Below are 55,823 nucleotides of genomic sequence, written 5' to 3'. Positions count from 1 at the left end.
CTCAGAAGTGAAACGCCGTAGCGCCGATGGTAGTGTGGGGTCTCCCCATGCGAGAGTAGGGAACTGCCAGGCATCAATTAAAAGAACCCCGTACCGTATGGTGCGGGGTTTTTTGCTTTTTGGGCTTCTTACTTCCTCCTTGAAACTTTCTCACCTTCCGCTTGCAGACTCGACATTCAGCCTGTTTCTGGGTATCGTTAGCTGTCTGGATGTCTAAACGTTTATACGTATGCTGTGAGGATATGAGGTTATGCCGATTCGGGTGCAGGACGAGCTACCAGCCGTCAATTTCTTACGTGATGAAAACGTCTTTGTGATGACGACTTCACGCGCTACAGGTCAGGAAATTCGCCCACTGAAGGTGCTTATTCTCAATCTGATGCCGAAAAAGATCGAAACAGAGAACCAGTTCCTGCGTTTACTTTCGAACTCGCCGCTGCAGGTTGATATCCAGCTGCTGCGAATTGATGCCCGTGAGTCGCGAAATACGCCTTCTGAGCATCTGAATAATTTTTACTGTAACTTCGACGACATTCGCGACGAAAACTTCGACGGGCTGATTGTGACCGGTGCACCGCTGGGCCTGGTCGAATTTAATGATGTTGCCTACTGGCCGCAGATCAAACAGGTACTGGAGTGGGCTAAAGATCACGTCACGTCCACGCTGTTTGTTTGTTGGGCGGTGCAAGCCGCCCTGAATATCCTCTATGGAATCCCCAAACAAACCCGCACTGAGAAGCTTTCAGGTGTTTACGAGCACCACCTTGTCCAACCTCACGCCCTGTTGACGCGCGGGTTCGATGACTCCTTCCTGGCCCCACACTCGCGCTACGCCGATTTCCCGGCACAGCTGATTCGTGATTACACCGATCTCGATATCCTGGCCGAAACCGAAGACGGGGATGCTTACCTGTTTGCCAGTAAAGACAAGCGCATTGCCTTTGTTACCGGGCATCCTGAGTACGATCCGAACACCCTCGCGTCGGAGTATTTCCGTGACGTTGAAGCCGGTCTGAATCCGGACGTTCCGTACAACTATTTCCCCAAAAACGATCCACAGAACAAACCGAGAGCCACCTGGCGTAGCCACGGGAATTTGCTGTTTACTAACTGGCTCAATTATTACGTCTACCAGATCACGCCATACGATCTGCGCCACATGAATCCAACGCTGGAGTAATCTTCTGCACTAAACGATCCTAAAGCGTTTCAGCTATTCACATCAGGCACCTTCGGGTGCCTTTTTCATTTCCGAAATACCACTCAACAAACAATAAAAATTTAATTTCATATTAATCAATGTGTTAAATGCATTTAATAATTAAAATGGAAATTGTTTTTGATTTTGGAAAAAATATAGATAGTCTTAATTCTGCTGAGCGAAAACTACACAACGATCTTTCGTTCGCATCGGGGGCGTGATTTTGGATCTTTGATGAGGAGCAGAGTAATGACTCAACAGGCAACGACGGTCGATGAACTGGCCTTTACCCAGCCGCATGGCGAGCAAGAACAGCAAATTTTGACAGCAGACGCTGTCGAATTCCTGACCGAACTGGTGACCCGCTTTACGCCAACGCGCAATAAGCTGCTGGCGGCACGCATTCATCAGCAGCAGGAAATTGATGATGGCAAGTTGCCTGGGTTTATTTCGGAAACCGCTTCCATTCGCCGTGGTGAGTGGAAAATCCGCGGCATTCCGGATGATTTACAGGATCGGCGCGTCGAAATCACCGGCCCGGTGGAGCGCAAAATGGTGATCAACGCCATGAACGCGAACGTAAAAGTCTTTATGGCGGATTTTGAGGACTCACTGGCGCCGGACTGGCATAAGGTCATCGACGGGCAAATCAATCTGCGCGATGCCGTGAATGGCACCATCAGCTATACCAACGAAGCCGGCAAAATCTATCAACTGAAACCCAATCCGGCGGTTCTGATCTGTCGCGTACGTGGACTGCATCTGCCTGAAAAGCATGTCACCTGGCGTGGCGAAGCCATTCCGGGCAGTCTGTTTGACTTCGCCCTCTATTTCTTCCACAACCACAAGAATCTGCTGGCAAAAGGCAGCGGCCCCTATTTCTATCTGCCGAAAACACAGGCCTGGCAGGAAGCGGCCTGGTGGAGTGAAGTGTTTAGCTTCACGGAAGATCGTTTCAACCTGCCGCGTGGCACCATTAAAGCCACCCTGCTGATTGAAACGCTGCCTGCGGTGTTCCAGATGAACGAAATTCTGCATGCGCTGCGCGACCATATTGTTGGGCTGAACTGTGGACGCTGGGATTACATCTTCAGCTACATCAAAACCCTGAAAAATCATCCCGATCGTGTACTGCCGGATCGCCAGGTGGTCACCATGGATAAACCGTTCCTGAGTGCCTACTCACGCCTGTTGATTAAGACCTGCCACAAGCGTGGGGCCTTTGCGATGGGGGGAATGGCGGCATTTATCCCAAGCAAAGATGCTGAACGTAACAATCAGGTGCTCAACAAGGTGAAAGCCGATAAAGAGCTTGAAGCACGAAATGGCCATGACGGAACGTGGATCGCGCATCCGGGTCTGGCGGATACGGCAATGGACGTCTTCAACCGCGTACTCGGTGAGAACAAAAACCAGCTGTTTGTGACGCGTGATGAGGATGCCCCAACGGCTGAAGAACACCTGCTGGCACCGTGTGCGGGCGAGCGTACGGAAGAGGGCATGCGCGCCAATATCCGCGTAGCCGTCCAGTACATTGAAGCGTGGATCTCCGGTAACGGCTGCGTGCCGATCTACGGCCTGATGGAAGATGCCGCTACCGCCGAAATCTCTCGCACCTCAATCTGGCAGTGGATCCACCATCAAAAAACGCTCAGCAACGGCAAGCCGGTGACCAAATCCCTGTTCCGTCAGATGCTGGCCGAAGAGATGCGGGTGATCCAGGACGAACTGGGTGAACACCGCTTCAGCAGCGGACGTTTTGATGAAGCCGCACGCCTGATGGAGCAAATCACCACATCCGATGACTTAATCGACTTCCTGACCCTGCCGGGCTACCGCTTCCTGGCGTAATTCACCCCACAACAATATGGAGCATCTGCACATGAAAACCCGTACCCAACAAATCGAAGAATTGAAGAAAGAGTGGACCCAACCTCGCTGGGAAGGCATCCGCCGCCCGTATAGCGCGGAAGAGGTGGTGAAATTGCGTGGCTCGGTCAATCCGGAATGTACCCTGGCGCAGCGCGGCGCGGCGAAAATGTGGGATCTGCTGCACGGCGGTGCCAAAAAAGGTTACATCAATAGCCTCGGCGCGCTGACTGGCGGCCAGGCCCTGCAGCAGGCGAAAGCCGGCATCGAAGCCATCTATCTTTCCGGCTGGCAGGTTGCGGCGGACGCCAACCTGGCCTCCAGCATGTATCCGGATCAGTCGCTCTATCCGGCAAACTCGGTACCAACCGTGGTGGATCGGATCAACAACACCTTCCGCCGTGCGGATCAGATCCAGTGGGCGGCAGGCATTGAGCCAAACGATCCGCGTTTTATTGACTATTTTCTGCCAATCGTCGCGGATGCGGAAGCGGGATTCGGCGGCGTGCTGAACGCCTTTGAGCTGATGAAATCGATGATTGAGGCCGGTGCAGCGGCCGTTCACTTCGAAGACCAGCTCGCGTCAGTGAAGAAATGCGGACACATGGGCGGGAAAGTCCTTGTCCCAACCCAGGAAGCGATTCAGAAGCTGGTTGCGGCGCGTCTGGCGGCTGACGTGCTCGGCGTACCCACGCTGGTGATTGCCCGTACCGATGCGGATGCGGCTGACCTGATCACTTCTGACTGCGATCCTTACGACAGCGAGTTCATTACCGGTGAACGCACCAGCGAAGGGTTTTATCGTACCCATGCTGGCATTGAACAGGCGATCAGCCGTGGGCTGGCATATGCACCGTATGCGGACCTGGTCTGGTGCGAAACCTCCACGCCGGACCTGGCGCTGGCAAAACGCTTTGCCGATGCTATCCACGCCAAATATCCGGGCAAACTGCTGGCCTATAACTGCTCGCCGTCCTTCAACTGGCAGAAGAAACTGGACGATAAAACCATCGCCAGCTTCCAGCAGCAACTGTCCGACATGGGCTACAAATATCAGTTCATCACGCTGGCTGGCATTCACAGCATGTGGTTCAACATGTTCGACCTGGCGCATGCCTACGCGCAGGGTGAAGGCATGAAGCATTACGTTGAGAAGGTGCAGCAGCCGGAATTTGCTGCCGGTAAAGAGGGCTATACCTTCGTTTCGCATCAGCAGGAGGTCGGGACCGGTTACTTCGATAACGTGACCACTATCATCCAGGGGGGCACCTCCTCCGTCACCGCCTTAACGGGATCGACGGAAGAAGCCCAGTTCTGAGCCGTGTAATGCCCGGTGGCACGCTACCGGGCCTGTGAACATACTCCCTCTCCCGTCGGGAGGGGGCCGGGGTGAGGGAGCATGAACAATGTCGCGTGGTCTGGAATTACTGATTGCCCAAACTATTCTGCAGGGCTTCGATGCCCAGTACGGACGTTTCCTGGAAGTCACATCCGGCGCGCAGCAGCGTTTTGAGCACGCCGACTGGCATGCGGTTCAGCAGGCCATGAAGCAGCGAATCCACCTTTACGACCACCATGTGGGTCTGGTGGTGGAGCAGTTGCGCTGCATTACCGATGGCAAAATCCCTGACGCGGAGTTTTTACTGCGCGTGAAGGAGCATTACACCCATCTGTTACCTGATTACCCGCGCTTCGAGATTGCGGAGAGCTTTTTCAACTCCGTCTATTGCCGGTTATTTGACCACCGCTCATTATCTCCTGAGCGGTTATTTATCTTCAGCTCTCAGCCGGAGCGCCGCTTTCGCACTATTCCGCGTCCGCTGGCGAAGGATTTCTTTCCCGATCGTGGCTGGGAAAAACTCCTGCATCGCGTATTAACGGATTTGCCGCTGCGTTTGCCCTGGGAGGATAAAACCCGTGATATCGGCTATATCTCTGCGCATCTCAAGGAGACCTTCGGCGAAGAGGTGCTCGGGCAAAGCCATTTGCAGGTTGCCAATGAGCTTTTTTACCGTAATAAGGCTGCCTGGCTGGTCGGTAAACTGATGACACCGTCGGCCATTGTGCCGTTTCTGTTACCCATCCATCGTACCGATGACGGTGAACTGTTTGTTGATACCTGCCTGACGACCAGCGCCGAGGCCAGCATTGTCTTTGGTTTCGCCCGCTCCTACTTTATGGTGTATGCCCCGCTGCCTGCTGCTCTGGTGGAGTGGTTGCGCGAGATCCTGCCGGGGAAAACCACCGCCGAGCTGTACATGGCCATTGGCTGTCAGAAACACGCCAAGACGGAAAGCTATCGGGAATATCTGCGCTATGTCACCACGGCAGATGAGCAATTTATCGAAGCCCCCGGTATTCGCGGCATGGTGATGCTGGTCTTTACCCTGCCGGGTTTTGATCGGGTGTTTAAGGTCATCAAAGATACGTTCGCGCCGCAGAAGGAGATGACCGCTGCTCACGTCCGCGCCTGCTACCAGCTGGTTAAAGAGCACGATCGCGTCGGGCGAATGGCGGACACCCAGGAGTTCGAGAACTTTGTGCTGGATAAGCAGCAGATCGATCCGGCATTAATGGCGTTATTACTGCAGGAAGCGCCGGCGAAAATCACCGACCTGGGTGACAAAATTGCCATCAGCCATCTCTATATCGAACGCCGCATGATCCCACTCAATATCTGGCTGGAGCAGTCCGAAGGTCAGGCACTGCGTGATGCCATTGAAGAATACGGCAACGCTATCCGTCAGCTTGCCGCTGCGAATATCTTCCCGGGCGACATGCTGTTTAAAAACTTCGGGGTCACCCGTCACGGGCGGGTGGTGTTCTACGATTATGATGAAATTTGCTATATGACTGAGGTGAATTTCCGCGATATACCGCAGCCCCGCTATCCGGAAGATGAACTGTCCGGCGAGCCGTGGTACAGCATCTCACCGGGAGATGTCTTTCCTGAGGAGTTTCGCCACTGGCTGTGCGCTGACCCGCGCATCAGGCCACTGTTTGAAGAGATGCATGATGACCTGTTTCGTGCCAGCTACTGGCGGGGCCTGCAGACGCGCATCAAGAATGGGCATGTGGAAGATGTGTATGCCTATCGCCGCAAACAACGGTTTTGCATCCGATATGCGGTGTAATGCCCCCTCTCCCGACGGGAGAGGGATTCAGGTGCTCCCGATGTTATCGAATCCCGCCATACGCCAGCGTGACCTCTTTCGCCGCCTTAATCACCAGCGCACCTAACTCCGTGACGCGGTCATCGGTCATACGGGAAATCGGTCCGGAGATCGAAATGGCGGCAAACGGCTCGCGGTGCTCGTCAAAGATGCAGGCCGCAATGCAGCGCAGGCCTAACGCATGCTCCTCGTCATCAAACGAATAGCCGCGCTTGCGGGTCAGGGCCAGATCTTCTTTCAGATGTACCGGTGAGACCAGCGTGGCGTGGGTGTAGGCGTGCAGCCCTTTACGGTGCAGCAGCCCGGTGACCTGCTCTTCGCTGAGCTGCGACAGAAATGCTTTCCCCGCCCCGGAGGCATGCATCGGCAGCTTGCCGCCAATCGGTGCCGACATACGCATCAGCTGGGTGCACTGTACCTGGTCGATGATAATGGCCTGATGGTCGCTCTGGTCGAGCACGGCCAGGTTTACCGTCTCGCCGGAATCTTCCATCAGCTTGCGCAGAATAGGGTGCACAATCGCCAGCAGGTTGCGGCTCTGCAGGAAGCTGCTGCCGACGATAAACGCATGTGCGCCCACCGCCCAGTGTCCCAGCTCGCCCACCTGGCGCACAAAGCCCAGCTGCTGCATCGTGGTCAACAGTCGATGGGTCGTTGAGTTCGGCAGGCCAGCCTGCTGTGCCAGCTCTGTCAGGGCCACGCTGCTGTGCGACTCGGCTATCCATTCCAGCAGCTTCAAACCGCGCGTGAGCGATTGAACCTGTCCGCCCTGAGAGGCGGCGGTGGTGGCAGCAGGTTTTCTGCCGCGTTTAGCGGGAACGGTCGTGACCATGACGAACTCCTTTTTCTGTATCGTGGAAATCATTTTCGTTTTATTTGGTGATTTTGCAACCGTTATCCTGACTGATCGGATGAGTGATAGTGAACATGTCTCATGTTACCGCTGTGTGACTTTTACACCCTGCGAGATTGTGCCAGTATGGACTGCTGGCCTTTTGGCCTGGTTGAGCGTTGTCGGGAGCAAGTGTGAGCAGCAAAGTAGAGCAACTGCGTGCGCAGTTAAATAAACGAATTCTGGTGCTGGACGGCGGCATGGGTACCATGATCCAGAGCTATCGTCTGAGTGAAGACGATTTCCGCGGCGAGCGTTTCGCCGACTGGCCATGCGACCTCAAAGGTAACAACGACCTTCTGGTGCTCAGTAAACCGCAGGTCATTTCGGCGATCCACAACGCGTATTTCGAGGCGGGTGCGGATATCGTCGAAACCAACACCTTTAACTCGACAACCATCGCCATGGCGGATTACCAGATGGAATCCCTGTCGGCGGAGATAAACCTTGCCGCGGCAAAGCTGGCCCGCGCCTGCGCTGATGAATGGACAGTCCGTACGCCGGACAAACCGCGCTACGTGGCCGGGGTGCTTGGCCCGACCAACCGCACCGCGTCGATTTCACCCGATGTGAACGACCCGGCCTTTCGTAACATCAGCTTTGATCAGCTGGTGGCGGCATATCGTGAATCGACCAAAGCGCTGGTGGAAGGCGGTTCCGATCTGATCCTGATTGAAACGGTATTCGACACCCTCAATGCCAAAGCCGCGATTTACGCGGTGAAAGAGGAGTTCGAGGCGCTGGGCGTCGACCTGCCGATCATGATTTCCGGTACCATCACCGACGCCTCTGGTCGTACCCTCTCCGGCCAGACCACAGAAGCTTTTTACAACTCCCTGCGTCACGCTGAAGCGCTCTCCTTCGGCCTGAACTGCGCGCTGGGTCCCGATGAGCTGCGCCAGTATGTGCAGGAACTTTCGCGCATCGCTGAATGCTATGTCACCGCACACCCGAACGCCGGCCTGCCGAACGCCTTTGGTGAATACGATCTGGATGCAGACACCATGGCGGCGCAAATCCGCGAGTGGGCCGAATCCGGTTTTCTGAATATCGTCGGTGGTTGCTGCGGTACCACGCCAGAGCATATTGCCGCGATGAGCAATGCGGTGGCGGGTCTGCCGCCGCGTCAATTGCCTACGCTGCCGGTTGCCTGCCGTTTGGCCGGCCTTGAGCCGTTGACCATCGGTGACGACAGCCTGTTTGTGAACGTCGGGGAGCGGACTAACGTGACCGGTTCGGCGAAATTCAAACGGCTGATTAAAGAAGAGAAGTACAGTGAAGCGCTGGACGTGGCCCGCCAGCAGGTTGAGAGCGGTGCCCAGATCATCGACATCAATATGGATGAGGGGATGCTCGACGCCGAAGCGGCGATGGTACGCTTCCTCAACCTGATTGCCGGCGAGCCGGACATTGCCCGCGTGCCGATCATGATTGACTCCTCTAAGTGGGAAGTCATCGAGAAAGGGCTGAAGTGTATTCAGGGTAAAGGCATTGTTAACTCCATCTCGATGAAAGAAGGCGTTGATACCTTTATCCACCACGCGAAGATGGTGCGCCGTTATGGTGCCGCCGTGGTGGTGATGGCCTTCGATGAAATGGGCCAGGCCGATACCCGGGCGCGCAAAATTGAGATTTGCCGCCGCGCATACAAAATTCTGACCGAAGAGGTGGGCTTCCCGCCGGAAGACATCATCTTCGACCCGAACATTTTCGCGGTTGCCACCGGTATTGAAGAGCACAATAACTACGCGCAGGACTTTATTGGCGCGTGTGAAGACATCAAACGCGAGCTGCCGCATGCGCTGATCTCCGGCGGCGTATCGAACGTGTCATTCTCCTTCCGCGGTAACGATCCGGTGCGTGAAGCTATCCACGCCGTGTTCCTCTATTACGCTATCCGTAACGGTATGGACATGGGGATCGTTAACGCCGGACAGCTAGCCATTTACGACGACCTGCCGGCGGAACTGCGCGACGCCGTAGAAGACGTGATCCTCAACCGGCGAGATGATGCCACCGAGCGCATGCTGGATCTGGCCGAGAAATACCGCGGCAGTAAATCCGATGCATCGGTAAACATTCAGCAGGCGGAGTGGCGTGCCTGGGACGTGAAAAAACGTCTGGAATACTCACTCGTCAAAGGAATTACCGAGTTTATTGAACAGGACACCGAAGAGGCACGTCAGCAATCGACGCGCCCGATTGAAGTGATCGAAGGGCCGCTGATGGACGGCATGAACGTGGTCGGCGATCTGTTTGGCGAAGGCAAAATGTTCCTGCCGCAGGTGGTGAAATCCGCACGCGTCATGAAGCAGGCGGTGGCCTATCTCGAACCCTTTATCGAAGCCAGCAAAGAGAAAGGCTCCAGCAACGGTAAAATGGTGATCGCCACCGTGAAGGGCGACGTGCATGACATCGGTAAGAACATTGTGGGCGTCGTACTGCAGTGTAATAACTACGAGATTATCGATCTTGGCGTGATGGTGCCGGCGGATAAAATCCTCAAAACCGCGCGCGAAGTGAATGCTGACCTGATTGGACTTTCCGGGCTGATTACCCCGTCGCTGGACGAGATGATCAACGTGGCGAAAGAGATGGAGCGTCAGGGCTTTACCATTCCATTGCTGATTGGCGGGGCGACAACGTCCAAAGCGCACACGGCGGTGAAAATCGAGCAGAACTACAGTGGCCCGACGGTTTATGTGCAAAACGCCTCGCGTACCGTGGGCGTCGTGTCGGCATTGTTGTCTGCCACCCAGCGCGATGATTTTGTCGCGCGTACCCGCAAAGAGTACGAGACCGTGCGTATTCAGCATGGCCGTAAGAAACCGCGGACGCCGCCGGTGACACTCCAGGCCGCGCGCGATAACGATCTGGCGTTTGACTGGGCCAGCTATACGCCCCCTGTGGCGCATCGTCTGGGCGTTCAGGACGTTACTGCCAGCATTGAGACGCTGCGCAACTACATCGACTGGACACCGTTCTTCATGACCTGGTCACTGGCGGGCAAATATCCACGCATCCTTGAAGATGAGGTGGTCGGGGAAGAAGCCAAACGCCTGTTCAACGACGCCAACGAAATGCTTGACCAGTTGAGCGCGCAGAAAAGCCTCAACCCGCGCGGCGTGGTGGGCCTGTTCCCGGCGAACCGTGTGGGCGACGACATCGAAATTTATCGCGACGAGACCCGCACGCACGTGCTGGCAGTAAGTCGCCATCTGCGCCAGCAAACCGAGAAAGTGGGCTTTGCTAACTACTGCCTGGCCGATTTCGTTGCACCGAAGCTTTCCGGGAAAGCGGATTATATCGGGGCGTTTGCCGTGACCGGGGGTCTTGAGGAAGATGCGCTGGCGGAGGCGTTCGACGCGCAGCACGATGATTACAATAAAATCATGGTGAAAGCGATTGCCGATCGTCTGGCGGAAGCCTTCGCAGAGTACCTCCACGAGCGCGTGCGCAAGGTGCACTGGGGCTACGCGGCCAATGAGAATCTCAGCAACGAGGAGCTGATCCGCGAAAACTACCAGGGGATTCGTCCGGCTCCGGGCTATCCAGCCTGCCCGGAACACACCGAAAAGGGCACTATCTGGACATTGCTGGATGTAGAAGCCCATACCGGCATGAAGCTCACCGAGTCTTTCGCCATGTGGCCTGGGGCATCGGTGTCCGGCTGGTATTTCAGCCATCCCGACAGCAAATACTTCGCCGTCGCGCAGCTGCAGCGCGATCAGATTGAAGATTACGCCCTGCGCAAAGGTATGAGTGTCTCAGAGGTTGAACGCTGGCTGGCACCCAATTTAGGCTACGACGCTGACTAACGTCACTTTTCCTTACAACAAACAGGGCGCTCATTGGGCGCCCTGTCTCTTTCTTACGTTTAAACCCTTATACTGAATCATAAAAACGTAGAACGATAAGGAGGAGAACCTTCCGTGCTGACCCTGTTACACTTGCTTTCCGCAGTAGCACTGCTGGTATGGGGCACGCATATTGTCCGTACCGGCGTTATGCGCGTCTTTGGCGCGCGCTTACGCACCGTTCTCAGCAGCAGCGTTGAGAAGAAGCCGCTCGCCTTCTGCGCGGGCATCGGCGTGACGGCACTGGTGCAGAGCAGTAATGCGACGACCCTGCTCGTGACCTCGTTTGTGGCGCAGGATCTGGTGGCGCTGGCACCCGCGCTGGTCATTGTGCTGGGCGCTGACGTGGGGACCGCGCTGATGGCGCGTATCCTGACCTTCGATCTCTCCTGGCTGTCGCCGCTGCTGATTTTTATCGGTGTCATCTTCTTCCTTGGCCGTAAGCAGACGCGTGCCGGACAGCTTGGCCGCGTGGGGATTGGCCTTGGGTTGATCCTGCTGGCGCTGGAGCTGATTGTGCAGGCGGTGACCCCCATCACCGAGGCCAACGGCGTTCAGGTCATCTTTGCCTCGCTGACCGGGGACATCATGCTGGATGCGTTGATCGGCGCGGTATTTGCCATCGTCAGTTACTCCAGCCTGGCCGCTGTGCTGCTGACGGCGACGTTAACCGCCGCGGGGGCGATCTCTTTCCCGGTCGCGCTGTGTCTGGTGATCGGGGCCAACCTTGGCTCTGGCCTGCTGGCGATGCTCAATAACAGCGCCGCAAACGCTGCTGCCCGGCGCGTGGCGCTCGGAAGCCTGCTGTTTAAGCTGGTGGGCAGCCTGATTATTCTGCCGTTTGTCTATCCGCTGGCCAACCTGATGGACAATCTCCCGTTACCGAAGGCTGAGCTGGTTATCTATTTCCACGTGTTTTACAACCTGGTGCGTTGCCTTGCGATGGTGCCTTTTGCTGAACCCATGGCCCGCTTCTGCGAACGGCTTATTCGGGATGAACCGGAGCTGGATGCGCGTCTGAAACCTAAGCATCTGGACACCTCCGCGCTGGATACCCCGGCACTGGCGCTGGCTAATGCCGCGCGCGAGACGCTGCGCATGGGCGATGCCATGGAAACGATGCTTGAAGGGCTGCAAAAGGTCATGCACGGAGAGCCGCGAGAAGAGAAAGAGCTGCGCAGGCTGGCGGACGATATCAACGTGCTCTATACCGCCATCAAGCTCTACCTGGCGCGTATTCCGCAGGATGAACTGGCAGAGGAAGAGTCCCGCCGCTGGGCGGAAATCATCGAAATGTCGCTTAACCTCGAGCAGGCCTCGGATATCGTGGAGCGTATGGGAAGTGAAATTGCTGACAAATCCCTTGCCGCGCGCCGCGCCTTCTCGGTTGAAGGCCTGAAGGAGCTGGAGGCGCTGCACGAGCAGTTGCTGAGCAACCTGAAGCTGGCGATGCTGGTCTTCTTCTCCAGCGACGTACCGAGCGCACGCCGCTTGCGTCGTAACAAACATCGCTTCCGTATCCTCAACCGGCGCTACTCGCACGCCCACGTTGAACGACTGCACCAGCAGAACGTCCAGAGCATTGAAACCAGCTCCCTGCACTTGGGGTTGCTGGGGGATATGAAGCGTCTCAACTCGTTATTCTGCGCGGTCGCTTATAGCGTCATGGAGCAGCCGGATGAAGACGACGATCGAGATGAATATTAATCTCTGAAAGCGCCTATATAAGGTGGTTAACCTCAAAACCAGCAGGTTTACGCCGGGCATGATGCCCGGTAACCGTCGGCTAATCTTTTTACCAGCCCAAACCTAAGGTATATTTCGCCTTTACAGGAGAAACTATGCTGCCAACTCAATCAACACGATTAAACAAATACATTAGCGAGAGCGGGATCTGCTCACGTCGCGAGGCGGACCGTTACATTGAACAGGGTAACGTGTTCCTCAACGGCAAACGCGCCACCATCGGTGACCAGGTCGTCCCCGGAGACGTGGTCAAAGTGAATGGTCAGCTCATTGAACCGCGTGATGCGGAAGACCTGGTATTTATCGCGTTGAATAAGCCGGTTGGCATCGTCAGTACCACGGAAGACGGCGAGCGGGACAACATTGTTGATTTCGTTAATCACAGCAGCCGTATCTTCCCGATTGGCCGCCTTGATAAAGACTCACAGGGGCTGATTTTCCTGACCAACCACGGCGATCTGGTGAACAAAATTCTGCGTGCCGGTAACGACCACGAGAAAGAGTACATCGTCACGGTCAATAAGCCGATCACGGACGACTTTATCCGCGGTATGGGCGCAGGTGTGCCGATTCTGGGGACCGTCACGAAGAAGTGCAAGGTGAAGAAAGAGGCGCCGTTTGCTTTCCGCATTACCCTTGTGCAGGGCTTAAACCGTCAGATCCGCCGGATGTGCGAGCACTTCGGTTATGACGTGGTGAAGCTCGAACGTACGCGCATTATGAACGTGAGTCTGGCCGGTATTCCACTGGGCGAGTGGCGTGATTTAACGGATGACGAACTGATTGAGCTGTTCAGGCTCATCGAGAATTCATCGTCTGAAGCGAAGCCAAAAACGAAAGCCAAACCGAAAACCCAGGCCATTAAGCGCCCGGTGGTGAAAGCGCCGCCATCAGAAGAGAAAAGCCGCGGCAAGCCTGCGGGCAAACGCTTCGTCCAGCCGGGCCGTAAAAAGAAAGGGCGCTAATTAGCGCCTTCCACGGGGTGAGGTATTGGCTGACCAGGAAAAGGTCGCTTCTTTATCGGGTTTATAAGCCTGCTCTTTTTTCAGCTTGCGGGCTTGTTTCGCCTCAGTTTCACGCTGAGCCATCAATTTATCGATGTACTCTTTTTTAACCTGATTGGTTTCGGCGTTAGTCAGCGTGCGGCCATGGGCGATACGAGCGCGGTCGAGGAGCGTTTTCAGTTCGCGCTGCTCAGCTTCCGTCATGTCTTTCTGGGTCAAACGAGGTGTAGCCATTGCTGAAGCCTCCTGAAGGGGAGGCTCCAGTGTAAAGCAAGCGAAGGAAATTAACCCTGTTTCACTGCATCTTTTTTCGCGGGCGCATTAATGGGTTTGCCTGACCAGTAGCCTGCCAGCAGCGAGCCGGACAGATTATGCCAGACGGAGAACAGCGCACCCGGCAGGGCTGCCAGCGGCGAGAAGTAGATCTTGCCCAGTGCTGCGGCCAGCCCCGAGTTTTGCATCCCCACTTCGATTGCCAGCGTACGACAGGTAGATTCGTCGAAACCAAACAGCTTCCCGCCCCAGTAACCGCCCAAAAGACCAAGGGTGTTATGCAACACTACCGCGATGATCACCACAAAGCCCACTGAGGCAATGTGCGATGCAGAGCCGGCAACCACGGCGCTGATGATAGCCAGAATACAGACCATCGAGAAGGCAGGCAGGTACGGTTCAACGGCTTTAACCACGCGCGGGAACAGATGGTGAATCACCAGGCCCAGCGCAATCGGGATCACCACAATCTGCAGAATACTGAGCAGCATCCCCATGACGTCTACCTGAATCTGCGCATCCACATACAGACGCGTTAACAGCGGCGTGGCAATCACACCCACCAGCGTTGAAACGGAAGAGATGGTCACCGAGAGCGCCACATCACCTTTTGCCAGGTAAATCATCACATTGGATGCCGTGCCGCTGGCCACGCTGCCGACCAGCACCATACCGGCGGATAAATCTGGCGGCATTTTAAAGGCCATGGCCAGCAGCCACGCCGCAAGCGGCATGACCAGGTAGTGCAGGAAAATCCCTGCCGCTACGGGGGCCGGGCGCGACAGAACGCGTTTGAAGTCGTCAATTTTCAGGTGTACGCCCATGCCGAGCATAATCAGCATCAGCAGCGTCGTGACCCATGGGCCAATGCCCGTAAAGTGGGTGGGAGTGTAATATGCGAGTACGGAAAGCAGCAGTGCCCACAACGGGAACAGCCGGGTGATGGCGGATAACATAGATAGTCCTTGCAGTATTGTCGTGTTGTTTAGTTATAAAAAAGCCGGGTCTGTGCCCGGCTTATAGGTATTGTTTATCGTGCTAACGAATTTTATTCAAACAAATTCTGATGAAGTTTTTGCACGACCTGCTCGGCCTGATCGGCTGGCACCAGGAAGCAGAGGTTGTAGCTGGAGGCGCCGTAGCAAATCATACGAATGCTGAACGGGTCGAGTACACCGAAGACCTCTTTGCCCACGCCGCAGGCACGCGACAGCTTGTTGCCGATGATAGCAACCAGCGCCAGATCTTCTTCCACTTCCACGCGGCACAACTCAGAGAGTTCGATCAGCAACGACTGCGTCAGCAGGGTGTCGCCGGTTGACGTGGAGCCAGTGGTGTCCAGCGTCAGCGCGATGCTCACTTCGGATGTGGTGATCAAATCCACGGAGATATTATGGCGCGCGAGGATGCCAAACACTTCCGCCAGGAAACCGCGAGAATGCAGCATATTGTGGCTGTGCAGCGTCACCAGCGTCTGGCGGCGGCGCAGGGCCAGCGCTCGGAACAATGGCGGGTTTTCGGTTTTCTTGCACACCAGCGTACCGCCTGCTTTGGGATCCTTACTGGAGCCAACGAAGACCGGGATATCGCTGCGCACGGCCGGCAACAGCGTCGCCGGGTGCAATACTTTCGCGCCGAAGGTGGCCATTTCGGCCGCCTCTTCAAACGCGATCACATCAATGCGTTTCGCCGCAGAGACCACGCGCGGGTCGGTGGTGTAAATACCCGGCACGTCAGTCCAGATATCCACACGGGTGGCATGCAGCGCTTCGCCGAGCAGGGCTGCCGTATAGTCACTGCCGCCGCGGCCAAGCGTTGTTGTACGGCCTTTGGCTTCGCTACCGATAAAGCCCTGAGTGATCACCATCCCTTCTGCCAGGCGCGGAGCCAGCTGCTGCTGGGTCAGCTCGGCCAGCATTTCAACATCCGGCTCGGCACGGCCAAAGCGATCGCTGGTGCGCATGACTTTACGCACGTCAAACCATTGGGCATGGACGTTACGCTCGCGGAGGATCTCCACGAACAGCAGCGTGGACATCAGCTCGCCGTGGCTGACCAGTTCATCGGTCAGCGCGGTGGAGGTCGCCAGAGAGGCGGCTTCAGCCAGGGTAGTGATATTTTCCAGCAGGCGTTCCACTTCCTCACGGATCACGTTCGGATTCTGCAGACGTTCAAGGATGTTGAACTGAATTTTGCGCAGTGCGTCCAGCTTAACGAAACGTTCGGTTGCTTCCAGTCCTTCAGACAGAGAAACCAGCAGGTTCGTCACGCCAGCAGAGGCGGAAAGCACCACCAGGCGGGTATTCGGATCGGCCAGCACCACATCGGCGCTGCGGTTCATGGCATCGTAATCGGCCACACTGGTGCCGCCAAATTTGGCGACCACAAAACTCGTCATAACAACCTCGTGTCAGGGAATGAATAAAGCGACCTTGGCACAAGAATGAAACGAGAACAGGTGCAGGCGCAAAATACGGCCCTATAAATAAAATGTGGGGGAGGTCCTGTCAATGCTGGGATTATGCGGATTTTTTATGGGGGGGTACCCCTCAGTAACAGGACTTATAACAGGGCCATATTTTATGCTCCTTTTTACCGCCTTTTGACCGACATTTCGCCGCCCCTGAAGGGCGTTTCAGCAGCTATACTTTTCGGGTCTTTTCACCTGTGTTTGATGCAGGCCAGGGCAATGGCATAAAAACCATCACAATTTTTATTTGCAGGCGCTACAATCGACCGCAGTCACAATTCTCAAATCAGAAGAGTATTGCTAATGAAAAACATCAACCCAACGCAGACCGCTGCCTGGCAGGCACTACAGAAACATTATGATGAAATGAAAGACGTCACCATCGCGGACCTGTTCGCGAAAGATGCCGATCGTTTCAATAAGTTCTCCGCGACCTTCGATGACCTGATGCTGGTGGATTTCTCCAAAAACCGCATTACCGAAGAAACGCTGGCGAAGCTGCAGGATCTGGCGAAAGAGACTGAGCTGGCCGACGCCATCAAATCCATGTTCTCCGGTGAGAAGATCAACCGCACCGAAGACCGTGCCGTGCTGCACGTGGCGCTGCGTAACCGTAGCAATACTCCGATTGTCGTTGACGGCAAAGATGTGATGCCGGAAGTGAACGCAGTGCTGGAAAAGATGAAAGCTTTCTCTGAAGCGATCATCTCCGGAAGCTGGAAAGGCTACACCGGCAAACCGATTACAGATGTGGTTAACATCGGTATCGGCGGGTCTGACCTTGGCCCATTCATGGTCACCGAAGCGCTGCGCCCATACAAAAACCACCTCAACATGCACTTTGTTTCTAACGTCGATGGTACCCACATCGCCGAGGTGCTGAAGAACGTGAATCCAGAAACGACCCTGTTCCTGGTCGCGTCTAAAACCTTCACCACTCAGGAAACCATGACCAACGCCCACAGCGCGCGCGACTGGTTCCTGAAAACCGCAGGCGACAACAAGCACGTGGCGAAACACTTCGCCGCGCTGTCGACCAACGGGAAAGCCGTTAGCGAGTTCGGTATCGACACTGCGAACATGTTCGAGTTCTGGGACTGGGTGGGGGGTCGTTACTCTCTGTGGTCCGCTATCGGCCTGTCGATCATCCTCTCCGTCGGCTTCGACAACTTTGTTGAGCTGCTCTCCGGCGCGCATGCGATGGATAAACACTTCTCCACCACCGCACCTGAGAAAAACCTGCCTGTGCTGCTGGCGCTGATTGGTATCTGGTACAACAACTTCTTCGGGGCTGAAACCGAAGCGATTCTGCCATACGACCAGTACATGCACCGTTTTGCGGCCTACTTCCAGCAGGGCAACATGGAATCCAACGGTAAATACGTTGACCGTAACGGTAACGCCGTGGATTACCAGACTGGCCCAATCATCTGGGGCGAGCCAGGCACTAACGGCCAGCATGCGTTCTATCAGCTGATCCACCAGGGCACCAAAATGGTCCCGTGCGATTTCATCGCCCCGGCCATTACTCATAACCCGCTGTCAGACCACCATCCGAAGCTGCTGTCTAACTTCTTCGCACAGACTGAAGCGCTGGCGTTCGGTAAGTCTCGTGACGTGGTTGAGCAGGAATACCGCGACCAGGGTAAAGATCCGGCCACGCTGGACCACGTTGTGCCGTTCAAAGTGTTCGAAGGCAACCGTCCAACCAACTCCATCCTGCTGCGCGAAATTACGCCGTTCAGCCTGGGTGCGCTGATTGCCCTGTACGAGCATAAGATCTTCACTCAGGGCGCTATCCTGAACATCTTCACCTTTGACCAGTGGGGCGTTGAGCTGGGTAAACAGCTGGCAAACCGTATCCTGCCTGAACTGGGTGACGATAACGCGATTAACAGCCACGACAGCTCCACAAATGGTCTGATCAACCGTTATAAAGCATGGCGCGCGTAATTAAAGTGTCATGAAAAAGTGCCGGCGAAATGCCGGCATTTTTTTATCGGATAATTCCTGATGTCTGTTATTAAACTCAAATTCCTGTAGTGAGTTTAATCTGAAAATAGTCGTTAACCTGTTAATTGCTGCGGTTTATTTTAGGAAAATACGGATAATTACCATCACGAGATCTAATTCTATTTCATTGATTTATATAAGTTATATTATTATCTAATCGTCCTTTTGTTTCCATTTTATCCAATTGTCCGAAAACCCTTCTTCTATTTATCCCTACGGCAAACCCTCACCTTTAGTTGTGTATACTCGAATCCGCCTGAAATTCTTTTTGGGCAAATCTCCATTCATTAAATGAAGGGAAATTCTTATGAAGAAAGTACTGTATGGCATTTTCGCCATATCTGCGCTTGCGGCGACATCTGTTAATGCGGCTCCGGTTCAGGTCGGAGAAGCGGCAGGTTCGGCTGCGACGTCTGCGTCTGCGGGGATTTCTACCGCGTCCAGCGCCAGCACCGTAAGTTCAGCCGTGGGTGTCGCCCTGGCGGCAACCGGTGGCGGTGATGGCTCCAATACCGGAACCACGACCACCACGACCACCAGCACCCAGTAATAACGGGTGTTTTAATCATAACCACACTTCGGTGTGGTTATTCTGGCTTTTCAGTAGCCTTCGGGAACTGTAGACCGGGTAAGCGCAGCATCACCCGGCAATAATGCGGAGAAGAGTCGTGAAGCGACCTGGGATCATCCTGATTTGTCTGCTTTTGCAGGCGTGCTCGGCCACCACCAAAGGGCTGGGCCATTCACTGTGGGAAAGCATGTTCGGTACGCCGGGCGTGCATCTGACCGATGACGAACTTCAGAACATGCCCTATGCCAGTCAGTACATGCAGCTCAACGATGGCCCACAGCTGTTTGTGGTGCTCGCTTTCGATGAAAACGGGCAGCAGAAATGGGTGACGCAGGATCAGGCCACCATCGTAACGCAGCATAGCCGTATCGTGAAAACCCTGCTCGGGGGCGACAACCTGCTTGAAGTCAACAATCTCGCCGCCGATCCGCTGAACAAGCCGAACCAGATAACCGACGGGGCAAGCTGGACCCGCACGATGGGCTGGACCGAACACAAGCAGGTTCGCTACGCCACCGCCCGCTCCACCTTCCGCTGGGATGGCACGGACAGCGTCAACGTGGGCAGCGACGAAACCCGGGTTCGCGTGCTGGATGAAGAGGTCACTACCGATCAGGCAACCTGGCATAACCGCTTCTGGGTGGACGATGACGGCCAGATACGCCAGTCGTTACAGTATCTTGGTGCCGGATTCTTCCCGGTCAAAACCACGCTGATCAAGGCCGCGAAATCATGAAAACACTTATTCGCGTTGCGCTGATCGCAAGCTTTGCTACGCCGCTCGCATGGTCTGCCGGGACGGTGAAAGTCTATACGCAGGACAATACGAAGCCTAAAACATTGACCAACGCCGGACACTTAATCGATCTCGTCGGCCAGCCAAGGCTGGCGAACAGCTGGTGGCCGGGTGCGGTCATCAGTGAACGACAGGCGACGGTGGTGGCGGAGCAACAACATAACGCGCTGCTCGCCAGGCTGACAGGGCTGGCGGAGCAGGAAGAGGGTGACGATGCGGCGGCCATTAACAGCCTTCGCCAGCAGCTCAAGGCGCTGAAGGTTACCGGACGGTTGCCGGTCAATCTCGATCCGGACCACGTTCGCGTCGCGGAAACGGCTAACCCGTCACTGGAAGGCGAGTACACGCTCTGGCTACCTGTTCAGCCTTCTACCATTACCGTGTTCGGGCTTGTCAGCAGTCCGGGTAATAAGCCGTTTATGCCGGGTCGCGATGTGGCGAGCTATCTCGATGAACAAAATTTGTTGAGCGGTGCGGATAAGAGCTACGCATGGGTGGTGTACCCGGACGGCCAAACGCAAAAAGCACCGGTAGCCTACTGGAATAAACGCCATATCGAACCGATGCCAGGCAGCGTCATTTTTGTCGGTTTTGCCGACCATTTCTGGACGAAGGCATATGACGGACTGAACGCCGATATCCTTCACTCCCTGAAACAGCGGATACCGGAATAATGAAAAGAACCTATCTCTATAGCATGCTGGCGTTGTGCGTGAGTGCCGCCTGCCATGCAGAAACGTATCCGGCACCCATTGGCCCGTCTCAGTCAGACTTCGGCGGCGTCGGTTTACTGCAAACGCCTACCGCGCGCATGGCGCGGGAAGGGGAAATCAGCCTCAACTACCGTGATAACGATCAGTATCGCTACTACTCCGCCGCTGTGCAGCTGTTTCCGTGGCTCGAAACCACGCTGCGCTACACTGATGTGCGCACCAAACGGTACAGCAGCGTCGAGTCCTTCTCCGGCGATCAGACCTACAAAGATAAAGCGTTCGACGTGAAGCTGCGTCTGTGGGAAGAGAGTTACTGGATGCCGCAGGTCTCTGTTGGCGCACGGGATATCGGCGGTACCGGTCTGTTTGATGCGGAATACGTGGTGGCCAGCAAAGCCTGGGGACCGTTTGATTTCTCACTCGGTCTCGGCTGGGGGTATCTGGGCACCAGCGGCAACGTGAAAAACCCGTTCTGCTCCTACAGCGACAAATATTGCTATCGCGATAACAGCTATCAGAAAGCGGGCTCCATCAACGGCGACCAGATGTTCCACGGCCCGGCCTCGCTGTTTGGCGGCGTAGAGTACCAGACGCCCTGGCAGCCGCTGCGCCTGAAGCTGGAATACGAAGGGAATGATTATTCACAGGATTTCGCCGGCAAGATTGAGCAGAAGAGCAAATTTAACGTCGGTGCCATTTACCGTGTGGCTGACTGGGCTGACGTTAACCTCAGCTATGAGCGTGGCAATACCGTGATGTTTGGCGTGACGCTGCGTACCAACTTTAACGATATGCGGTCACACTACAACGACAACGCGCGCCCTGCTTACCAGCCGGAGCCGCAGGATGCCATTCTGCAGCACTCCGTCGTGGCGAACCAGCTGACCCTGCTGAAATACAACGCCGGTCTGGCGGATCCGAAGATTCAGGTGAAAGGCGATACGCTGTACGTGACCGGCGAGCAGGTGAAATACCGCGACTCGCGGGAAGGGATCGAACGTGCCAACCGGATCATCATGAACGATCTGCCGGACGGGATCAGCACGATCCGCGTGACCGAAAACCGTCTGAACATGCCGCAGGTCACGACGGAAACGGATGTCGCCAGCCTTAAGCGCCATCTGGAAGGCGAACCGCTGGGGCATGAAACCGAGCTGGTGCAAAAACGCGTTGAGCCAGTGGTGCCAGACACCACCGAGCAGGGCTGGTATATCGATAAGTCGCGCTTTGATTTCCATATCGATCCGGTGCTGAACCAGTCTGTTGGTGGGCCAGAAAACTTCTACATGTATCAGCTGGGCGTCATGGCGACGGCGGATCTGTGGGTCACCGACCACCTGCTGACCACCGGCAGCCTGTTCGGTAACCTTGCCAACAACTACGACAAGTTCAACTATACCAACCCGCCGAACGACTCGAAGCTGCCGCGCGTGCGTACTCGCGTACGTGAATATGTGCAGAACGACGCTTACGTAAACAACCTGCAGGCCAACTACTTCCAGTACTTTGGTAACGGTTTCTACGGCCAGGTTTACGGCGGTTATCTGGAAACGATGTTTGGCGGCGCGGGGGCTGAAGTACTCTACCGTCCGGTAGACAGCAACTGGGCGTTTGGTCTTGATGCCAACTACGTGAAACAGCGTGACTGGCGCAGCGCGCAGGACATGATGAAGTTCACCGACTACAGCGTTAAAACCGGCCACCTGACGGCCTACTGGACGCCGTCGTTTGCCCCGGATGTACTGGTGAAAGCCAGCGTTGGTCAGTATCTGGCGGGGGATAAAGGCGGCACGCTGGATATCTCTAAACACTTCGACAGCGGTGTGGTGGTCGGTGGCTATGCCACGATCACTAACGTCTCGCCGGACGAGTACGGGGAAGGGGACTTCACCAAAGGCGTGTACGTCTCCATTCCGCTGGATCTGTTCTCGTCAGGCCCAACCCGCAGCCGTGCGGCAATTGGCTGGACGCCGCTGACGCGTGACGGTGGTCAGCAGCTGGGTCGTAAATTCCAGCTGTACGACATGACCAGCGATAAGAACATCAACTTCAGATGATGCGTGAGTGCCCGGTAGCGTTACGCCTGCCGGGCACCTTACAAACGCCGCAACAGTCTCGCCGGGTTCCCGGCGTAAACCCCTTTCTCGGTGATGGACTTTGTCACCACGCTTCCCGCCCCAATCACCGCCCCATCGCAAATTGAGACAGCCAGAATGGTGGCCCCGCTGCCGATTGAAACGTCGTTGCCCACGCGAATGTGTCCCCAGCTGCGCCGGTCGGCATTGGGTTTACCGTCGCGGAACATATCGTTGGCGAACATCACCCCATGGCCAATGAAACAGCGCTCACCGACGGTGACGTACTCGCAGATGAAGGTATGGGACTGAATTTTGCTGTCAGCACCGATGTGCGAGTTAGCCTGGATTTCAACAAACGGGCCGATAAAGACGTTATCGCCCAGCGAACACTCATAAAGATTCGCGGGTTCGTAAATGACGACGTTTTCGCCGCAGACAACATGACGAATAGCCGCCTGGCGTTGCTCTGGCATACATCTCCTTAGACTGGCATCGACATAATATGGAGGGTGCTGGTTTGCGCCGCAGTGACGAAGAGAATGTCTTTGACATGTTTCAGCCCCTGCGCTTCGTAAAACCGGCGTGCGCGAGGGTTCTTTTCGAGGACTTCCAGCCACAGCAGATTTTCCGAACAGGCTTTTGCCTGGCGAATCACTTCCGCAAGGAGTTGCTCGCCGTAGCGGTGTCCTGTGGCATCCGGCAATAAATAGAGTTTATGCAGGAGCGTACCCGTCAGCCCCTCGGGCTCGATGGTCTGCTGGGTTGAGAATTTTGCGAATCCGACTGGCATTTGTGCGCTGGCAATGAGCCAGTAAGTGCCCGGCTGCATCAGGCTGTCTGCTATCGCCTGCGGCGCGTATTCCTGCTTAAGAAAGGCGGCAAGCTCTGTCTGGCTTTCCCATAGATGCCCAAAGTGATGCCGGTAGCTGGCATACCCCATTTCACTCAGCTGTTTTGCATCATCCAGGGTGGCGCGTTGAATGGTTAATTTCATCATCCCTTCGTCGAAATAAGCGTGTCACAATGCAACATGCCACAGCGCTGAACATAATATAAACAAAAAATATAGATCACCGTCACATTTTTGCGTTATACAGGAACCTCGCCCTGGAGAATGAGGTGCTCTATGACATCCCTGACTCGCCCGCGCGTTGAGTTTATCTCAACAATCCTCCAGACCGTGCTGAACCTCGGTCTGCTGAGCCTTGGCCTGATACTGGTCGTCTTTTTGGGAAAAGAGACGGTGCATCTGGCGGATGTGCTGTTCGCCCCTGAACAAACCAGCAAATATGAGCTGGTGGAAGGCCTGGTGGTCTACTTTCTCTACTTTGAGTTTATCGCGCTGATTGTGAAGTATTTCCAGTCGGGCTTTCACTTCCCGCTACGCTATTTTGTTTACATCGGGATCACCGCGATTGTGCGGCTGATCATCGTGGATCATACCTCCCCGCTCGACGTACTGATCTATTCGGCGGCGATCCTGCTGCTGGTGATCACGCTCTGGCTGTGCAATTCGAAACGGCTGAAACGGGAATAAAAAAAATGGCGGCCCGGAGGCCGCCTAACAACAGTCACAAGTTGGGTCAATACAATACGTCTAAAGTTGAGGGTTGCAGTGGCATAACAAATGAAACTTAACCTTTCACACCGCCCGCCGTCAGGCCATTCACCAGCCAGCGCTGCGCCAGCAGGAACACGACGGTGATAGGGATGGCGGAGAGTACAGCCGCCGCAGCAAAGTCGCCCCACAAATAGTTCTGCGGATTGAGATATTGCTGCATGCCGACGGCCAGCGTATAGCTGTTGACATCACGCAGCAACAGGGAAGCGACCGGCACTTCGGTGATGGCTGCGATAAACGACAGGATAAAGACCACCGCCAGGATCGGCACCGACAGCGGCAGAAGCACCAGACGGAATGCCTGCCACGGGGTCGCGCCATCCAGCGCCGCCGCTTCTTCCAGCGAGCCGTCAATGGTTTCGAAATACCCTTTGATGGTCCACACATGCAGCGCGATACCACCAAGATAGGCGAAGATGACGCCACCGTGGGTGTTCAGGCCGATAAACGGCACGTACTGGCCCAGTCGGTCAAACAAGGCATACAACGCCACCAGTGACAGTACCGCCGGGAACATCTGGAAAATCAGCATCCCTTTCAGCAGCGTGGCCTTACCCGGGAAACGCATACGGGCAAAGGCGTAAGCACAGGTCGTGGAGAGTGCGACAATTCCAATCGCGGTAATCCCGGCAATTTTCACCGAGTTCCACAGCCATAACAGCACCGGGAACGGCGGTGGCGTGACGCGGCCATCCGCGTGTTCAACGCTGAAGCCCAGCGCTAACTTCCAGTGCTCCCAGGATATTTCATCCGGGATCAGGCTCCCGGTCGCGAAGTTACCGGCACGCAGGGAGATGGCGATGACCATCAGCAGCGGGAACATGATTGCCGCGATAAAAATCAGCAGCCCTAAATGCGTCGCGAAGAGGCGCAGTTTCTGAGATTTGGGTTGGACCATAGACATATTCTGTGCCCTCCTTAGTCGAATTTCATGCGTGTTGCTTTCAGGTTCACAATCGCCAGAGCGCCAACCAGCAGGAAGATCAGGGTGGCAATCGCTGCCGCCAGACCGAAGTCCTGACCGCCGCCGCCTTCGAAGGCGATACGGTAGGTGTAGCTGACGAGCAGGTCGGTATAGCCTGCCGGCGTGGTGGTGCCAAGACGGTCAGGCCCACCGTTGGTCAACAGCTGAATCAGCACGAAGTTGTTAAAGTTGAAGGCAAAGCTGGCAATCATCAGCGGCGTCAGCGGTTTAATGAGCAGCGGCAGCGTAATCTTAAAGAAATTCTGGAACGGACCCGCGCCATCCATTGCCGAGGCTTCGTACAAATCGTCCGGAATCGCCTTCAGCAGGCCCATGCACAGGATCATCATGTACGGATAACCGAGCCAGGTGTTCACGATGATAATCATCGAGCGGGCGGTGATGGGGTCGCTGAACCAGGCCGGTTTGATGCCGAACAGCGCGCTCAGCATCATGTTGATTTCACCGAAGCTTTGGTTAAACAGCCCTTTGAAAATCAGAATCGAGATAAACGACGGGACGGCATACGGCAGAATAAGCAGCACGCGGTAAATGGCTTTCCCTTTCAGAGATTCCCACTGCACCAGACACGCCAGCACCATGCCCACGGCAACGGTCAGGATCACCGTCAGTATGGAGAACACTACGGTCCAGACAAAGATGGCGAAGAACGGTTTCTGGATCCCTTCGTCGGTGAAGACGCGGGTGAAGTTGTCCCAGCCTATCGTCACGGTGTAGCCCGGGCTGAGCTTGTCATCACCCCATTTGCCATCAGCCGTAATGGACTGGTAGAAACCAATGTCATTGTTTGGACGGTACTTCACGCCGCTCTGGTTGTTGGTCAGCGTGCCATCGTCCGCCAGCGTATAGAGCGGTTGTGTCCCGGAGAACTGGCGCAGTGAACTCATGGTCACTTTGCTTTCGTCCGGCAGTTGGGCGGTAAGCTGCGTCAGTGCCTGACGGTTCTGCGTAATGATGCGCAGGTTAGCGCGTTCGCCTTCCGGCAGGGCCGCAGCCTCTTTTAAGGCCAGCTTCTGCTCGCCGCCAAATTTGAAAGCGTCGGAGACATAATGTTTGCCGGTTTCTTCGTCAGTGAGTGCTAACTTCCACTCGCTGCCCGCAGGATACAGGCCGAAGTTAAAGGTTTTGCCCGCCTGATAAGAGCGGTCCATCAGCACCTGTTGGGCGCGTTCCTGCGCAAGCTGGTTGGTGCTGCTGTAGTTGGTAAACGCGATAGCAATGGTACAAATCAGCGGGAACAGGACAAACAGACCCATCCCGGCCACGCCCGGGTAAACATATCGCCAGGCATAGGCTTTACGGTTGGCGAAAATATACAGGCCAGCAGAGCTTAAAATCAGCGTCATGATGGCGAACAGATATTCCCCTTGTACGTACATTAAAACAACAAGGTAACCCACCAGCAGACACAGCAGACCCATTACAGACCACTTCAGGGCAGAGCTTTGCCACCAGTGTTTCTTTTTAATGACATCCATGGGGTTCTTCCTCTACAACACATTTTGTTCTCCCTCTCTCCGCAGGGGAGAGAGGGGATAAAAGCCTTACTTCGTGATACGACCCTGAGCATCTTTCAGCGCAGCATCAACCGTCTGACGACCGCTTGCTGCGTTGATGACGGCGGTACGGGTTGCGTACCAGAACGCTGCCATTTGTGGGATGTTCGGCATGATTTCGCCTTTCTGGGCGTTATCCATGGTTGCCGCGATACGTGGGTCTTTCGCCAGCTGATCCTGGAAGGATTTCAGCGCAACCGCACCCAGCGGTTTGTCCTTGTTCACTTCATCCAGACCCTGATCGGTCAGCAGGTAGTTTTCCAGGAACTCTTTCGCCAGCTCTTTGTTCGGGCTGGCAGCGTTAATACCTGCGCTCAGCACGCCAACGAACGGTTTAGACGGCTTGCCTTTAAAGGTTGGCAGCAGGGTTACGCCGTAGTTGATTTTGCTCTTGTCGATGTTGGTCCAGGCCCACGGACCGTTGATGGTCATCGCGGTTTCGCCTTTGTTGAACGCCGCTTCTGCGATGGAGTAGTCGGTATCCGCGTTCATGTGTTTGTTCTTGATGAGGTCAACCAGGAAGGTCAGGCCTGCTTTCGCGCCAGCGTTGTCCACGCCCACGTCTTTCACGTCATATTTGCCGTTTTCAAATTTGAACGCGTAACCGCCGTCGGCAGCAATCAGCGGCCAGGTGAAGTACGGTTCCTGCAGGTTGAACATCAGCGCGCTCTTACCTTTCGCCTTCAGCTCTTTATCCAGTTTCGGGATCTCTTCCCAGGTTTTCGGTGGGTTGGGTACCAGGTCTTTGTTGTAAATCAGAGACAGCGCTTCTACCGCGATTGGGTAAGCGATGATCTTGCCGTTATAGCGAACGGCATCCCAGGTGAACGGGTACAGTTTGTCCTGGAAAGCTTTGTCCGGCGTCACTTCAGCCAGCAGACCCGACTGGGCGTAGCCACCGAAACGGTCATGTGCCCAGAAGATGATGTCCGGACCGTCACCCGTTGCAGCCACCTGCGGGAATTTCTCTTCCAGTTTGTCCGGGTGTTCAATGGTAACTTTGATACCGGTGTCTTTCTCGAATTTCTTGCCCACTTCGGCCAGGCCGTTATAGCCTTTATCGCCGTTAATCCAGATAACCAGCTTACCTTCTTCAATTTTGGCGAGAGCCGGTGCGGAAATCATCATTGCTGCAAGGGCGGACAATGCGAAAACGCGTGCGCCAGTCTTGATCTTCATATCTGCCATCCTTTTTTGGTGATGTGCTCGTGGATACACTGAGGTGGTTCAACGTGACTCAGTCTCCTTATTTGACATCCTCTTTCCATCCTCCCAACCCCTACGCCCCACCCCCCGTTTGTGTGATCTCCGTTACATAAATTTAAGTTATGAGTGCTGGCGCACATAAAAACACAGTGAATTTTGCAGGTGGCTTCACGAATTTCGCCTCAGCCCTCCAGCGGCGGTCGCAGAGCCTGCTCTCTCATCCTCCCGCCTCCTCCCCCATAAAAAAGCCGGGGGGTGGAGGATTCACGAAAGTAATGGATACCCCATAGTGAACTTATCTTGAATGTTTCTGTCGGTGACAGGTTGTAACGAAGGGAGAAGGGCATGGCGAGCGTACAGCTGCGTAATGTAACGAAAGCCTGGGGTGACGTTGTGGTGTCGAAAGACATCAATCTGGACATCCACGAAGGTGAATTCGTGGTATTTGTCGGCCCATCTGGCTGCGGTAAATCAACTCTGCTGCGTATGATTGCCGGTCTTGAAACCATCACCAGCGGCGATTTGCTGATTGGTGATACCCGAATGAATGACATTCCGCCTGCCGAACGTGGCGTCGGCATGGTTTTCCAGTCTTATGCACTCTATCCCCACCTTTCCGTAGCCGAGAACATGTCCTTCGGTCTGAAGCTGGCGGGCGCGAAAAAAGAGGTGATTAACCAGCGCGTCACGCAGGTGGCGGAAGTGTTACAGCTGGCACACCTGCTTGAGCGTAAACCAAAAGCCCTTTCCGGTGGTCAGCGTCAGCGTGTGGCAATTGGCCGTACGCTGGTCGCCGAACCGCGCGTGTTCCTGCTCGATGAACCGCTTTCTAACCTGGATGCCGCCCTGCGCGTCCAGATGCGTATCGAAATCTCCCGTCTGCACAAACGTCTTGGCCGCACGATGATTTACGTCACCCACGATCAGGTCGAAGCGATGACGCTGGCCGACAAAATTGTGGTGCTGGACGCCGGTCGCGTGGCGCAGGTGGGTAAACCGCTGGAGCTTTATCACTACCCGGCAGACCGCTTTGTTGCGGGCTTTATTGGCTCGCCAAAGATGAACTTCCTGCCCGTCAAAGTGACCGCGACAGCCATTGAACAGGTACAGGTGGAGCTGCCAAACCGTCAGCAAGTGTGGCTGCCGGTCGACAGCGCCAACGTACAGGTGGGGGCCAATATGTCCCTCGGTATTCGTCCTGAGCATTTACTGCCGAGCCACATCGCCGATGTGACGCTGGAAGGTGACGTTCAGGTCGTCGAACAACTTGGTCACGAAACACAGATTCATATCCAGATCCCCGCCATCCGTCAGAACCTGGTCTACCGCCAGAATGACGTGGTGTTGGTAGAAGAGGGTGCCACATTCGCTATCGGTTTGCCGCCAGAGCGTTGCCATCTGTTCCGTGAGGATGGCACCGCATGTCGTCGGTTGCACAAAGAGCCAGGCGTTTAAGCATTCCAATTACAAAGAAAAGCAATGATCTCAGGAGATAGAATGATGATTACTCTGCGCAAACTTCCTCTGGCAATCGCCGTGACGGCAGGCATTTTGTCTGCACACGCGGGTGCCGTGGACTTTAAAGGTTATGCTCGTTCTGGCATTGGCTGGACCGGGAGTGGCGGTGAACAACAATGTTTCCAGGCAACCGGTGCACAAAGTAAATACCGTCTCGGTAACGAATGTGAAACCTACGCCGAACTGAAACTGGGTCAGGAAGTGTGGAAAGAGGGCGATAAGAGCTTCTATTTCGACACTAACGTTGCGTATTCCGTTTCTCAGCAGAATGACTGGGAATCCACCAGCCCGGCCTTCCGTGAAGCAAACGTGCAGGGTAAAAACCTGATTGAATGGCTGCCAGGCTCCACCATCTGGGCCGGTAAGCGTTTCTATCAGCGTCATGACGTCCACATGATCGACTTCTACTACTGGGATATCTCTGGTCCTGGTGCGGGTATCGAAAACATCGATCTGGGCTTCGGTAAACTGTCTCTGGCCGCGACCCGTTCTTCTGAGTCCGGCGGTTCTGCAACCTTCGCCGATCGTGATGCGAACGGCGATCGTATTTATGACAACGTAGTACCAAACGATGTCTTCGACGTCCGTCTGGCCGGCCTGGAAACCAACCCGGGTGGTACACTGGAACTGGGTGTTGACTATGGTCACACCAACATTCCTGACGACTACTATCTGCAGCCTGGCGCCTCTAAAGATGGCTGGCTGTTCACCGCTGAACACACCCAGAGCATGTTGAAAGGCTTCAACAAGTTCGTGCTGCAGTACGGTACGGACTCCATGACCTCTAACGGCAAAGGTATTCCGCAGGGCGGTAGCATTGATAACGACGGTTCCATGTGGCGTGTGCTGGACCACGGTGCAATCACCCTGGCAGACCGTTGGGACCTGATGTACGTCGGTATGTACCAGAATATCGATCGTGACAACAACAATGGTACAGAGTGGTGGACTGTCGGCGTGCGTCCAATGTTCAAATGGACGCCAATCATGAGCACCCTGCTTGAAGTGGGCTACGACAACGTTAAGTCTCAGAAAACTGACGAGAAAAACAGCCAATACAAAATCACCCTGGCACAGCAATGGCAGGCAGGCGACAGCATCTGGTCTCGCCCGGCTATCCGTGTCTTCGCAACCTACGCGAAGTGGGATGAGAAATGGGGCTATGCGAACAACGACTCAGGCGCAGGTTACACCTCTGGCGTAGCGTATAGCGACACTTCCGCGAAAACCTTCAGCCGTGGCGACTCCGACGAGTGGACCTTCGGTGCCCAGATGGAAATCTGGTGGTAATTCGGTAGACCTGACGTAATGACCTAAAAAGAGGGGCGTAAGCCCCTCTATCCTTAGGGTGCTGCGCGCTATTGCCTGGCCACCGCAGTGCTCACGCTATCAGAGGTAATAACAATGAAAATGAAGAAAAGTCTCGTCGCGCTGTGCCTCTCTGCGGGGCTGCTGGCCTGTGTTCCGGCGATCACCTTCGCAGATGTCAATTTCGTGCCACAAAATACCAGCGCTGCGCCTGCCATCCCGGCGGCGGCGCTCCAGCAACTGACCTGGACGCCGGTTGACCAATCCAAAACCCAGTCAACCCAACTTTCTGCGGCAGGCCAACAGCTTAACGTGCCGGGGATTGCCGGTCCGGTTGCCGCTTTCAGCGTCCCGGCCAATATTGGTGAGCTGACCCTGACGCTGACCAGCGAAGTAAGCAAGCAGACCAGCGTATTTGCGCCTAACGTCCTGATTCTGGACCAAAACCTGACGCCATCTGCCTTCTTCCCGAGCGACTATTTTGGCTACCAGGAACCTGGCGTCATGAGCGCTGACCGCCTCGAAGGCAAAATGCGCCTGACGCCTGCTCTGGGACAGCAGAAGATTTATGTCCTGGTCTTCACCACGGACAAAGATTTGCAGCAGACCACTAAGCTCACCGACCCGGCAAAAGCCTATGCCAAAGGAACCGGTAACTCTGTTCCGGATATCCCGGATCCGTTAGCGCGTCATGTCACCGACGGGTTGCTGAAGCTGAAAGTCTCAACAAACAGTGCTTCCAGCGTACTGGTTGGCCCTCTGTTTGGTTCATCCGGTACAGGCCCGGTCACGGTGGGGAACACTGCTGCGCCTGTGTATGCCGCACCCGTTGCTACGGCGGCGGCTCCGGCTGCAACCGCAGCCCCAGCTCCGGCGAAGAAAGCCGAGCCGGTACTGAACGACACCGAAGAATACTTCAATAACGCCATTAAGCAGGCGGTGAAGCGCGGCGATGTCGACAAAGCGCTGAAACTGCTTGATGAAGCCGAACGTTTAGGTTCAACCACTGCCCGTTCCACCTTTATCAGCAGTGTAAAAGGCAAGGGGTAACCGTTTCCCCACAGTGCTGATTTGTTAGTAGTTTAGTGCGCCTGAGTGGGCGCACTTTTTTTGGTGTCACACGGGCTGTTGCGCTCTTGTTGCGATCGTGATCGTTAAATAACGTTTGGCCCCCCTCAATCCGCTTTTCTGCGATACAATGCCATTACGTTATGTATCGGAGAGTCTGGCATGTCACACCCCGCGCTAACGCAACTGCGTGCGCTGCGCTATTTCGACCAAATACCTGCGCTTGACCCGGAGCAACTGGACTGGCTGCTGCTGGAAGATTCCATGACTAAACGTTTCGAGCAGCAGGGCAAAACCGTTACGGTGACCCTGGTTCAGGAAGGGTTTGTCTCTTGCGCTGAGATCGCCTCTGAGCTGCCCCTGTTGCCGCAGGAAGAACGCTACTGGCTGCGCGAAATATTACTCTGTGCAGACGGTGAGCCATGGCTTGCCGGACGAACGGTTGTTCCCGAGTCCACCCTTTCCGGGCCAGAGCTGGCGCTACAACGGCTGGGGAATACGCCGCTGGGGCGCTATCTTTTCACGTCGTCCGAGCTTACCCGGGATTTTATTGAGATTGGTCGCGATGCCGAACTGTGGGGGCGTCGTTCCCGCCTTCGCCTGAGCGGTAAGCCGTTAATACTGACGGAGCTTTTTTTACCGGCATCGCCGTTGTACTAAGAGGAAGAAAAAATGGAGTGGAGCCTGACGCAGAATAAGCTGTTGGCTTATCACCGCTTGATGCGTACAGATAAACCCATCGGCGCGCTGCTGTTGCTGTGGCCGACCCTCTGGGCGCTATGGGTAGCAACACCAGGGGTACCGCCGCTGTGGATCCTGGGGGTGTTCATTGCAGGCGTCTGGCTGATGCGTGCGGCGGGCTGCGTGGTCAATGACTATGCGGATCGTAAATTTGACGGGCACGTAAAACGTACGGCCCATCGTCCGTTGCCCAGCGGGCAAGTGACCGAGAAAGAGGCCCGTACGCTGTTTATCGTACTGGTGCTGCTCTCTTTCCTGCTGGTGTTAACCCTGAACACCATGACCATTCTGCTTTCAGTTGCGGCCCTGGCTCTGGCCTGGGTTTATCCGTTCATGAAGCGCTACACCCACCTGCCTCAGGTGGTGCTGGGCGCGGCGTTTGGCTGGTCGATCCCGATGGCGTTTGCGGCGGTGAGTGAGTCCGTCCCGTTAAGCTGCTGGCTGATGTTCCTTGCGAACATTCTCTGGGCCGTGGCATACGACACGCAATACGCGATGGTTGACCGCGACGATGACCTGAAGATTGGCATTAAATCGACGGCGATCCTCTTCGGACGTCATGACAAGCTGATCATCGGTATCCTGCAGGTTGCGGTGCTGGCGTTAATGGTGACGATGGGTTACCTGAACGGGCTCAACTGGGCGTTTTACTGGGCCGTGCTGGTGGCGGGAATGCTGTTTGTCTACCAGCAGAAGCTGATTGCGAAACGTGAGCGTGAAGCCTGCTTCAAGGCGTTTATGAATAACAACTATGTCGGTCTGGTGCTGTTTTTAGGGCTGGCGATGAGCTACTTTTCGTAAAAAAACGGCAGCCAGAAGGCTGCCGTTTTTGTTTTCATCGCAGGTCATCAGACCGCTGCACGCTTCACTCGCCTTGCGTCGCACTTTCAATCGTTAAACGCACATCAGACGTGATCAGTTCGGCCAGCATCTGGTACACCTTCAGCGTCTCTTCCGGCTCGGCATCGCCCGTATCACTGATAAACCCTTCATCACGCAGCGTCAGCACCAGAGAGCTGAAGACCGCTTTGTCGAAGAATTCCGGGGCGTTAATCCCGTGCAGAACAGACAGGCGCTGTGCCAGCGTCCGGCTCTCTTTCTCGAGCGTACCGCGGTTAATGGACGGATTCGCGCTCAGCAACCAGAAGGTAATGGCGTAGCGCTGCAGGGTTTCGCGCGCGCCCGCCGCCAGCAGTTGCAGGGTACGGGACCGTGACGGATTGATATGCAGCTCGTCATTCGTGACGGTAATCAGCCCCTGACGACGCAGCTCTTCGGTCAGTTTATCCAGCTCAGTCGCCAGTTCGTCCTTGTCCCAGCGCAGGAACAGCTCCGCTTTCAGCATTGGATAGAGCGTTTCAACATGACGCAACAGCTCCTGACGCGAGATGCGACGATGCTGGGTGATGATGGCCGCCATGAGCGAGGGCAGCATCAGCATATGCGCGATGTTGTTGCGATAGTAAGTCATCAGCACCGCCTGCTCGCGCGGGAGAATGATGATGTCGCCGATGGTGTCCTTTTCGACTTCAAACTTGTTCATCTGCAGGGCATGCTCGATAAGCTCGCTTGCCGTGCTTACCGGTACGGTCGAATCCACCGAGTACGGCACGTTGCGCATCATGTCGAGATAGCAATCCAGCTGCTCCGTAAGCTGTTCACGGGTCAGTGAACGCTGACGAGAGGCCAGAAGCGCCGTACAGCACAGGTTCATGGCGTTTGCCGCACCGGCGTTGTTAATACGCACCATCAGTTCAGAGGCGATGCTGTTGACCGTAGGCGTCAGCCAGGCCGGGCGAATCGCTTCGATAGGATCGATAGACTCGCGCCACTCCGGAACATGGTTGTTCAGGTAGGTCATCAGCGGCATCGGCTCGCCAAAGTTGACGTAGCCCTGGCCAAGGTTGCGTAACTTGCTCAGGCCGCGCAGCATCTGCGGCAGGCTCTCTTTCTCTTTGGTCGCACCGCGCAGCTCTTTGGCGTAGGTGCCCACTTCCATCACGTGTTCGTAGCCAATGTAGATGGGTACCAGGGTGATCGGGCGGGTTCCCCCGCGCAGCATCGCCTGAATGGTCATCGACAGCGTGCCGGTTTTAGGATCGAGCAGACGACCGGTACGGGAGCGACCCCCTTCCACGAAGTATTCAACGGAATAACCGCGGCTGAACAGCTCGCCAAGATATTCACGGAATACGGTGGAGTAGAGCTTGTTGCCCTTAAAGGTACGACGGATAAAGAACGCCCCCAGGCGGCGGAAAATCGGGCCGGCTGGCCAGAAGTTCAGGTTAATGCCGGCAGCGATGTGCGGCGGTACCAGACCCTGGTGATAGAGCACATAGGAGAGGAGCAGATAGTCCATGTGGCTGCGGTGGCAGGGGACATAGACAATCTCATGGCCATCATGGGCCAGCTGGCGTACGCGCTCGGCGTTATGAACGTTGATGCCCTGATAGAGGCGGTTCCACGTAAAGCCCAGAATACGATCGGAAAGACGAATCATCTCGTAAGAGAAGTTCGCGGCAATCTCCTCCATCAGTGCAATAGCGTTCTGCTGTGCTTTCTCATGGGAAATCTTTTTGCTACGCGCTTCGTCTTCAACGGCTCTGGCAATCGCTTTGGAGGCCAGCAGCTTGTTGAACAGGTCCTGACGTGCAGGAAGACGCGGGCCTACGGCAGCCAGACGCTGACGGGCGAAGTGCATACGCGCCACGCGCGCCAGTTTTTGCGCGATAATCTTGTCGGTGCCGTGCTCATCCGCCATACGGCGCAGCGAAACGGACGGGGAGAAACGCACGAAGCTGTCACGTCCCAGCCAGGAGACCGCGAAGAATTTCTGAATACCGTTAAGCATGCGCAGCGGCGGGTTCTCTTCACCTTTCTCTCTGCCCGGGCGGCGACCAAACATCACCGATACCGGCACCATCTGCACATCCAGACCCGGATTGCTGCGGTGCAGGTCGAGATAGTCGTGGAAAAGCTTAATGGACTCTTCCTTTGGCGTGTAATAGGTAAACACGCGCGGCCCGCCGTGAATGAACACATAGCGCGGCAGCAGAGTGCCGTCGACTTCGAGGGGTTCAAGCGGGTCAGGTAAATCATGCGCCAGACACTGGGCGCGAAGCGTCAGTAGGTCTGCCTTCGAGTTATAAGGCAAAACGTACATAATTGGGCGTGACGTATCGAGCCCCAATTCCAGCGCGGGTTCCGCTGGGATAGACTTGCTTTTTACCAGGACGCTTAATGGTAAATTAAGTAATTTGTAGTAAATTCGTGGCCAGCCGGACATAAACGATGTAAAGCCTCTGGTTAATAATGCAATTGCGGCGCAAGGATAACAGAAAGCGCGCAAAATTTCTGTTGTTACCCGTCATACTTCAGGCAGCAGCGAAACACGCTGCGCCTACTGTTACTGACGCTATTTTAATTAAAAGGTTCTTTTAATGGCCAATAATACCACTGGGTTAACCCGAATCATCAAAGCCGCCGGCTATTCATGGAAAGGTTTCCGTGCCGCGTGGGTCAATGAAGCCGCGTTTCGCCAGGAGGGCGTCGCCGCTATCATCGCGGTGATTATCGCCTGTTTCCTTGATGTTGATGCGATTACCCGCGTTTTGTTGATCGGCTCCGTGCTGTTGGTGATGATAGTGGAAATTCTCAATAGCGCTATTGAGGCCGTGGTGGACCGTATCGGCTCTGATTTCCATGAGCTCTCCGGCCGGGCGAAAGACATGGGGTCTGCTGCCGTATTGCTGGCGATTATCACTGCGGTCATCACCTGGGGCACGCTGCTTTGGTCACATTTCCGATAAGCCTCGAGAAATAATTAAGTCCCTGGTTTTTTGTGCAGTTTTTGGTTCCAAAATCGCCTTTGACTGTATATACTCACAGCATAACTGTATATACACCCAGGGGGCGGAATGAAAGCGTTAACGACCAGGCAGCAAGAGGTGTTTGATCTCATCCGGGATCATATCGGCCAGACGGGTATGCCACCCACGCGTGCGGAGATCGCTCAGCGTCTGGGTTTCCGTTCTCCGAATGCTGCCGAAGAACACCTGAAAGCGCTGGCGCGTAAAGGCGTCATTGAGATTGTATCGGGCGCTTCGCGTGGCATCCGTCTGCTGGTGGAAGAAGAGACAGGCATTCCGCTGGTGGGCCGTGTCGCGGCAGGTGAACCTTTGCTGGCACAACAGCATATTGAAGGTCACTACCAGGTTGACCCGGGCATGTTTAAACCGAGCGCAGATTTCCTGCTGCGCGTCAGCGGCATGTCGATGAAAGATATCGGTATTCTGGACGGCGATCTGCTCGCAGTTCATAAAACCCAGGACGTGCGCAACGGGCAAGTTGTGGTCGCGCGTATTGACGATGAAGTTACCGTTAAGCGTCTGAAAAAGCAGGGTAACACCGTCCAGTTACTGCCTGAAAACAACGAGTTCTCCCCGATTGTGGTGGATCTCCGCGAACATAACTTCTCTATTGAAGGGCTGGCTGTTGGGGTTATCCGCAACGGTGAATGGCTGTAATCATGTCATAACAGGCTACGGACCTGCCGTAGCCTGATTCAATCTCCACTGCCGGTATTTTTCATGTCACTGCTGACGACATCAGATAAGGCATTGTGGCGTCTTGCACTGCCAATGATTTTTTCCAACATCACCGTCCCTCTGCTGGGACTGGTAGACACGGCTGTTATTGGTCATCTGGATTCCCCCGTTTATCTGGGCGGCGTCGCGATCGGCGCGACGGCAACCAGCTTCCTTTTTATGCTGCTGCTCTTTTTGCGCATGAGTACCACCGGGCTTACGGCTCAGGCGTACGGCGCAAAAGATCCGTTGCGTCTGGCGCGTGCGCTGGTACAACCCTTGATCCTTGCCCTGGGCGCGGGTGCGCTGATCGTGGTGTTGCGCACGCCACTGATTGATCTGGCGCTGCATGTCGTTGGCGGGAGCGAGGCGGTACTTGAGCAGGCGCGGCGCTTCCTTGAAATTCGCTGGCTCAGCGCGCCCGCATCACTGGCGAACCTGGTTCTGCTTGGCTGGTTACTCGGCGTGCAGTATGCCCGTGCGCCAGTCATTCTGCTGGTGGCAGGCAATCTTCTCAACATCGTGCTTGATGTCTGGCTGGTGATGGGTCTGCATATGAACGTGCAGGGCGCCTCGCTGGCGACGGCAATTGCAGAATACGGTACCTTTTTCATCGGCCTGTGGATGGTCTGGCGCGTGCTGGCCCTGCGCGGTATCTCGCTTGCGATGCTCAAAACCGCGTGGCGCGGTAATATCCGCACGCTGCTGGCGCTCAACCGCGACATTATGCTGCGCTCGTTACTGCTTCAGCTCTGCTTTGGCGCGCTGACGGTCTTTGGGGCGCGACTTGGGCCGGAGATCGTCGCGGTTAATGCGGTCCTGATGACGCTGCTGACCTTTACCGCGTATGCGCTGGATGGCTTTGCCTATGCCGTTGAAGCCCATTCCGGGCAAGCGTATGGCGCACGCGAAAGCGGCCAGCTCCGCGAGGTGTGGCGGGCCGCCTGTCGTCAGTCAGGCCTGGTGGCGCTGGCGTTTGCACTCATTTACGCCTGTCTGGGTGAACAGATCGTTGCCTTACTTACCTCCCTCCCATCGCTGCGCGAACTGGCGAGTCACTATCTCTTCTGGCAGGCAATCTTACCGGTGGTGGGCGTGTGGTGTTATCTGCTGGACGGCATGTTTATTGGCGCGACGCGAGGTGCGGAGATGCGCAATAGCATGGCGGTCGCTGCGGCGGGATTTGGTCTGACGTTGCTGACGCTGCCGTATCTGGACAACCACGGTTTGTGGCTGGCTCTGGCGGTTTTCCTCGCGTTACGTGGCCTGTCGCTGGCCTTTATCTGGCATCGTCACTGGCGAAATAACACCTGGCTGCCTTCCCGCCACGATATATCGTGACGGTTAAAGATTCCGAATATAAAAACAACTGCCGGATCCTTAACTACAATAATAATCACGTCCAGCAGAAAAGAACGAAGCGGACGAAACTTACAGACGCTTAACACGAGGACACGATTATGAATAAAGACGAAATCGGCGGCAACTGGAAGCAGTTCAAAGGTAAAGCGAAAGAACAGTGGGGTAAGCTGACGGATGATGATATGACCATCATCGAAGGTAAACGCGATCAGCTGGTGGGTAAAATTCAGGAACGTTACGGCTACGAGAAAGATCGTGCTGAAAACGAAGTGAAAGACTGGGAAACCCGTAACGATTATCGCTGGTAATCCTTTACTCCCCCTGAGGGCGGCTTTGGGCCGCCTTTTCTTTTGCCGTTAACGCGGCTTTTTCTTCACCAGTACCGAATGGTCGTGCTGGCACTCATCCTGGTGTCGACAGGCTTCTACCTCTACGCAGGCTGAGCACAGGCCGTGCGCTTCAATCACGTTATGACGCAACGCAAAGCCCATTTTGGCTGCCAGCGTATGCATAATATCTTCAACGCCTTCCGCACCTTCTTCCTTCACGCTGCCGCAGCGATCGCAGATAAACATGGCCGACGTATGGGTTGGCTGATCGAACAGATGGCACAGCACATAGCTGTTTGTCGATTCAACTTTATGCACAAAGCCCTGTTCCAGCAGGAAATCCAGCGCGCGGTACACCGTTGGCGGTTTAGCCTGTGGCTCGCTTTCGCGCAGCAGATCAAGCAGATCGTACGCGCTGATCGCGCCCTGCTGCAGGCTCATCAAACGTAATACTTCAAGGCGCTGCGGAGTCAGGCGCACATTGCGTTGCACGCACAGCTTTTCTGCCTGCGCTAACAGCTCTTTTGTGGACTTATCCATTTAGCACCCCGGATGTTATAGGCTGGAAAACCCCCACTTTATCATGTTCTGCTAAAAACACCGAGATCCGCCAGGCTGTGCTATACCTGACGCAACGCAATCCGGGGAATAAACGATGAAAAGACCTGACTGTATTCGACACTGGCGCGAGGTAGAAGGCGCAGATGACTCAACCTATCCCGACAGTAGTGAACGCTTTGCCATTGGCGCACCGCTGGCGCGTAAGCTCGGCCTTGGACGCATTGGTATACACCATGAGCGTTTACCGCCAGGCCGACGGACCTCTTATCCACATGCTGAAAGCGACGAAGAAGAGTTTATCTACGTGCTTGAAGGCTACCCTGAAGCCTGGATTAACGGATATTTATGGAAACTTGAACCTGGCGACAGCGTGGGCTTTCCCGCCGGAACCGGGGTCTGTCATACCTTCATCAACAACACCGACGAAGAGGTACGGCTCCTGGTGGTGGGTGAGGCCAACAAGAAGCATAACCGTATCTATTACCCGCTTAATCCGGAGTACGCCGCCACGCGCGACGATCGCTGGGTAGACCACCCTCCTCAGTTTTTTGGACCGCACGATGGAAAACCTGGGAAAAAATAATTTCCTCTTCTATAAATATTGAGGGCCGTCACAAATAACAACAGGCCTGGCGAGAATTTAACTTAAGGAAATAGCGGGTCTTTTTGCACTTATTCACAGCAATAGTTCGTTCCTGTTTGGGAGATAACAGACAGGGGTTATTTAATAACAGACTATAAGACGAGCATACTGTGAAAAAACATTTTAAATTTTCGGTGGTTAGCATCGCTGTCTCCTTGTTTATGGCAAATCAGGCGGGAGCAGCCAATACCTGGACAGAATCACGTAGCGACGCCATGGGGGGCACGGGTGTCGCGGCCGGAAACTATGGCAGCGGGGCGTTAATCAACCCTGCGCTACTGGCGAAGGCGAAACCGGACGACGATGTGACGGTCATTTTACCGTCCGCTGGCGTGCAGGTGACCGATGAAGACAATCTTCAGGATGAGATTGATACCATCAACGATAAAATCAACCATTACAAAGACGTGGTTGATAACCTTACACCGATTGAGATCATTACCAACCCGTTAGGTTCCATCAACCAGTTCCAGGGCGCGGCGAAAGATCTCGCCGATGAGCTGGATTATCTCAAGGGCAAAACGGCACGCGCCACGGCGGGTGCGGGGATAGCCGTCAGTATTCCTAACGATGTCCTTTCCGTGGCCTTTATGGCTAAAGGCTATGCCCACGGACGCGTCAGTTCTTCTATTGATCAGCAAGATATTGATTACCTGCGCGGTATTCAACGCAGCGATGCGGTGGCTGCCGGCGTTGCACTGGACGCTGCGCTGAACGGCACCGATCAAATCACGAAAAACCTCAACTCAACGGCGTCTGGCCGGGCGGCAATTGTCTCCGACTATGGTATCGCGGTGGCGCGTCAGTTCGAGCTTGGCGGTGTTCCGGTGTCTGTTGGCGTCACTCCAAAACTGCAAAAGACCTGGGTTTATAACTACACCACCTCCATTTACGATTATGACAGCAACAAGTGGAACGACAGTCGCTACCGTACTGACGACACCGGCTTTAACGTTGATGCCGGTATCGCGGCCGATTTTGGTGAGCACTGGACGGTCGGCGTGAGCGGGCAAAACCTGATGTCACGCGATATCGACACCAAAGACATTCGCATCCGTAACGGGCGCACGGGGGAGGTGGTGAGCTATAAAGATACCTACCAGATCCGCCCTCTGGTTACCGCGGGTGCCGCCTGGCATAACGATCTGGTGACGTTAACCGCCGATGGCGATCTGACGGAAACCAAAGGCTTCAAAAGCGAAGACACTTCTCAGTATGTTGGCGTAGGCGCCGAAGTGACGCCGCTGAACTGGCTGGCGGTGCGTGCGGGTTTCCGTGCTGACATGAAAGGTAACGACAGCAATGTCTTTACTGGCGGTGTCGGTTTTGCACCGTTTAACACGGTCCATGTCGACCTGATGGGCCTGTACGGTGAAGACGAGACCTGGGGCGCAGGCGCCCAGCTGAGCATGACCTTCTAAAGTGCACCGGAGGCGCTGCGCCTCCGGCTTTTCTTTGTGCTATAGTAGCGCCCCCTTTTCACCAGATGCTTAAAACTTCGCCATGTCGTCAGAATTACAGACTGCTGTCCCTGCATACCGTTTCTCCATTGCGCCGATGCTCGACTGGACGGACAGACACTGTCGCTACTTCCTGCGTCAGCTCTCCCGCCATACGCTGCTGTACACCGAAATGGTGACCACCGGAGCAATTATTCACGGAAAGGGCGACTATCTGGCCTACAGCGAAGAAGAGCATCCGGTTGCTCTGCAGCTTGGCGGTAGCGATCCCGCTGCGCTGGCGCAATGTGCGAAGCTTGCAGAAGCGCGCGGCTATGACGAAATTAACCTTAACGTTGGCTGTCCGTCCGATCGTGTGCAGAACGGCATGTTCGGCGCGTGTCTGATGGGCAATGCATCCCTGGTGGCAGACTGCATCAAGGCGATGCGCGATGTGGTTTCCATTCCGGTGACGGTCAAGACCCGTATCGGCATTGACGACCAGGACAGCTACGAATTTCTCTGCGATTTTATCAATACGGTCTCCGGGAAAGGTGAGTGCGAGATGTTTATCATCCATGCGCGTAAAGCCTGGCTCTCCGGACTTAGCCCGAAAGAGAACCGTGAAATCCCGCCGCTGGACTACCCGCGCGTGTACCAGCTAAAACGTGACTTCCCGCAGCTCACGATGTCGATCAACGGCGGCATTAAATCGCTGGAAGAGGCCAAAACACACCTGGAGCATATGGATGGCGTAATGGTCGGGCGCGAGGCGTATCAAAATCCAGGCATTCTGGCGACGGTCGACAGGGAAATCTTTGGCGTTGAAGGCGCAGATACCGACCCGGTGGCCGTGGTACGCGCCATGTATCCCTACATTGAGCGTGAGCTGAGTAACGGGACGTACCTTGGTCATATCACCCGTCATATGCTGGGCCTGTTCCAGGGGATCCCGGGAGCACGCCAGTGGCGTCGCTACCTTAGCGAGAACGCGCATAAAGCCGGTGCAGACATCGAGGTGCTGGAACACGCGCTACGTCTGGTCGCTGATAAGCGATAATTTTCGCTAAAAGATCGTCAAATTCACCACGCCTCGCACACCCGTGCGGGGCGTTTTGCTTTAAGAACAGCGGGTTATGGTTGGCATGATTCTTGTAATGATCGCTGTATCATTCGGGAACGCGTGGGAGAGCACCATGTTAGAACTACTTTTTGTGATTGGCTTTTTTGTCATGCTGATGATGACGGGGATTTCCCTGCTCGGGATTCTGGCGGCTATCGTCGTGGCGACGGTGGTCATGTTTATCGGGGGATTATTTGCCCTGACGCTGAAGCTCCTGCCGTGGCTGCTGCTGGCCATTGCCGTGGTGTGGGTGATACGGGCAATTAAATCACCAAAACTGCCCACTTATCAGCGCAATAACCGTTTTCGTTACTAAGGTATTGAGGTGTTCGTCACATACCTGCAACTTTTCCGGCAGCATTGCTTAGAACAGAATAGGATTTACTTATCGAATCTGTCACTATGACTGCCGCTAAAGAATTCATCGAGCTGTACCCTACATACAGCCGAACTAAAAAAAAGAAAGGGCTTCCCACGGGAAGCCCAATTTCTTTTTAGGGGTCAGGGAATTAACAGACTTGAACCCTGTGTCGCTCTGCTCTCCAGCACCTCATGTGCACGCCTGGCATCGGTTAGCGCGTATTTCTGCGCCTCCGCCACATCCACTTTAATCACGCCGCTGGCGATCAGCGAAAAGAGCTCGTTGCTGGCCTCGATCAGCTCTTCCCGGTTAGTGATATACCCCTGCAGGGAAGGGCGAGTCACATACAGCGACCCTTTCTGGTTGAGAATGCCAAGATTAATGCCGGTCACGGCGCCCGAGGCGTTGCCGAAGCTCACCATCAGCCCGCGACGCTGCAGACAATCCAGCGACGCCTCCCAGGTATCTTTACCCACCGAGTCATAAACCACGCGCACCTTTTTGCCGTTGGTTATCTCTTTGAGGCGCTCAGCAATGCTCTCTTCACGGTAGTTAATCACCTGCCAGGCGCCAGCCTGAAGCGCGCGCTGGGCTTTTTGCGCGCTGCCCACCGTGCCGATAAGTTTTGCACCGAGCGCTTTGGCCCACTGACAGGCGATCAGCCCCACGCCGCCCGCCGCGGCATGAAACAGGAACTGCTCGTCAGGTTTGATCTCATAGGTTTTGCGCAGCAGATAATAGACCGTGAGTCCTTTCAGGAATGAGGCAGCCGCTTGTTCAAACGAGATGGCATTTGGCAGAAGGGCGGCTTTATCGGCCGGCACGTTGTGCACGGAGCTGTAGGCACCCAGCGCGGATTGCGCGTACACCACGCGATCGCCCTCTTTAATATGCTTAACGGCACTGCCCACTTTGAGCACGACGCCTGCCGCTTCCGTTCCCAGTCCGCTTGGCATGGAGGGAGGCGGATAGAGACCGCCGCGAATATAGGTGTCGATGTAGTTAATGCCGATGGCTTTGTTTTCAACCTGAACTTCGTTTTCACCAGGCGCTGCGGGGGTAAACTCCACCGCGTTTAACACTTCTGGCCCACCATGTTTCTGGAATTCAATGCGCGTTGCCATGCTCCCTCCGTCAGAAAAATATGGTAATCTTTCGACCCACTCTTTATCTCGGTAACTCCATTCACTATGGCAGGAAACAAACCCTTCAACAAACAGACTGAACCTCGCGAGCGTGATTTCCAGGTCGCAGGATTAAAAGTCCCGCCGCACTCGATTGAAGCGGAACAGTCGGTGTTGGGCGGTTTAATGCTGGATAACGAACGCTGGGACGACGTCGCCGAGCGCGTGGTGTCCGAGGATTTCTATACCCGTCCGCACCGTCATATCTTTACCGAAATGGCACGTCTGCAGGAGTCGGGCAGCCCGATTGACCTTATCACGCTCGCGGAATCGCTGGAGCGTCAGGGGCAACTGGACAGCGTGGGTGGGTTTGCTTACCTGGCGGAACTGTCAAAAAACACGCCAAGTGCGGCGAATATCAGCGCTTATGCCGATATTGTGCGCGAACGTGCAGTTGTTCGTGAGATGATCTCGGTGGCGAATGAGATCGCCGAAGCCGGTTTTGATCCGCAGGGGCGTACCAGCGAAGACCTGCTTGATCTGGCCGAGTCCCGCGTCTTTAAAATCGCGGAAAGCCGGGCAAACAAAGACGAAGGCCCGAAAAATATCGCTGATGTGCTTGATGCTACCGTCGCGCGTATTGAGCAACTGTTCCAGCAGCCGCACGACGGTGTCACCGGCGTGAACACCGGCTATGACGATCTCAATAAGAAAACCGCGGGTCTGCAGCCGTCAGATTTGATTATCGTTGCGGCGCGTCCCTCCATGGGTAAAACGACATTTGCGATGAACCTCGTCGAAAATGCGGCGATGTTGCAGGACAAGCCGGTTCTTATCTTCAGTCTTGAGATGCCATCAGAACAGATCATGATGCGTTCTCTGGCGTCGCTGTCGCGCGTGGATCAGACCCGTATCCGTACCGGCCAGCTCGACGATGAGGACTGGGCGCGTATCTCCGGCACCATGGGTATCCTGCTGGAAAAACGGAATATTTATATCGATGACTCCTCCGGCCTGACGCCGACGGAAGTGCGCTCCCGTGCGCGCCGTATCGCCCGTGAACATGGCGGCATTGGCCTTATCATGATTGACTACCTTCAGCTGATGCGCGTGCCGTCGCTGTCCGACAACCGTACGCTGGAAATCGCGGAGATTTCCCGCTCGCTCAAGGCGTTAGCCAAAGAGTTGCATGTGCCCGTGGTGGCGCTGTCGCAGCTTAACCGCTCCCTGGAACAACGTGCTGATAAGCGCCCGGTCAACTCCGACCTGCGTGAATCGGGCTCCATCGAGCAGGATGCCGACTTAATCATGTTCATCTACCGTGATGAGGTTTATCACGAGAACAGCGACCTGAAAGGGATCGCCGAAATTATTATTGGTAAACAACGTAACGGCCCTATCGGTACGGTACGTCTGACCTTTAACGGACAGTGGTCGCGTTTCGACAACTACGCCGGTCCTCAATATGATGATGAGTAATTTCTAAGGAATTCAAATGCAAGCGGCAACTGTGGTCATTAACCGCCGCGCTCTGCGACACAACCTGCAACGTCTGCGTGAACTGGCTCCCGCCAGTAAACTCGTTGCAGTCGTGAAAGCGAACGCTTACGGACACGGTCTTATTGAGACCGCGCGAACGCTCCCCGATGCCGACGCCTTTGGCGTCGCCCGTCTTGAAGAAGCCATCCGCCTGCGCGCGGGTGGGATCACTCAACCGATTTTGCTGCTGGAAGGCTTTTTTGAAGCGGCAGATCTGCCGACCATTGCTGCCCAGCATCTGCACACCGCGGTACATAACGAAGAACAACTCGCGGCGCTGGAAACCGCCGAGCTGAGTGAGCCTGTCACCGTCTGGATGAAGCTCGATACCGGCATGCACCGTCTTGGCGTGCGCCCGGAAAAGGCGGACGCGTTTTATCAGCGTCTGTGTCAGTGCAAAAACGTCCGTCAGCCGGTGAATATCGTGAGCCACTTTGCCCGTGCCGATGAACCCGAGTGTGGCGCGACCGAGCAGCAGCTGGATATTTTTAATACTTTCTGCGAAGGCAAGCCAGGAATGCGCTCCATTGCCGCGTCTGGCGGTATTTTGCTGTGGCCGCAGTCGCACTTCGACTGGGCGCGTCCAGGCATTATTCTTTACGGCGTCTCTCCGCTGGAGAACAGACCCTGGGGGCCGGATTTTGGTTTCCAGCCGGTAATGTCTCTTGTGTCCAACCTGATTGCCGTGCGCGATCACAAAGCGGGTGAGCCCGTGGGCTACGGCGGAACCTGGACCAGCGAGCGCGACACACGCCTTGGCGTGGTGGCGATGGGCTATGGCGACGGTTATCCCCGCGCTGCGCCGTCCGGCACGCCGGTACTGGTCAATGGCCGTGAAGCGAACATCGTGGGCCGCGTGGCGATGGACATGATCTGCATTGACCTCGGGCCAGATGCCCAGGATAAACCGGGTGATGACGTGGTGATGTGGGGTGAGGGTTTACCTGTTGAACGCATCGCTGAAATCACAAAAGTGAGTGCTTACGAACTTATCACGCGCCTGACATCAAGGGTTGCGATGAAGTACATCGATTAACAGACCTTTCCAGGGAGGGGTAATGTCACCATCCGAAATGGCCGCTTGTCTGGCTTATGCCCTCTCGGTCTGGCTGGCTGCCAGAAACAGTATTCACACGTGGTGGATAGGCATCATCGGCAGTGGGCTTTATGGCTGGGTCTTTTATTCGGTTCAGCTTTACGCTGACGTTACCCTGCAGCTCTTTTTCATCATCACCAGCATCACCGGCTGGGTGCACTGGCTCAAAGGTCATCGCGGGGAGGTATTGCCCGTTCGGCGTACCCGGCCCAGACATTTCTTTATCCTGCTCGCCTGCGCCCTGCTGGTGGCGGCGGGTTATGGCCTGATCTTGCATCGCTACACTAACGCCTGGGCCCCCTGGGTGGACTCCGTTATTTTGACATTCAGCGTGCTTGCACAGTTTATGTTAATGGGGCGACGCCTGGAGAACTGGTACGTCTGGCTGGCTGTAAACACGCTGGCGGTCCCGTTATATGCGATGAGAGATCTGCATTTGACCGCGGGTTTATATCTGGTGTTTTGGTTTAATGCCTGGCACGGTTTATATCAGTGGCGTAAGGAGATTCGCGCCCAGTGAAGCCTTATCGCGACGGTCTGGTTGTGGGCAAATTTGCGCCATTACACGTGGGGCATGAAGCGCTGATAAATGCTGCGCTGGCCCAGTGTGAGACGGTCTATATCATCAGTTATTCGCGTCCGGAAATCCCGGGTTATGACCCCGACAAGCGCCTTCACTGGTTAAGCGCGCGCTTCCCGCAATGTCATCACCTTGTGCTGACACCGGAGGTCATCGCGACCCATGCGCTTGAACCACTGCCGCATAATGATGCGGATGCCGATCTTCACCGGCATTACGTGGCAACGCTGTGTGAAAAAATACTTCACTGCCAGCCACAGGCCGTATTTACCGCCGAAGACTACGGCGACGGATTTGCGGCGGTGTTAAGCCAGCGTTTTGGCAAGCAGGTTACGCATGTCCGCCTCCAGCGTCCGAAGGGGCCTGATGCGCCCTCGGGAACCCTGATACGTTCTGACGTCCATCGCTACCGCACGATGATGTCCCCGGAGGTCTACCGTAGCTTTGTCTTTCGGATTTGTTTATTGGGGGGCGAATCGACAGGAAAAAGCACGCTTTCCCGCGCGCTGGCGACGACGCTCAACGCCCCATTTGTCGCCGAGTTTGGCCGAGAATATTGGGAAGAGAAGAATGGCGTGCTGGGATGCGACGATCTGCTGCATATTGCCCGCGAGCAGGTACGTCGTGAAGCGATGGCCAGCACGGCTCCCTTCCTGGTTTGCGATACCTCGCCCTTAACCACGCTGTTTTATATGCTCGACCAGTTTGGCAGCGCGCCACGCGAGCTAGAAGAATTAGCCGGGCGCGCATATTCTCTGGTGGTGCTCTGTGGCGATGAGTTTCCTTTTGTTCAGGATGGTACCCGTCAGGGGGCTGCATTCCGCCAGCGACAGCAGGCATGGTACATCCGCGCGTTAACAGACAGAAATATCCCCTATCTGTCTGTTTCTGGTTCGCTCGCTGAACGCATTGAACAGATTCGACGACATCTGCAGGAACGGATCTGATATCGCTCTCGATCTTCTGTCATATCCGGTTTATTGTTGAAATCCCTGCCTCATCGAATTCCGGAGAATCATCGCGTGTTTCAGAAAGTTGACGCCTATGCCGGCGACCCCATTCTCTCCTTAATGGAGCGTTTCAAAGAAGATCCTCGCAGCGACAAAGTTAACCTCAGTATTGGTTTGTATTACAACGAGGAGGGCATTATTCCTCAGCTGCAAGCTGTGGCAGAAGCGGAAGCGCGTCTTAACGCCGTCCCGCACGGGGCCTCGCTCTATCTGCCAATGGAAGGGTTAAACAGCTACCGCAACACCATTGCGCCGCTGCTGTTTGGTGCCGATCACGCCGTGCTGACACAAAAACGGGTGGCGACCATCCAGACGCTGGGTGGCTCGGGCGCATTAAAAGTTGGCGCTGACTTTCTGAAAAAATACTTCCCGGATTCTGGCGTGTGGGTCAGTGACCCGACGTGGGAAAACCACGTGGCGATTTTTGAGGGCGCGGGCTTTACGGTGCAGACCTATCCGTGGTTTGACAGCGAAACCAACGGCGTGCGCGTTGACGCGCTGCTGGAAAAACTGAATACGCTGCCGGAGCGCAGTATTGTTCTGCTGCATCCGTGCTGCCATAACCCGACCGGTGCAGACCTGACTAATACCCAGTGGGATGCGGTAATCGACGTGCTGAAGACGCGTAACCTGATCCCCTTCCTCGACATCGCCTATCAGGGCTTTGGCGCGGGCATGGAAGAAGATGCCTACGCTATCCGCGCCGTTGCCAGCGCCGGACTGCCTGCGCTGGTCAGCAACTCGTTCTCAAAAATCTTCTCCCTGTACGGTGAGCGCGTCGGCGGCCTGTCAGTGGTCTGTGAGGACGCTGAAGCGGCCGGGCGTGTGCTCGGACAGCTGAAGGCGACCGTGCGCCGCATTTACTCCAGCCCGCCAAACTTTGGTGCGCAGGTAGTCGCCACGGTGCTGGGTGACGATCGGCTGAAAGCGTCGTGGCTCGCCGAAGTGGAATCTATGCGCAAGCGCATCCTGACGATGCGTCAGGAGCTGGTCGACGTGCTGAAAGAGGCCGTCCCAGGGCATAATTTTGACTATCTGCTTAAGCAGCGTGGGATGTTCAGCTACACCGGCCTCAGCGCGGCTCAGGTCGATCGCCTGCGTGAAGAGTTCGGCGTCTACCTGATTTCCAGCGGCCGTATGTGCGTGGCGGGGCTTAATGCCAGCAACGTTCATCGTGTTGCGCAGGCGTTTGCTGCAGTGATGTAAGCACTCACTATCATCCCTCTCTCCCTGCGGGAGAGGGCCGAGTGAGAGCATCAGGACGCACAAAAATCTTGCCCGGTGGCGCTGCGTCTACCGGGCCTTCAGACCTCATCCGCGCTTTGTGATCTTCTTCTTTTTATTCAGCTTCATAAGTAAAAACTCCTTCCCTTCATCTCCCCCCGGGGTTATGGTCGGATAGTTTTTTGACCATTCACTCAAAATAAAACGATAACAAACTGAATATTCAGGGGAAAACATGCGCAAGATCACACTGGCGCTCAGCGCCGCCTGCTTATTGTTCTCGCTAAATAGTGCCGTCGTCGCGCGCGCTTCCGCACCGACGCCGCTTTACACCGGCACAACAGCCGCCATGCTTGCCGAGCAGGCACCTGTTCACTGGGTATCCGTAGCCCAAATCGAAAATAGCCTGTTAGGGCGCCCGCCAATGGCTGTAGGCTTTGATATCGACGATACGGTCCTGTTTTCCAGCCCGGGATTCTGGCGGGGCAAAAAAACCTACTCACCGGACAGCGAAGCGTATCTGAAGAACCCCGAGTTCTGGGAAAAGATGAATAACGGCTGGGACGAGTTCAGCATTCCTAAAGAGGTGGCGCGCGCGCTTATCGCCATGCACGTTAAACGCGGTGACAGCATTTACTTTGTGACCGGACGCAGCCAGACCAAAACCGAAACCGTCTCTAAAACGCTGCAGGATGATTTTCAGATCCCGGCTTCCAGCATGAATCCGGTTATTTTTGCCGGCGACAAACCCGGCCAAAACACCAAAACCCAATGGCTGGAACAGAAGAACATCAAAGTCTTCTATGGCGATTCAGATAACGATATCACCGCCGCGCATGACGTCGGAGCCAGAGGGATCAGGGTGTTACGCGCCTCAAACTCTACGTATCGACCGTTGCCCATGGCCGGAAAGTTTGGCGAAGAAGTGATTGTTAATTCTGAGTATTAACCGCCGGGCGGCGAGGCTGCCTCTTTTTTAATCAAATCTCGCCGCTGTGGGTTTTACCTTTCGCTTTCTTGCTGCACACTTAGAAAGATTCATCTTTCATAACGGAGCAGCACATGTGGTATCAACAGACCCTGACCTTAAGCGCGAAACCTCGTGGATTTCATCTGGTGACTGATGAAGTCATTGAGCAAATTCGCGACCTCTCGCGCATCAGGACGGGGTTACTGCATCTGCTGCTTCAGCACACGTCAGCCTCTCTCACGCTTAATGAAAATTGCGATCCCACCGTCCGGTCTGACATGGAGCAGCATTTTCTCAAAACCGTTCCGGACAACGCCCCTTATGAACACGACTATGAGGGAGCAGATGACATGCCGTCGCATATCAAATCCTCTCTGCTGGGCGTATCGCTGATGCTGCCGGTGCACAATGGTCGGTTACTGCTGGGAACGTGGCAAGGGATCTGGCTGGGAGAACATCGTATTCACGGTGGTTCGCGTAAAATTATCGCAACGCTACAAGGGGAATAAAGATGACAATTTCGGAGCTACTTCAGTACTGCATGAGTAAACCTGGCGCGGAGCAAAGCGTTCACAGCGACTGGAAAGCCACGCAGATTAAAGTGGGGGATATTCTGTTTGCGATGGTGAAAGAGGTTGAGGGTCGCCCGGCGGCGTCGCTGAAAACCAGCCCGGAACTGGCGGAGCTGTTACGCCAGCAGCACCATGACGTCCGGCCAAGCAAGCATCTCAACAAAGCGCACTGGAGCACCGTTTATCTCGACGGTTCACTGCCGGGTTCGCAAATTTACTATCTGGTGGACGCGTCTTATCAGCAGGCGGTAGAGCTGCTGCCGGAAGCGACCCGACAGCAACTCTCCGTGTGACAATTACAGCAACGGTTTGAGGAAGCGCGCGGTGTGCGAGGCTTCGCACTCTGCAACGGTCTCTGGCGTACCGGAGACGAGGATTTCACCGCCGCCGCTGCCGCCTTCCGGGCCGAGATCGACAATCCAGTCCGCGGTTTTAATCACGTCCAGGTTGTGTTCAATGACCACAATCGTGTTGCCCTGATCGCGAAGCTGATGCAGAACATCAAGCAGCTGCTGGATATCGGCAAAGTGCAGACCGGTGGTCGGCTCATCGAGAATGTACAGCGTCTGGCCGGTACCGCGTTTGGAGAGCTCACGCGCCAGCTTCACGCGCTGTGCTTCACCGCCAGACAGCGTGGTGGCAGACTGCCCCAGACGAATATAGGTCAGGCCCACATCCATTAGCGTCTGCAGCTTACGCGCCAGCGCAGGGACCGCGTCAAAGAACTCACGCGCCTCTTCGATGGTCATATCCAGCACTTCGTGGATGGTTTTGCCTTTGTACTTAATCTCCAGCGTTTCGCGGTTATAGCGTTTGCCTTTGCACTGGTCGCACGGTACGTAAATATCCGGCAGGAAGTGCATCTCAACCTTGATAACCCCGTCGCCCTGGCACGCCTCACAGCGTCCGCCGCGCACGTTAAAGCTGAAACGTCCTGGCGTATACCCGCGTGAACGCGCTTCCGGCACACCTGCAAACAGTTCACGTACGGGTGTGAACACGCCCGTATAGGTGGCAGGGTTGGAACGCGGAGTCCGCCCGATTGGACTCTGATCGATATCGATCACTTTATCGAAATGCTCCAGCCCCTGGATGTCACGGTACGGCGCCGGTTCGGCCAGCGTCGCGCCGTTCAGCTGCGTCTGCGCAATCGGGAACAGCGTATCGTTGATCAGCGTCGACTTACCGGAACCGGATACGCCGGTGATACAGGTAAACAGCCCAACCGGCAGCGTCAGCGTCACATCTTTCAGGTTGTTGCCGCGGGCGCCGGTCAGCTTCAGCACTTTTTCCGGGTTCGCCGGTACACGCTGTTTCGGCACTTCAATCTTGCGCTTGCCGCTCATGTACTGGCCGGTCAATGACTCCGGCACCGCCATAATATCTTTCAGCGTTCCTTCCGCGACCACCTGGCCGCCGTGTACGCCAGCGCCCGGGCCGATATCGATAACGTGGTCAGCGGCGCGAATCGCGTCTTCATCGTGCTCAACCACAATCACCGTGTTACCGAGATTACGCAGGTGGACAAGCGTGCCGAGCAGACGCTCGTTGTCACGCTGGTGCAGGCCGATTGAGGGTTCATCCAGCACATACATCACGCCGACGAGGCCTGCGCCAATCTGGCTCGCGAGGCGGATACGCTGAGCTTCGCCACCGGAGAGGGTCTCTGCGGAGCGGGAAAGCGTCAGGTAATTCAGGCCGACGTTCACCAGGAACTTCAGACGATCGCCGATCTCTTTCAGGACTTTTTCCGCGATTTTCGCGCGCTGGCCGGAGAGCTTCAGGTTGTTGAAGAAGTCCATCGCGTGACCGATGCTCATGTCTGAGATGGTCGGCAGCGCCGTGTTTTCAACAAACACATGGCGAGCTTCACGGCGCAGACGCGTACCTTCACAGGTCGCACAGGAACGGTTGCTGATAAACTTCGCCAGCTCCTCGCGAACCGCGCTGGATTCGGTCTCTTTGTAGCGGCGCTCCATATTGTGCAGCACCCCTTCAAACGGGTGACGGCGCACGGAGGTATCACCGCGATCGTTCATGTACTTGAACTCGATGTTCTCTTTGCCGGAACCGAACAGCACCACTTTGTGCACGTTCGGGTTCAGGCTGGCCCACGGGGCCTCGACGTCGAATTTGTAGTGCTCTGCCAGCGACTTCAGCATCTGGAAATAGTAGAAGTTGCGGCGATCCCATCCGCGGATCGCACCGCCAGCCAGCGACAGCTCCGGGTTTTGGATCACGCGGTCCGGATCAAAATATTGCTGTACGCCCAGCCCGTCACACGTCGGACAGGCGCCCGCCGGGTTGTTGAACGAGAACAGACGCGGCTCCAGCTCGCGCATGCTGTAACCACAAATCGGACAGGCAAAGTTGGCGGAGAAGAGCAGCTCTTCCGCTTTCGGGTTGTCCATATCGGAGACCACGGCCGTACCGCCAGAGAGTTCCAGCGCGGTTTCGAAGGATTCGGCCAGGCGGGTCGCCAGATCGTCACGGACTTTGAAACGGTCAATCACCACTTCGATGGTGTGCTTCTTCTGCAGCTCCAGCTTAGGCGGATCCGACAGGTCACACACTTCGCCGTCGATACGGGCGCGGATATAGCCCTGGCTTGCCAGGTTCTCCAGCGTTTTGGTGTGCTCGCCCTTACGTTCTTTAATGATGGGCGCCAGCAGCATCAGGCGTTTACCTTCCGGCTGCGACAGCACGTTATCCACCATCTGGCTTACGGTCTGCGCGGCCAGCGGGACGTCGTGATCCGGGCAGCGCGGCTCACCCACGCGTGCATACAGCAGACGCAGGTAGTCATGAATTTCGGTAATCGTACCAACCGTTGAACGCGGGTTATGCGAGGTGGATTTCTGCTCAATGGAGATAGCAGGTGATAACCCTTCAATATGGTCTACATCCGGTTTTTCCATCAGTGACAGGAACTGACGTGCGTATGCAGAGAGTGACTCCACGTAACGACGCTGTCCTTCGGCATATAAAGTGTCGAAAGCCAGTGAGGATTTGCCAGACCCCGAAAGCCCGGTCACGACGATGAGTTTGTCGCGAGGGATTATGAGGTTGATATTCTTGAGATTGTGGGTGCGGGCGCCCCGAACTTCGATCTTATCCATTCACCTTTCCCGGTTGGAACACGGATTGCCTGGTTTGTTTGAAGGACAAACGGCTGTCAGAAACGGCTAATTATGACACAAAATGACCTGTTTGAATATACAGTATTGGAATGCATTTTCTGATTCACTGTGTAACAATGTCGAGTTCGCGAGAGATTTCGGAACCGACTACGCAACTATGCAAATTGCAGCGTGGAAATGGTACACTCGCGCGTTTACACTATTAAGAAACGTATTCAGGAGACACGAACATGGCCAGCAGAGGCGTAAACAAGGTGATTCTCGTCGGTAATCTGGGCCAGGACCCGGAAGTACGCTACATGCCGAGTGGTGGCGCAGTTGCCAACATTACGCTGGCTACTTCCGAATCCTGGCGTGATAAAGCGACCGGTGAGATGAAAGAGCAGACTGAATGGCACCGCGTTGTGCTGTTTGGCAAACTGGCGGAAGTGGCTGGTGAGTATCTGCGTAAAGGTTCTCAGGTTTATATTGAAGGCCAGCTGCGTACCCGCAAATGGACCGATCAAGCCGGCGCTGAGAAGTACACCACGGAAGTTGTGGTCAACGTGGGTGGCACCATGCAGATGCTCGGCGGCCGTCAGGGCGGTGGTGCACCAGCAGGTGGCGGTCAGCAGCAGCAGGGCGGTTGGGGTCAGCCTCAGCAGCCACAGGGCGGCAACCAGTTCAGCGGTGGCGCGCAGTCTCGCCCACAGCAGCAGTCCGCGCCAGCACCGTCTAACGAACCCCCAATGGACTTCGACGACGATATTCCTTTCTGATATCCGACTGTTTAAAACAAAAAACCCAGACCTCGGTCTGGGTTTTTTTCTTCATCTCAGGGATCAGGTAATCACCATCGGCCAGTCTGGCGGGGTATGGCTCATGGCTTCCACCATGACCACTTTAATATTTTCCCAGACGGCAGCGAGATCCAGCAGGGTGATGCCAAGCAGGCCCGTTGCGAACCAGCATGCCGCGCCCAACCCCAACAGGGTGCTGATGACAGCAAGGCCAGCATAGTCAGATTTACGAAACTGAATGTTTAGCGTGCTGGCCAGGAACATCAGCACCGCACTTAACAAAGGCCAGCGCAGGAGAACCATGCTGGTAGTAATGGTTGCCATAAAACCCATCCTCAACAAAGCAGACGAACTGAATGAAACAGTGTTTCTCGTTACACAATATGTGTGAACTATATCACATTTGTTGATTTATTCGCCAGCCTCAGACGGGTGAAAAAAGCAGGAATTATCACAGCCAGGCGTCGCACGAGGATTGAGGGGAAAATATATCTTTGCACGCTAATGACCCCCTTTTATCGCTTCCAGGTAATAAATTCATTGAGATAACAAAACCTCTGCAAATTGAGGTGTGCTGTAGAACGTTTACAGCAACAACCCTTTGGATTATGCTTGAGTGGATAAATAAATTTACTCGCATTCTATAATTCAGGTTTTTGAATTTTATTGGGTTTTTTCTCTTTGTACGTTTTTAATTACACACAACGTCTCGCACTCCAGCTGTGC

At 55.3% G+C, this 55,823-nt stretch carries 49 protein-coding genes; 35 read left to right on the top strand and 14 right to left on the bottom strand.

Annotated elements, in window-relative coordinates; genetic code table 11:
- The first annotated feature begins 250 nt into the window (after positions 1-250).
- From metA to aceK, 4 genes are all read left to right on the top strand, one after another.
- The gene (gene metA / locus AB6731_RS21475; RefSeq protein WP_014168174.1) at positions 251-1,180 is read left to right on the top strand and encodes a homoserine O-succinyltransferase; all 930 of its coding nucleotides are present in this window, start codon (positions 251-253) and stop codon (positions 1,178-1,180) included.
- Positions 1,181-1,450: 270 nt separating this feature from the next.
- Positions 1,451-3,052 (top strand): malate synthase A, encoded by a 1,602-nt coding sequence (aceB, locus tag AB6731_RS21470; RefSeq protein WP_371006782.1) that lies wholly within the window; start codon positions 1,451-1,453, stop codon positions 3,050-3,052.
- Between the two features lie 31 nt (positions 3,053-3,083).
- On the top strand, positions 3,084-4,388 hold the full coding sequence (aceA, locus tag AB6731_RS21465) for an isocitrate lyase (RefSeq protein WP_020882864.1): 1,305 nt from the start codon (positions 3,084-3,086) through the stop codon (positions 4,386-4,388).
- Between the two features lie 88 nt (positions 4,389-4,476).
- A complete protein-coding gene (aceK, locus tag AB6731_RS21460; RefSeq protein WP_371006781.1) occupies positions 4,477-6,204 on the top strand; it encodes a bifunctional isocitrate dehydrogenase kinase/phosphatase in 1,728 nt (575 codons plus the stop codon).
- A gap of 43 nt (positions 6,205-6,247) precedes the next feature.
- Here aceK and iclR read toward each other — a convergent pair whose 3' ends face one another.
- Positions 6,248-7,075 (bottom strand): glyoxylate bypass operon transcriptional repressor IclR, encoded by an 828-nt coding sequence (gene iclR, locus AB6731_RS21455; RefSeq protein WP_020882862.1) that lies wholly within the window; start codon positions 7,073-7,075, stop codon positions 6,248-6,250.
- Between the two features lie 194 nt (positions 7,076-7,269).
- Here iclR and metH point away from each other — a divergent pair, with 194 nt between their 5' ends.
- From metH to rluF, 3 genes are all read left to right on the top strand, one after another.
- On the top strand, positions 7,270-10,953 hold the full coding sequence (gene metH / locus AB6731_RS21450; RefSeq protein WP_371006780.1) for a methionine synthase: 3,684 nt from the start codon (positions 7,270-7,272) through the stop codon (positions 10,951-10,953).
- 114 nt (positions 10,954-11,067) lie between these two features.
- Positions 11,068-12,699: a Na/Pi cotransporter family protein gene (locus tag AB6731_RS21445; RefSeq protein WP_020882860.1), complete on the top strand. Its 1,632-nt coding sequence runs from the start codon at positions 11,068-11,070 to the stop codon at positions 12,697-12,699.
- 134 nt (positions 12,700-12,833) lie between these two features.
- Positions 12,834-13,703: a 23S rRNA pseudouridine(2604) synthase RluF gene (gene rluF, locus AB6731_RS21440; protein WP_371006779.1), complete on the top strand. Its 870-nt coding sequence runs from the start codon at positions 12,834-12,836 to the stop codon at positions 13,701-13,703.
- On the opposite strand, the gene AB6731_RS21435 is transcribed toward rluF, so the two are convergent.
- The 3 genes from AB6731_RS21435 to lysC all read right to left on the bottom strand — a co-directional run bounded on the left by AB6731_RS21435 (position 13,704) and on the right by lysC (position 16,413).
- Entirely contained in the window at positions 13,704-13,976 is a 273-nt protein-coding gene (locus AB6731_RS21435; protein ID WP_014168182.1) for a DUF3811 domain-containing protein, read from the bottom strand. It abuts the gene before it with no gap.
- A gap of 50 nt (positions 13,977-14,026) precedes the next feature.
- A complete protein-coding gene (panS, locus tag AB6731_RS21430) occupies positions 14,027-14,971 on the bottom strand; it encodes a ketopantoate/pantoate/pantothenate transporter PanS (protein WP_059305647.1) in 945 nt (314 codons plus the stop codon).
- A 92-nt stretch (positions 14,972-15,063) separates the two neighbouring features.
- Positions 15,064-16,413 (bottom strand): lysine-sensitive aspartokinase 3, encoded by a 1,350-nt coding sequence (gene lysC, locus AB6731_RS21425; RefSeq protein ID WP_014168184.1) that lies wholly within the window; start codon positions 16,411-16,413, stop codon positions 15,064-15,066.
- 375 nt (positions 16,414-16,788) lie between these two features.
- Between lysC and pgi the strand changes: the two genes are divergently transcribed.
- The 5 genes from pgi (at position 16,789) to AB6731_RS21400 (ending at position 22,635) form a co-directional block, all read left to right on the top strand.
- Positions 16,789-18,438, top strand: coding sequence for a glucose-6-phosphate isomerase (gene pgi, locus AB6731_RS21420; RefSeq protein WP_025206404.1), 1,650 nt, complete (start codon positions 16,789-16,791; stop codon positions 18,436-18,438).
- Positions 18,439-18,805: 367 nt separating this feature from the next.
- Positions 18,806-19,048 carry an exopolysaccharide production protein YjbE gene (yjbE, locus tag AB6731_RS21415; RefSeq protein WP_014168186.1) on the top strand — a complete coding sequence of 81 codons (243 nt, stop codon included), beginning with the start codon at positions 18,806-18,808 and terminating at the stop codon, positions 19,046-19,048.
- Positions 19,049-19,166: 118 nt separating this feature from the next.
- Complete coding sequence (locus AB6731_RS21410; protein ID WP_025206403.1) at positions 19,167-19,805, top strand: YjbF family lipoprotein; 639 nt, start codon at positions 19,167-19,169, stop codon at positions 19,803-19,805.
- Positions 19,802-20,539 carry a capsule biosynthesis GfcC D2 domain-containing protein gene (locus tag AB6731_RS21405; RefSeq protein WP_014168188.1) on the top strand — a complete coding sequence of 246 codons (738 nt, stop codon included), beginning with the start codon at positions 19,802-19,804 and terminating at the stop codon, positions 20,537-20,539. Before AB6731_RS21410 ends, AB6731_RS21405 begins: the two co-directional genes overlap by 4 nt.
- The gene (locus AB6731_RS21400) at positions 20,539-22,635 is read left to right on the top strand and encodes a YjbH domain-containing protein (RefSeq protein ID WP_371006778.1); all 2,097 of its coding nucleotides are present in this window, start codon (positions 20,539-20,541) and stop codon (positions 22,633-22,635) included. The genes AB6731_RS21405 and AB6731_RS21400 overlap by 1 nt, the downstream gene beginning before the upstream one ends.
- Positions 22,636-22,673: 38 nt before the next feature.
- Here the strand turns inward: AB6731_RS21400 and AB6731_RS21395 are convergent, their stop codons facing one another.
- Positions 22,674-23,129 (bottom strand): acyltransferase, encoded by a 456-nt coding sequence (locus AB6731_RS21395; RefSeq protein ID WP_020882853.1) that lies wholly within the window; start codon positions 23,127-23,129, stop codon positions 22,674-22,676.
- A gap of 8 nt (positions 23,130-23,137) precedes the next feature.
- On the bottom strand, positions 23,138-23,653 hold the full coding sequence (locus tag AB6731_RS21390) for an N-acetyltransferase family protein (protein ID WP_371006777.1): 516 nt from the start codon (positions 23,651-23,653) through the stop codon (positions 23,138-23,140).
- A 129-nt stretch (positions 23,654-23,782) separates the two neighbouring features.
- On the opposite strand from AB6731_RS21390, the gene psiE reads away from it, so the two are divergent.
- Complete coding sequence (gene psiE / locus AB6731_RS21385; RefSeq protein WP_020882851.1) at positions 23,783-24,193, top strand: phosphate-starvation-inducible protein PsiE; 411 nt, start codon at positions 23,783-23,785, stop codon at positions 24,191-24,193.
- Between the two features lie 97 nt (positions 24,194-24,290).
- On the opposite strand, the gene malG is transcribed toward psiE, so the two are convergent.
- The 3 genes from malG to malE all read right to left on the bottom strand — a co-directional run bounded on the left by malG (position 24,291) and on the right by malE (position 27,997).
- A complete protein-coding gene (gene malG, locus AB6731_RS21380) occupies positions 24,291-25,181 on the bottom strand; it encodes a maltose ABC transporter permease MalG (protein WP_014168193.1) in 891 nt (296 codons plus the stop codon).
- 14 nt (positions 25,182-25,195) lie between these two features.
- Complete coding sequence (gene malF, locus AB6731_RS21375; protein WP_047954914.1) at positions 25,196-26,740, bottom strand: maltose ABC transporter permease MalF; 1,545 nt, start codon at positions 26,738-26,740, stop codon at positions 25,196-25,198.
- A 66-nt stretch (positions 26,741-26,806) separates the two neighbouring features.
- The gene (gene malE / locus AB6731_RS21370) at positions 26,807-27,997 is read right to left on the bottom strand and encodes a maltose/maltodextrin ABC transporter substrate-binding protein MalE (RefSeq protein ID WP_020882849.1); all 1,191 of its coding nucleotides are present in this window, start codon (positions 27,995-27,997) and stop codon (positions 26,807-26,809) included.
- Positions 27,998-28,369: 372 nt separating this feature from the next.
- Here malE and malK point away from each other — a divergent pair, with 372 nt between their 5' ends.
- The 5 genes from malK to ubiA all read left to right on the top strand — a co-directional run bounded on the left by malK (position 28,370) and on the right by ubiA (position 33,460).
- A complete protein-coding gene (gene malK, locus AB6731_RS21365; protein WP_014168196.1) occupies positions 28,370-29,479 on the top strand; it encodes a maltose/maltodextrin ABC transporter ATP-binding protein MalK in 1,110 nt (369 codons plus the stop codon).
- Between the two features lie 42 nt (positions 29,480-29,521).
- Positions 29,522-30,832, top strand: a complete 1,311-nt coding sequence (locus tag AB6731_RS21360; protein ID WP_020882848.1) for a maltoporin — start codon at positions 29,522-29,524, stop codon at positions 30,830-30,832.
- A gap of 114 nt (positions 30,833-30,946) precedes the next feature.
- Positions 30,947-31,900 (top strand): maltose operon protein MalM, encoded by a 954-nt coding sequence (gene malM, locus AB6731_RS21355; RefSeq protein WP_032681924.1) that lies wholly within the window; start codon positions 30,947-30,949, stop codon positions 31,898-31,900.
- A gap of 180 nt (positions 31,901-32,080) precedes the next feature.
- Positions 32,081-32,578: a chorismate lyase gene (gene ubiC / locus AB6731_RS21350; RefSeq protein ID WP_014168199.1), complete on the top strand. Its 498-nt coding sequence runs from the start codon at positions 32,081-32,083 to the stop codon at positions 32,576-32,578.
- Positions 32,579-32,590: 12 nt separating this feature from the next.
- Positions 32,591-33,460, top strand: a complete 870-nt coding sequence (ubiA, locus tag AB6731_RS21345) for a 4-hydroxybenzoate octaprenyltransferase (protein WP_025206398.1) — start codon at positions 32,591-32,593, stop codon at positions 33,458-33,460.
- Positions 33,461-33,524: 64 nt separating this feature from the next.
- On the opposite strand, the gene plsB is transcribed toward ubiA, so the two are convergent.
- Positions 33,525-35,945: a glycerol-3-phosphate 1-O-acyltransferase PlsB gene (gene plsB / locus AB6731_RS21340; protein ID WP_020882845.1), complete on the bottom strand. Its 2,421-nt coding sequence runs from the start codon at positions 35,943-35,945 to the stop codon at positions 33,525-33,527.
- 154 nt (positions 35,946-36,099) lie between these two features.
- Between plsB and AB6731_RS21335 the strand changes: the two genes are divergently transcribed.
- The 4 genes from AB6731_RS21335 to AB6731_RS21320 all read left to right on the top strand — a co-directional run bounded on the left by AB6731_RS21335 (position 36,100) and on the right by AB6731_RS21320 (position 38,915).
- On the top strand, positions 36,100-36,468 hold the full coding sequence (locus tag AB6731_RS21335; RefSeq protein WP_333063121.1) for a diacylglycerol kinase: 369 nt from the start codon (positions 36,100-36,102) through the stop codon (positions 36,466-36,468).
- Between the two features lie 108 nt (positions 36,469-36,576).
- Positions 36,577-37,185, top strand: a complete 609-nt coding sequence (lexA, locus tag AB6731_RS21330) for a transcriptional repressor LexA (RefSeq protein ID WP_014168203.1) — start codon at positions 36,577-36,579, stop codon at positions 37,183-37,185.
- A gap of 63 nt (positions 37,186-37,248) precedes the next feature.
- On the top strand, positions 37,249-38,586 hold the full coding sequence (gene dinF, locus AB6731_RS21325) for an MATE family efflux transporter DinF (RefSeq protein WP_371006776.1): 1,338 nt from the start codon (positions 37,249-37,251) through the stop codon (positions 38,584-38,586).
- 119 nt (positions 38,587-38,705) lie between these two features.
- Positions 38,706-38,915, top strand: a complete 210-nt coding sequence (locus tag AB6731_RS21320) for a CsbD family protein (RefSeq protein WP_014168205.1) — start codon at positions 38,706-38,708, stop codon at positions 38,913-38,915.
- Between the two features lie 48 nt (positions 38,916-38,963).
- Here AB6731_RS21320 and zur read toward each other — a convergent pair whose 3' ends face one another.
- Entirely contained in the window at positions 38,964-39,476 is a 513-nt protein-coding gene (zur, locus tag AB6731_RS21315) for a zinc uptake transcriptional repressor Zur (protein WP_014168206.1), read from the bottom strand.
- Positions 39,477-39,591: 115 nt separating this feature from the next.
- Here zur and AB6731_RS21310 point away from each other — a divergent pair, with 115 nt between their 5' ends.
- The 4 genes from AB6731_RS21310 (at position 39,592) to pspG (ending at position 43,018) form a co-directional block, all read left to right on the top strand.
- Positions 39,592-40,080 (top strand): cupin domain-containing protein, encoded by a 489-nt coding sequence (locus AB6731_RS21310; protein WP_371006775.1) that lies wholly within the window; start codon positions 39,592-39,594, stop codon positions 40,078-40,080.
- 221 nt (positions 40,081-40,301) lie between these two features.
- The gene (gene traF / locus AB6731_RS21305) at positions 40,302-41,561 is read left to right on the top strand and encodes a conjugal transfer protein TraF (protein WP_153853120.1); all 1,260 of its coding nucleotides are present in this window, start codon (positions 40,302-40,304) and stop codon (positions 41,559-41,561) included.
- 82 nt (positions 41,562-41,643) lie between these two features.
- Positions 41,644-42,639, top strand: a complete 996-nt coding sequence (dusA, locus tag AB6731_RS21300) for a tRNA dihydrouridine(20/20a) synthase DusA (RefSeq protein ID WP_371006774.1) — start codon at positions 41,644-41,646, stop codon at positions 42,637-42,639.
- Between the two features lie 136 nt (positions 42,640-42,775).
- Positions 42,776-43,018 carry an envelope stress response protein PspG gene (pspG, locus tag AB6731_RS21295; protein WP_020882842.1) on the top strand — a complete coding sequence of 81 codons (243 nt, stop codon included), beginning with the start codon at positions 42,776-42,778 and terminating at the stop codon, positions 43,016-43,018.
- A 185-nt stretch (positions 43,019-43,203) separates the two neighbouring features.
- On the opposite strand, the gene AB6731_RS21290 is transcribed toward pspG, so the two are convergent.
- The gene (locus tag AB6731_RS21290) at positions 43,204-44,187 is read right to left on the bottom strand and encodes a quinone oxidoreductase (RefSeq protein WP_014168211.1); all 984 of its coding nucleotides are present in this window, start codon (positions 44,185-44,187) and stop codon (positions 43,204-43,206) included.
- Between the two features lie 66 nt (positions 44,188-44,253).
- Here AB6731_RS21290 and dnaB point away from each other — a divergent pair, with 66 nt between their 5' ends.
- The 8 genes from dnaB (at position 44,254) to AB6731_RS21250 (ending at position 51,471) form a co-directional block, all read left to right on the top strand.
- Complete coding sequence (gene dnaB / locus AB6731_RS21285) at positions 44,254-45,666, top strand: replicative DNA helicase (RefSeq protein ID WP_008503375.1); 1,413 nt, start codon at positions 44,254-44,256, stop codon at positions 45,664-45,666.
- A gap of 16 nt (positions 45,667-45,682) precedes the next feature.
- Positions 45,683-46,762: an alanine racemase gene (gene alr / locus AB6731_RS21280; RefSeq protein WP_371006773.1), complete on the top strand. Its 1,080-nt coding sequence runs from the start codon at positions 45,683-45,685 to the stop codon at positions 46,760-46,762.
- A 22-nt stretch (positions 46,763-46,784) separates the two neighbouring features.
- Positions 46,785-47,342, top strand: coding sequence for a nicotinamide riboside transporter PnuC (gene pnuC, locus AB6731_RS21275; protein WP_059306182.1), 558 nt, complete (start codon positions 46,785-46,787; stop codon positions 47,340-47,342).
- The gene (locus AB6731_RS21270) at positions 47,339-48,349 is read left to right on the top strand and encodes an AAA family ATPase (RefSeq protein WP_371006772.1); all 1,011 of its coding nucleotides are present in this window, start codon (positions 47,339-47,341) and stop codon (positions 48,347-48,349) included. The genes pnuC and AB6731_RS21270 overlap by 4 nt, the downstream gene beginning before the upstream one ends.
- A 75-nt stretch (positions 48,350-48,424) precedes the next feature.
- Positions 48,425-49,618: an aromatic amino acid transaminase gene (gene tyrB, locus AB6731_RS21265; protein ID WP_151712585.1), complete on the top strand. Its 1,194-nt coding sequence runs from the start codon at positions 48,425-48,427 to the stop codon at positions 49,616-49,618.
- A 253-nt stretch (positions 49,619-49,871) separates the two neighbouring features.
- A complete protein-coding gene (gene aphA, locus AB6731_RS21260) occupies positions 49,872-50,585 on the top strand; it encodes an acid phosphatase AphA (protein ID WP_014168217.1) in 714 nt (237 codons plus the stop codon).
- A gap of 113 nt (positions 50,586-50,698) precedes the next feature.
- Entirely contained in the window at positions 50,699-51,115 is a 417-nt protein-coding gene (locus AB6731_RS21255; RefSeq protein ID WP_371006771.1) for a secondary thiamine-phosphate synthase enzyme YjbQ, read from the top strand.
- A 2-nt stretch (positions 51,116-51,117) separates the two neighbouring features.
- Positions 51,118-51,471 (top strand): MmcQ/YjbR family DNA-binding protein, encoded by a 354-nt coding sequence (locus AB6731_RS21250; RefSeq protein ID WP_014168219.1) that lies wholly within the window; start codon positions 51,118-51,120, stop codon positions 51,469-51,471.
- Between the two features lie 3 nt (positions 51,472-51,474).
- Here AB6731_RS21250 and uvrA read toward each other — a convergent pair whose 3' ends face one another.
- Entirely contained in the window at positions 51,475-54,297 is a 2,823-nt protein-coding gene (gene uvrA / locus AB6731_RS21245) for an excinuclease ABC subunit UvrA (RefSeq protein WP_014168220.1), read from the bottom strand.
- A 251-nt stretch (positions 54,298-54,548) separates the two neighbouring features.
- Between uvrA and ssb1 the strand changes: the two genes are divergently transcribed.
- Entirely contained in the window at positions 54,549-55,076 is a 528-nt protein-coding gene (gene ssb1, locus AB6731_RS21240) for a single-stranded DNA-binding protein SSB1 (RefSeq protein ID WP_020882840.1), read from the top strand.
- A 63-nt stretch (positions 55,077-55,139) separates the two neighbouring features.
- Here the strand turns inward: ssb1 and AB6731_RS21235 are convergent, their stop codons facing one another.
- Positions 55,140-55,421: a YjcB family protein gene (locus AB6731_RS21235; RefSeq protein WP_020882839.1), complete on the bottom strand. Its 282-nt coding sequence runs from the start codon at positions 55,419-55,421 to the stop codon at positions 55,140-55,142.
- Positions 55,422-55,823: the final 402 nt, after the last annotated feature.

Source organism: Enterobacter sp. RCC_40, assembly GCF_041360735.1.
Lineage (GTDB): Bacteria > Pseudomonadota > Gammaproteobacteria > Enterobacterales > Enterobacteriaceae > Enterobacter > Enterobacter ludwigii.
The sequence above is the reverse complement of the archived record's forward strand: the minus strand, read 5'-3'. Positions and strand labels throughout refer to the sequence as shown.

What these genes read in the sequence shown, in the direction of transcription:
- aceK (WP_371006781.1), top strand. Translation starts at nt 4,477, where the DNA reads ATGTCGCGTGGTCTGGAATTACTGATTGCCCAAACTATTCTGCAGGGC.
- ubiC (WP_014168199.1), top strand. Translation starts at nt 32,081, where the DNA reads ATGTCACACCCCGCGCTAACGCAACTGCGTGCGCTGCGCTATTTCGAC.
- AB6731_RS21290 (WP_014168211.1), bottom strand. Translation starts at nt 44,187, where the DNA reads ATGGCAACGCGCATTGAATTCCAGAAACATGGTGGGCCAGAAGTGTTA.
- AB6731_RS21310 (WP_371006775.1), top strand. Translation starts at nt 39,592, where the DNA reads ATGAAAAGACCTGACTGTATTCGACACTGGCGCGAGGTAGAAGGCGCA.
- dnaB (WP_008503375.1), top strand. Translation starts at nt 44,254, where the DNA reads ATGGCAGGAAACAAACCCTTCAACAAACAGACTGAACCTCGCGAGCGT.
- ssb1 (WP_020882840.1), top strand. Translation starts at nt 54,549, where the DNA reads ATGGCCAGCAGAGGCGTAAACAAGGTGATTCTCGTCGGTAATCTGGGC.
- AB6731_RS21250 (WP_014168219.1), top strand. Translation starts at nt 51,118, where the DNA reads ATGACAATTTCGGAGCTACTTCAGTACTGCATGAGTAAACCTGGCGCG.
- AB6731_RS21390 (WP_371006777.1), bottom strand. Translation starts at nt 23,653, where the DNA reads ATGATGAAATTAACCATTCAACGCGCCACCCTGGATGATGCAAAACAG.
- malK (WP_014168196.1), top strand. Translation starts at nt 28,370, where the DNA reads ATGGCGAGCGTACAGCTGCGTAATGTAACGAAAGCCTGGGGTGACGTT.
- dinF (WP_371006776.1), top strand. Translation starts at nt 37,249, where the DNA reads ATGTCACTGCTGACGACATCAGATAAGGCATTGTGGCGTCTTGCACTG.
- malE (WP_020882849.1), bottom strand. Translation starts at nt 27,997, where the DNA reads ATGAAGATCAAGACTGGCGCACGCGTTTTCGCATTGTCCGCCCTTGCA.
- traF (WP_153853120.1), top strand. Translation starts at nt 40,302, where the DNA reads ATGGCAAATCAGGCGGGAGCAGCCAATACCTGGACAGAATCACGTAGC.
- AB6731_RS21335 (WP_333063121.1), top strand. Translation starts at nt 36,100, where the DNA reads ATGGCCAATAATACCACTGGGTTAACCCGAATCATCAAAGCCGCCGGC.
- dusA (WP_371006774.1), top strand. Translation starts at nt 41,644, where the DNA reads ATGTCGTCAGAATTACAGACTGCTGTCCCTGCATACCGTTTCTCCATT.
- psiE (WP_020882851.1), top strand. Translation starts at nt 23,783, where the DNA reads ATGACATCCCTGACTCGCCCGCGCGTTGAGTTTATCTCAACAATCCTC.
- metA (WP_014168174.1), top strand. Translation starts at nt 251, where the DNA reads ATGCCGATTCGGGTGCAGGACGAGCTACCAGCCGTCAATTTCTTACGT.
- AB6731_RS21235 (WP_020882839.1), bottom strand. Translation starts at nt 55,421, where the DNA reads ATGGCAACCATTACTACCAGCATGGTTCTCCTGCGCTGGCCTTTGTTA.
- malG (WP_014168193.1), bottom strand. Translation starts at nt 25,181, where the DNA reads ATGTCTATGGTCCAACCCAAATCTCAGAAACTGCGCCTCTTCGCGACG.
- ubiA (WP_025206398.1), top strand. Translation starts at nt 32,591, where the DNA reads ATGGAGTGGAGCCTGACGCAGAATAAGCTGTTGGCTTATCACCGCTTG.
- AB6731_RS21320 (WP_014168205.1), top strand. Translation starts at nt 38,706, where the DNA reads ATGAATAAAGACGAAATCGGCGGCAACTGGAAGCAGTTCAAAGGTAAA.
- AB6731_RS21400 (WP_371006778.1), top strand. Translation starts at nt 20,539, where the DNA reads ATGAAAAGAACCTATCTCTATAGCATGCTGGCGTTGTGCGTGAGTGCC.
- aceB (WP_371006782.1), top strand. Translation starts at nt 1,451, where the DNA reads ATGACTCAACAGGCAACGACGGTCGATGAACTGGCCTTTACCCAGCCG.
- AB6731_RS21405 (WP_014168188.1), top strand. Translation starts at nt 19,802, where the DNA reads ATGAAAACACTTATTCGCGTTGCGCTGATCGCAAGCTTTGCTACGCCG.
- alr (WP_371006773.1), top strand. Translation starts at nt 45,683, where the DNA reads ATGCAAGCGGCAACTGTGGTCATTAACCGCCGCGCTCTGCGACACAAC.
- lexA (WP_014168203.1), top strand. Translation starts at nt 36,577, where the DNA reads ATGAAAGCGTTAACGACCAGGCAGCAAGAGGTGTTTGATCTCATCCGG.
- malF (WP_047954914.1), bottom strand. Translation starts at nt 26,740, where the DNA reads ATGGATGTCATTAAAAAGAAACACTGGTGGCAAAGCTCTGCCCTGAAG.
- aceA (WP_020882864.1), top strand. Translation starts at nt 3,084, where the DNA reads ATGAAAACCCGTACCCAACAAATCGAAGAATTGAAGAAAGAGTGGACC.
- malM (WP_032681924.1), top strand. Translation starts at nt 30,947, where the DNA reads ATGAAAATGAAGAAAAGTCTCGTCGCGCTGTGCCTCTCTGCGGGGCTG.
- pspG (WP_020882842.1), top strand. Translation starts at nt 42,776, where the DNA reads ATGTTAGAACTACTTTTTGTGATTGGCTTTTTTGTCATGCTGATGATG.
- plsB (WP_020882845.1), bottom strand. Translation starts at nt 35,945, where the DNA reads ATGTCCGGCTGGCCACGAATTTACTACAAATTACTTAATTTACCATTA.
- pgi (WP_025206404.1), top strand. Translation starts at nt 16,789, where the DNA reads ATGAAAAACATCAACCCAACGCAGACCGCTGCCTGGCAGGCACTACAG.
- rluF (WP_371006779.1), top strand. Translation starts at nt 12,834, where the DNA reads ATGCTGCCAACTCAATCAACACGATTAAACAAATACATTAGCGAGAGC.
- AB6731_RS21435 (WP_014168182.1), bottom strand. Translation starts at nt 13,976, where the DNA reads ATGGCTACACCTCGTTTGACCCAGAAAGACATGACGGAAGCTGAGCAG.
- iclR (WP_020882862.1), bottom strand. Translation starts at nt 7,075, where the DNA reads ATGGTCACGACCGTTCCCGCTAAACGCGGCAGAAAACCTGCTGCCACC.
- pnuC (WP_059306182.1), top strand. Translation starts at nt 46,785, where the DNA reads ATGTCACCATCCGAAATGGCCGCTTGTCTGGCTTATGCCCTCTCGGTC.
- panS (WP_059305647.1), bottom strand. Translation starts at nt 14,971, where the DNA reads ATGTTATCCGCCATCACCCGGCTGTTCCCGTTGTGGGCACTGCTGCTT.
- yjbE (WP_014168186.1), top strand. Translation starts at nt 18,806, where the DNA reads ATGAAGAAAGTACTGTATGGCATTTTCGCCATATCTGCGCTTGCGGCG.
- zur (WP_014168206.1), bottom strand. Translation starts at nt 39,476, where the DNA reads ATGGATAAGTCCACAAAAGAGCTGTTAGCGCAGGCAGAAAAGCTGTGC.
- lysC (WP_014168184.1), bottom strand. Translation starts at nt 16,413, where the DNA reads ATGACGAGTTTTGTGGTCGCCAAATTTGGCGGCACCAGTGTGGCCGAT.
- aphA (WP_014168217.1), top strand. Translation starts at nt 49,872, where the DNA reads ATGCGCAAGATCACACTGGCGCTCAGCGCCGCCTGCTTATTGTTCTCG.
- AB6731_RS21395 (WP_020882853.1), bottom strand. Translation starts at nt 23,129, where the DNA reads ATGCCAGAGCAACGCCAGGCGGCTATTCGTCATGTTGTCTGCGGCGAA.
- uvrA (WP_014168220.1), bottom strand. Translation starts at nt 54,297, where the DNA reads ATGGATAAGATCGAAGTTCGGGGCGCCCGCACCCACAATCTCAAGAAT.
- AB6731_RS21255 (WP_371006771.1), top strand. Translation starts at nt 50,699, where the DNA reads ATGTGGTATCAACAGACCCTGACCTTAAGCGCGAAACCTCGTGGATTT.
- AB6731_RS21360 (WP_020882848.1), top strand. Translation starts at nt 29,522, where the DNA reads ATGATGATTACTCTGCGCAAACTTCCTCTGGCAATCGCCGTGACGGCA.